The organism is Flavobacterium flavipallidum (assembly GCF_038289905.1).
GTDB classification, from domain to species: Bacteria; Bacteroidota; Bacteroidia; order Flavobacteriales; family Flavobacteriaceae; genus Flavobacterium; species Flavobacterium flavipallidum.
The window spans coordinates 1-57671 of record NZ_JBBYHU010000001.1 but is presented as its reverse complement, the minus strand read 5'-3'; the positions used below and the strand labels follow the sequence as shown (position 1 = coordinate 57671).

The following is a 57671-nucleotide window of genomic DNA, read 5'->3' as shown; positions in this document are numbered from 1 at the left end:
CGACTAGGAACAATCAAAGAATGTATTCGATTAATACATCAGGAAATAGGAACAGTGATAAACGTTTCTCGGGTTTATGAAACTGCTGCCTGGGGTTTTGATAGTGATGCTTTTTATAACTGTGCATTACTTTTACACAGCCATTTTTCGGCTACTGAAGTGTTGTCAAAAGCCTTAACAATCGAACAGCAATTAGGACGAATAAGAAATAATCAAAACGGTTATCAATCCAGAATAATTGATATTGATATGGTCGCTTTTGATGAAGTTATCATTGATACCGAATCACTAACAATTCCACATCCTTTAATGCAAAATAGAAAGTTTGTATTGCTTCCTTTTCAGGATTTAAATATGAATTGGATACATCCTGTTTTAGGAAAGAGTGTTTTAGAATTAGTTGCTCTTTGTGAGGACGAAGGGAAGTGCATTGCTGTGGCTTCAATCGAAAATCCATTGCAAAAATTTGACTTTAGCCATTTACATTACATCGCTTTTGAAGGGAATATTGGTGCCGGAAAAACAACTTTGGCTACTAAAATTGCGCAAGATTTTAAGGCTAAAACCCTTTTTGAACGCTTTAGTGATAATTCCTTTTTGGCAAAATTTTATAAAAATCCGGAGCGATATGCCTTTCCGTTGGAATTGTCTTTTTTAGTAGATCGTTATGAGCAATTGTCAAAGGATTTGGCTTCATCAGACTTGGCAAAAGAGTTTCTGGTTGCCGATTATCATGTTTTTAAATCTTTGATTTTTGCAAAAGTTACTTTGGAAGATGAAGAATATCAATTGTATAAAAATCTTTTTGATATTGTTTATAAAGAAATTCCCAAGCCGGATTTATATGTTTATTTATTACAGCATCCGGATAGATTATTGGAAAATATTAAAAAAAGAGGCCGAGATTATGAACAGGAAATTTCAGCTGAGTATCTTGAGAATATTAATCAGGCCTATTTGGATTATTTGAATGAACAAAAAGACTTAAATTTATTAGTACTTGATATGACTAATAGGGATTTTGTAAATAATCAATCGGATTATCTTTTTGTTTTAGAAGAAATACAGAAGAAAATTAATAGTTAAGTTATCTTTTTAGGGAAAAATGCCCTCTTTTTTCAGTACTCGAATCGTCAATTTTAAAAATATACCAATAGTCTGAAGCAGGTAGTAATTCTTTGTGATAAGTTCCGTCCCAACTTGGGTTGTTGGGATTTAAAATGCTGATTAATTTTCCATAACGGTCAAAAATATGTACTGTAGCTTTTGGGTAGTAGATTAATCCTTTAATTTCCCAATTGTCATTGAAGGTGTCATTGTTAGGAGTGAAAAATTTAGGAGCAATCAATACGATGAAATTTTTGTTATCCGTTCCGCAATTGGTTCCTCTCACATATGCCGTTTGGAGTCCACCTGGGGCATCATAAAAAACGTTTGATGATTGATAGTTTATTCCGTCAATGGAATATTCAAAATAAGCTTCTTCTTTTTTTAAATGAATTGTAACGGTAGTTTCATTAACGTCGATATGGTCAATTTCAGGGAGTAAATGTTCTGTTACAATAATACTTTTGGTGTTGCTACAATCGTTTTCATTTGTAATTTTAACAGTGTAGGTTCCCGGAGTAGTAACAACTATTGTCTGTGTGTTTTCTCCTGTTGACCATAAATAACTCATGCCTGAAAGTCGTGCATCTAATTGGGTGTTGCTTCCCTGACAAAGTATGATTTCTTCGTCAGTAACTTCTGGAAGAGGGTTAACTATAATAGTAATTTGTTCTCTTGTGGTTGAGAGACAGTCATTATTATTAGCTTCTACATAATAGCTTGTGTTTTCTGTAAGGATAGGAGTGGTGAATTGATTTCCAGTTGCTAAAATGGTTCCGCCGGTGGCTTGGCTAAACCAGTTAACTACTCCAAAATCAGTAGATACTGATAAAGTTGTGCTTTCATTACTACAGATATAAACGGTTCTTTTCGTTATGGTTACGGTAGGGATGTTGTTGATAGTTGCTGTAACTTTAACTCTTGAGGATTCACAACCACCGGCCTCCGCATAATAATCTGTTGTTGTGTTTAAGTTGGGGGTGGTAAAGTCATTTGAAGTTGCGAGTAACGTTCCTCCAGAAGGAGCGTCATACCAACTTACCGAGCCTTTAAGTGTTGTAGCCTTTAAGTTTACAGAGCCATTGCCGCATCTTGAAGCCGCTGTAGTATTAGTTATTTTTGCTACAGTCAAAGTTGTACTTGCTGAGAGTTGCAGAATCGGATCACCTGGCATTCCGCCATATTCTACAATATAGCCTCTTGGGTAGTAATTGCCATTTGCTGTAGTTAGAGGGTTACCTGCTAATGGTAAATCATTCCATGTTCCTGGGTTTCCTATTGCAGGAGCGGTTATGTGTGCATAATCTTCGTTGTTTCCAGAATTATTAGGTTCGTTTGGTGCACGCCAATTGGCGAAATTAAAAGGAGCTGTGGTTGTTCCATTGCCTTCGCCTCTCCAAAATATTGTTCCTGCTTCTGGTCCTGTAACCCATTTCCATACTCCTTCAGTTTCGACATCGCTAGCTCCTATCCATCCGGTTCCGGGTGCTTGTGCACCGGCTAACTGTGCTTCGTCAGCGGCAGTTAATGTAGCTAGGTATCCTTGTAGGCTGTAATAGCTTCTTGAAGCTGCAGCATCTCTGGCAGTAGTCCAATTTATTCCGTCAAAAGGAACGTATTCGTAATAATGACCATTTCGAGGTAGGTAACTTAGATTTCCAATCCCTATACTGATTGAAAAATTTCTCGTTCCTGATGGTGATGGAGATGAATTATAAAATTCTACTGCCTCAATAGCTTCTTTAAAATCTTCATATGGTAATAAAGCGCCTGTTGGACTAAATAATTTTAATTTTCCTTCAGAAGGTGAAAAAGAGCTTGTTATTAATGGATGAGAACTCGCAAATGTGTTATTCAGTTGTAATAAATCCTGACCGTTAACATAGCCGGAAGATATTTGGATATAGACGGCATCTGTACTTGTTTCGGAAGGGTCATGAGTGATGATTACGTTTTTTGCAATCTTTACATAAGATTGTGGGCAATAAGTTGCATCTCCTTCTGCTTTTATTGTCGGAGGATCAATATAAGCTGAAAGTTTGTTTGGATAACTATAATTTAAGAAAAATAATAGTAATATTACAATATGTAAAGTTCTCTTTATCATATTGTAAATGTATTGTTTTTTTGCAAATAGCCTTATTAAGGCCAATTTATTTTCTGAAACAAATCCCAAACTACAATCCCGGCACTAACCGAAATATTCAAAGAATGTTTAGTTCCTAATTGCGGAATTTCGATACAGCCATCACATAGGGCTACAGCTTCCTGAGCTACGCCGTGAACTTCGTTGCCAAAAATCAAAGCATATTTTTGTCCTTTTTCAATTTCAAAATTTTGAAGAAAAATTGCGCTTTCCACCTGTTCGATGGCAAGTGTTATAACTCCATTCTCTTTTAAAGCAGTGATAGTATCGAGTACATTTTCGTTATGTTCCCAAGCTACCGTTTCTGTTGCGCCAAGGGCGGTTTTGTGGATTTCTTTATTAGGAGGAGTTGCTGTAATACCACACAAATATATTTTTTCAATCAAAAAAGCATCTGCAGTTCTAAAAACCGAACCGATATTGTGTAAACTTCTAACATCGTCAAGAACAAGAATTAGAGGTGTTTTTTCGGATTTTTTGAAATCCTCAATTGTTTTTCGTTCCAGTTCGCTGTTTTCTAGTTTTCTCATCTTAGATTATAGTGGTGTTTTGTGATAATAAAAAAGCTTCCAATTTTAGGAAAGGAAGCTCTTTTGAGTGTTATTTTTTTTAAGATTAGCTCTTTTTGTTATCGTCAAGAACAGTCCCTTTGATAGTTAAAACTTTTGTAGCTTGTCCTTCAGCATTAGAAGTTACAGTAACTGTTTTAGTAAAAGCACCTACTCTGTCAGTTGCATATTTTACGTTGATTACTGCTTTTGCACCTGGAGCAATTGGCTCTTTTGGAAAAGTTGGAACAGTACATCCGCATGAACCTACTGCATTAGTAATGATTAAAGGTTTGTTTCCGTTGTTTCTGAAAACAAATTCACGTTTTCCATCTGCGTTGTGAGCAATAGTTCCGTAATCGATAGTTTCGTTTTCAAAAACCATTCCTGCTCCGTTTACCTTAGCTACTTTAGTAGCTGTTGCTTTAATTTTTTTAGTTGTTTCTTGCGCTTTAGTGCTAGTAACTCCAAATACAATAAGTGCAGCAAGTAAAAGTATTTTTTTCATTTTTTTTATTTTTAGGTTTTGTACAACAAATCTAAAGAAAAAATCATGCCAATGGCTTAAAATTTACTTAAAAATGCTTTTAATTTTTTGATGGATAATTATTCGATTTAAAATTTTTAAATTCGCTTTCTAATTTTTCTAATAAATTAAAAAACGAAATAAATTGGCATCAAAAGAAAAAGCGGTTAAGGAAACCCCATTAATGAAGCAGTATAATGAGATTAAGAGAAAATATCCGGATGCTTGTTTGTTATTTAGGGTTGGTGATTTTTATGAAACATTCGGTGAAGATGCCATTAGATCGGCAAAAATATTAGGAATAACATTGACTAAACGCGGTGCTGGTTCTGAAAATGAGACTGCCTTAGCTGGATTTCCACATCACTCCATAAATACTTATTTGCCAAAATTAGTTAAAGCCGGACTTCGTGTGGCTATTTGTGATCAATTAGAAGATCCTAAAATGACTAAAACCATTGTTAAACGAGGCGTGACCGAATTAGTAACTCCGGGAGTTTCGATGAATGATGAGGTTTTGCATTCTAAAACAAACAATTTCCTTGCTTCGGTTTATTTTGCTAGTAAATCAATTGGGATTTCATTTTTAGATGTTTCTACAGGGGAGTTTTTAACAGCTCAGGGAAATGCTGAGTATATCGATAAATTATTGCAAAACTTCAGTCCAAGTGAGGTTTTGATTCAAAAGAATAATAAGAATGATTTTAAGGTCAATTTTGGAGAGGATTACCATTGTTTTTTTCTGGAAGATTGGGTTTATAAAGAAGATTATGCTTTTGAATCCTTGACAAAACATTTTCAGACCATATCGCTAAAAGGTTTTGGTGTTGAGGATTTAAAAGAAGGAATTATTGCTTCGGGTGCTATATTGTATTATTTATCCGAAACACAACATAATAAAGTCCAGCATATTACTTCTATCCAGCGTATTGCTGAAGATGCTTATGTGTGGATGGATCGATTTACAATTCGAAATCTGGAATTGTATCATAGTTATAATCCTAATGCGGTAACGCTTTTGGATGTGATTGATAAAACGCTTTCGCCAATGGGAGGGCGTTTGTTAAAGCGTTGGTTGGCTTTACCTTTAAAAGATATCAATAAAGTAAGAAGTCGTCATGATGTTGTTTCTTATTTGAAAGACAATCAGGAGGTGTTGCAAAAAATACAATATCAAATCAAGCAAATTTCTGATTTAGAACGTTTGATTTCTAAAATAGCTGCAGGAAAAGTTTCTCCTCGAGAAGTAGTGTATTTAAAAGAATCATTAGATGCTATTATTCCAATAAAAAGTCTGGCTTTAGAGAGTTTGCAGGAAGCAGTAAAGATTATAGGTGATAATTTACACAGCTGTGATTTGTTGCGTGAAAAGATAAAAACAACTTTAAATCAGGATGCTCCGGTGGCTATTGCGAAAGGAAATGCAATTGCTAAAGGTGTTAATGAGGAATTGGATGAATTGCGTGCTATATCAAATTCAGGTAAAGAATTTTTAGAAGGAATCGAGACAAGAGAGTCGGAACGTACCGGAATCAGTTCGTTGAAGATTTCGTTTAATAATGTTTTTGGATATTATATCGAAGTTAGAAATACGCATAAAGACAAAGTGCCTGCGGAATGGATTAGAAAACAAACACTGGTAAATGCTGAGCGTTATATTACTGAAGAGTTAAAAGAATACGAATCTAAAATTCTTGGTGCTGAGGAAAAGATTCATAAAATAGAAACTGAGTTGTTTGAACAATTGGTAGCTTGGATTGCTACTTATATTAAGCCGGTTCAGTTGAATGCTAATTTGGTTGCACAGTTGGATTGTTTGTGTTCTTTTACCCAATTGGCTATTGAAAATAAATATGTGTGTCCGGAACTGGACGAAACATTTGAACTGGATATTAAAAATGGTAGGCATCCGGTTATTGAAAAACAATTACCTGTAGGTGTGCCTTATATTGCTAATGATGTTTTCTTGGATAGAGAATCACAGCAAATTATTATGATTACCGGTCCTAATATGTCGGGTAAGTCGGCAATATTGCGTCAAACAGCCTTAATTGTGTTATTGGCTCAAATGGGTAGTTTTGTACCTGCTGATAGTGTGAGAATGGGTGTTGTGGATAAAATATTTACCAGAGTAGGCGCGAGTGACAATATTTCGATGGGCGAATCTACTTTTATGGTAGAAATGAATGAGACGGCTTCGATTTTGAATAATATCTCCGATAGAAGTTTGGTTTTGTTAGATGAAATTGGAAGAGGAACCAGTACTTATGACGGAATTTCCATTGCCTGGGCTATTGCTGAATTTTTACACGAACATCCTTCAAAACCCAAAACTTTATTTGCTACACATTATCATGAGTTAAATGAAATGAGTGAATTGTTAACTCGTATTCAGAATTATAATGTTTCTGTGAAGGAGTTAAAAGACAACGTGCTTTTTATTCGGAAATTAGTAAAAGGAGGAAGTGCACATAGTTTTGGTATTCATGTGGCTAAAATGGCCGGGATGCCTCAAATTGTGATTTTGAAAGCACAGAAGATTTTAAAGAAATTAGAAAAAGATCATTCCGGAGCGGCATTAAATGGTATAAAGCCTGAGAAAGAAGAAATTCAAATGAGTTTCTTTAATTTAGATGATCCATTATTGGAAGAAATAAAAGAAGAAATTTTAAATATTGATATTAATTCGGTTACGCCGGTAGAGGCTTTGATGAAATTGAATGAAATTAAAAGGATGTTGACCAGAAAATAATTTTTATTTAAAGTTAAGTAAATCAAAAGCTTAATAAAATCAGTTAATTTTTTTTCTGAAAAGACTTGTATAATAGAAAAAAGCTCTTAAATTTGCATCCGCAATACAGCACAAGTGTTGCGGTTCTTTTAAGAAATTGAAAAATGCGAAAATAGCTCAGTTGGTAGAGCGCGACCTTGCCAAGGTCGAGGTCGCGGGTTCGAGCCCCGTTTTTCGCTCCATTAAGATCATGCTCGGATGGTGAAATTGGTAGACACGCTGGACTTAAAATCCAGTGAACAGCAATGTTCGTGCGGGTTCAAGTCCCGCTCTGAGTACAAAGAAAGCTTCAAACTAATGTTTGGAGCTTTTTTGTTTTATAGGTGAATTTTTTTGTAAGTATATTTTGAATTTAATATTTTTAGTGTATTTTCGTATTTATTATAACCTATTAAAAAATACAAAAAATGAAAAAAATGTTTACTCGTTTAGTTGTGGCTTGTGGAGCTGCTATTATGTTGACTTCTTGTTATTCTTATACTAGTGTAGTGGGAAATGGTGGTACGGGGAATCAAAAAGTTACAAAATGGAATCACTATGTGATTGGTGGTTTGGCTCCTGTTGGTGTTTCTGATTCTAAGGCTATGGCTGGGGATGCTAAAGATTATACCGTGCATACAAGGCATTCGTTTGTGAATATGTTGGTTGGGAGTTTGACATTTGGGATTTATTCTCCAACAACTACAACGGTTACTAAATAATTTTTTTTTAAAGTAGTTTGGAAAGGTTGTTCGTTTGAGCAACCTTTTTTGTTTTATTGGTCACAGTTCAGGGTCAAAAACCCTGCAATTTATTGCAGTACTTTAGTAATGCGAAAAAATCTATATCTTTAGGTTATGAGTACAGATTTAAGAAAATGTTTGCACACAGTAAGCAGATTAACATGTCATGTTGTTTGGGTTACAAAATATAGGTTTAAAGTTTTAAAAGGAGATGTTCAAAAACGTTGTCGTGAACTTTTGATACAAATATGTGAAGCAGAAGGAATAGAAATTTTAAAAGGAGTTGTTAGTTCAGATCATGTTCACATGCATATAGAGTATGCGCCAAAGCATAATATTAGTACAATCTTAAAGAATTTTAAAGGAAGAACTTCAAGAAAATTGCAAATGGAATTTCCAGAATTGAAGGAGCGTTATTGGGGGCAACATTTTTGGGCAAGTGGTTACGGAGTTTGGAGTACGGGTAATATTACAGATAAAATGGTGAATGAATATTTAGAGCATCATCGGAAAAAAGATGATAATGAGAATTCAAATTTCATTCTCGAATGAAAGAAAAAGAGGGACTTTCAGTCCCTCGTAAAAACCAACCTCTGCACTTTCAGTGCAGAGTGGTTTAGTTTTGTTTTAGGTTGTTGAATTGTAAAGATAAAGTGAATGGGGACTTTTGTGATTAGTAAAAGATTTAGTGGAGATTATAAGTTTGAGTTTACTTCTAGAAAGGGGAAGACTATTTTTACTAGTAATGCTTATGAGTTAAGGATGGATTGCGAGGCAGATGCGGAGTATTTGCGTTCAGTTTTTGATAGTTGTTCTTTTGTGAAGTTTAAGACTTCTAAGGGAAAGTTTTTCTTTCGAGTGGTTGTTGATGGTAAGGTGGTTGCTGTAAGCCGAAAATATAGTACTGAATTAATGGTGCAAAAGGGGATTGATGAGATTGTAAAGTATGGATCAAAAGCAGAAATATTGGATTTTGCTAATAATGATTTTGTTTTTATAGATTGATTGGTTCTTGTTTTTTATGATTAGTAGGTATAAAAAAAGCCGTCACATGGACGGCTTATTTTTTACGGTAATTTAAAATTACTCAGCAGCAGGAGCTTCAGCAGCTGGAGCAGCAGCAGAATCAACAGCAACAGCAGCAGTATCAGCAGTAACAGCAGCAGAATCAACAGCTACAGCTGTAGTGTCAGCAGCTTCAGCAGGAGCAGCCTCTTCAGCTTTTTTACAAGATACAACAGATAATACAGCAACTACAGCTAAACTTAAAAATACTTTTTTCATCTTACTTTATTATAAAAGGTTAATTATTAATTCGAGGCAAAGATATAAAATTTTTAATATGTAAAATATTTTTTCACTTTTTTTTTGAAAAAATAATGCGGCGTATTTATCTAAATAATCTAGTGCTTTGGTTTGATTTTGGTTGTTTGTGTTTTTGCTTGATTATCCATTGGTTAGTGAGGAAAACATCTATTAAGAATTCTATTTTTTCTTTTTGTTTTTAGATGATTTATCTTTTTTCGGATGAACTATTTTTAATTCCTCAATCAAATTTTTGGCACCTGCATATTTATCTATTACAAATAAGATATATCTAGCGTCAACCATAATGTTTCTACAGATGTTTGGAGAGTAGTAAATGTCACTCATGGTCCCTTCCCAAGCACGGTCAAAATTCAGTCCGATAAGGTTTCCGTTAGCGTCAATTGCCGGACTTCCTGAATTACCACCAGTTGTGTGATTTGTCCCAATGAAATTCACGGGCATTTTGCCGTTTTCGCCATATATCCCATAATCCTTTTTGTTGAATAAATCGATTAGTTTTGGTGAAACATCAAATTCATAATCTCCCGGAATGTATTTTTCCATAACACCTTCTAAATAGGTAATTGGAGTGTAAATTGTTGCGTCTTTTGGTTCGTATCCTTTTACTTTTCCGTAAGTAACTCTTAAAGTACTGTTTGCGTTAGGGAAGATGCGTTTGTCTTTGTTTAGCTCTAATTGAGCTTTCATATAATCGCGTTGCAGTGCAGTAATTTTTAAGTTAATTTCTTCGTACTTTGGTGCAATTTGAGTGTTGTAAATATCAGTCAATTCTTTAACGAGGAGGAATGCCTTATCATTATTAATATTTTTTAAAACAGTTCTTGCGTCCCCTTCAAGTATTTCTTTGAATCCTTCATAACTGGTAAATTTACTATTGGTGTAAATTTCATCGGCCAGTTTTTTTACCTCTACATTATTCAAACTTTTTGGTAAAAATTGTCTAGGTGATTTAGTTATATAGAGAGTGATTAATTGTTCGAAAACGTCACGATCAACGTTGTTGTTGTAGTTTTTGTACAAAGAAGAAAGTCCGCTAATTAAGTTGTTTTTACGATCATTGAATGATTGTTCACCTCGAAATTTATATATTTGATCTAATTGGTACACATTATAGACAACTTTTAGTAATTCGGTGTTTCTTAGTACTATTTCTTGGAAATAATCTCTGGCTAAAGCATAAGGAGCGATCTCAATATAGTTTTTCTCAAAGTCATTTAGCAGACTGCCATATTCTTTTTCTTTACCAGCTTTAGTAACTTTTTCAATAAATTGTTTTTCTTCGGATTTTTTTATCGCAACAGCATTGGATTTTTTAAGTCCCTGACTCTCTCCAATCCATTTTTTCCAATAATTTGCAATGCTGGCGTATTTAGAGGCATATTGTATTTTGATGGCGTTGTCTTGTCTCATGTAAGCGTCGGCAACTTTTAAAGCTTTGTCTCTTATTTCGATTTTTGCAGGGTTTAATTCATTTACAATTTGCTCCACTGCAACAGCTGGAAGATATTCATTTGTGCTACCTGGATATCCAAAAACCAGCGTGAAATCATCTTCAGCCACACCATCCAGAGAAACAGGCAAAAAGTGTTTAGGTGTATAGGGTACGTTGTCTTTAGAATACGGTGCCGGTTTGTTGTTTTTGTCGGCATAAATTCTGAAAATAGAAAAATCTCCTGTGTGACGTGGCCAAACCCAGTTGTCAGTATCCGAACCAAATTTTCCAATAGATGAAGGCGGAGCCCCCACTAAACGAACATCTGTATAGGTTTCTGTTACAAAAAGCATGTATTGATTGCCTTCGTAAAAAGTACGGATTTTATTTTCTTGCCAGTTTTCTTTTGGTAAACTATTGCTGAGGCTGGTGATGTTTTTCTGAATTTTTTGCTGTTTTTCAGCTTCGCTACTAAGTGTTTCGGTTCCTTGCAAAACTAATTGGGTAACATCTTCAATTTTTACAATAAAAGTAACCGATAAGTCTTTGTTAGGTAATTCATCCTCCATTTTAAATGCCCAAAAACCATCAGTAAGGTAATCGTGATCAACGGTTGAATGAGATTGTATTTGCGCGTATCCACAATGGTGATTAGTAAGTAGTAGGCCCTTTGGTGAAATAACTTCTGAAGTGCATCCTCCGTTAAATTGAGGGACTGCATCTTTTAATGAGGAATTGTTAACGTCATAAATGTCTTTTACAGACATTTTCATTCCCAGATTTTTCATTTCCGATTCGTTTATACCGTCTAAAAGTGAAGGTATCCACATGCCACCTTGTTGGGCTTGCACTTGAATGATAAAAAATAGCAATAGTACTTTGAGAAATTTCATAATGATAATTTAGATTTTCTTGTATTGAGTTTTACAATTTGTTAGAAATAGTTTTTAAAATTGTATTAGTAGCACCTTTGTGGGTGTTTACAAAATTTTTACAAATATTGCCTTTTTTTAAGCAATAATCTTTGTCTGTAACTAGATTGTCTGTGTTTTTTGTGAATTCGGCATAATTGGTTATGCTGATGCATCCTTCAAGTTTTACTAAATCGGTAGCTTCGGCGAAATGTGAGAAATTAGGTCCGATGATAATTGGAACACCAAAAGTAGCTGGTTCCAGAATGTTGTGTACGCCAGGATTTCCAAATCCGCCGCCTACATAAGCAATGTCAGCATAGCTGTATATTTTTGTTAATATACCAATGGTGTTAATGATAAAAACATCAAAATCGGCAAGATTTTTATTTTCTTTTTCACTAAAAAGTACTGTTTTTTTTGTGATGCTGTTTTTTAAATGTTGAATCTGATCGTTCTTAATATTATGTGGAGCGATGATGAATTTTACATTTTGAGTCGTAGAATTAATATATTCAATAAGTAATTCTTCATCTTTAGGCCAGGAACTTCCTATGACAATAGTCGTTGTCTCATTTTTAAACTGAGCTATAAAATCCAGCGTATTGTCCTTTTCTAGAATTGTGGCAACTCTGTCAAAACGGGTGTCACCTGAAACCGTAATGTTAGTTTTTCCTAATTGTTCCAGAAGCTGTTTTGAGTTGTCATTTTGAACAAAAAAATGAGAAAAAGTATTCAGTGCTTTGCGATAAAATCCGCCATACCATTTAAAGAACATTTGGTTTTCTCTGAAAATTCCTGAAATTAAATAGGTAGGTGTGTTTGTTTTTTTTAATTCGTTCAAATAGTTAGGCCAATATTCGTATTTGATAAAAAAAGCCATTTCGGGATGAATCAGTTTGATAAATTTTTGCGCATTTCTTTTGGTGTCCATTGGTAAATACACAGTAACATCGGCGATAGTGTTGTTCTTTCGAACTTCATATCCCGAAGGAGAAAAGAATGTCAATACAATTTTATGATCAGGATATTTTTCTTTTATTTTTTCAATGACCGGTAAGCCTTGTTCGTATTCGCCAAGTGAGGCAGCGTGAAACCAAATGGTTTTGTCGTAGCTGTTTATCTTTTGCGATAGCGTATCAAAAACTATTTTTCTTCCGCTAACAAATAGCTTCATTTTAGGATTAAACAAGGCTATCATTTTTAATAATAAATCGGCAATTGTGATAATGATATTGTATAGAAAAAGCATTGGGAATTTTTTTGGGCTAAAATACATTTTCTTTGGCTTAAAATCATTGGTTTGAAATCAATAATAGCTATTTTTGTTTCCCTTTTGCGAAAGTTTAGTTGAAATTTATAAATGTAAAAACAACAGCTTTCTAACTATATAATAAAGTTGAAATGAAGAAAATTCAAATGGTTGACTTGAAAAGTCAATACGATAAAATTGCTGCTACGGTAAATGCCGGTATTCAGGAAGTTCTAGATAATACGGCTTATATTAATGGACCACAGGTACATCAGTTTCAAAAAGCTTTAGAGGATTATTTAGGTGTTAAACATGTAATTCCTTGTGCCAATGGAACCGATGCTTTGCAAATTGCTATGATGGGATTAGGTTTGCAACCAGGTGATGAGGTTATTACTGCCGATTTTACTTTTGCTGCAACTGTTGAAGTGATTGCTTTGTTGCAACTGACTCCGGTATTAGTTGATGTTGATATAGACAATATGAATATTTCATTGGAAAAAATCAAAGCAGCTATTACTCCAAAAACCAAGGCGATTGTTCCGGTTCATTTGTTTGGTCGTGCGGCTAATATGGATGCTATTATGGAACTGGCTACAGCGCATAATTTATTTGTTATTGAAGATAATGCACAGGCCATAGGTGCCGATTTTGTTTCTACAAATGGAACAAAAGCTAAGGTAGGAACTATTGGTCATGTAGCAGCAACTTCGTTCTTCCCGTCCAAAAACTTAGGATGTTACGGAGATGGTGGAGCCATTTTTACCAATGATGATACTTTGGCGCACACCATTCGCGGAATTGTAAATCACGGAATGTACGAGCGTTATCATCATGATGTGGTAGGAGTTAATTCTCGTTTAGACAGCGTTCAGGCTGCGGTTTTGAATGCGAAATTGCCATTTTTGAATGATTATAACAGTGCGCGTAGATTGGCTGCAACCAAGTATAACGCGGCTTTAGGTTCACATCCAAATATCATTACTCCGTCATTTGATGCAAATGAAAATGATCATGTTTTTCATCAATATACCTTGAGAATTGTTGATAAAGACAGAAACGGATTGATGCAGCATTTATTAAATAAAGGAATTCCTTGTGCTATTTATTATCCAATTCCTTTGCATTCGCAAAAGGCTTATGTAGATGTGCGTTACAAAGAAGAAGATTTTCCGGTAACGAATCAATTGGTTCAGGAAGTAATTTCGTTACCAATGCATACCGAATTAGACGATGAACAAATCCAATTTATCACTGATTCTGTTTTGGAATTTTTAAATCAATAAGTATGAAAAAAATTGTAATTACAGTTGTGTTAGTTTTGATTTCGATTTCAAATTGGGCACAAACAAAACCAATTTCTAAAGAAGAAACAGCAGTCGCTGATCGTGTTGAAGCTTTTCGTAAAGCGTTGATTGATCCAACAGAAAGCAATTTAAAAGCGTTGACTTCATCGGGTTTAAGTTACGGACATTCTAGTGGTGTGCTTCAGGATCAAAAAGTTTTTATAGAAAAATTACTCAATGGTGAATCAGATTTTGTGACGATAGAATTTCAAAATCAAAGTATTCAAATAAGCGGTGATGTTGCTATTGTAAGGCATAATTTGGCTGCACATACTAAAGACAGTGGAGTAGAAAAGGATATCAAAATTGGCAACGTATTAGTTTGGCAAAAGCAAAAAAACAAGTGGTTGCTAATAGCGAGACAAGCTTTTAAATTGCCTCAATAAGAAAACTTATAAAATGCAAAAATCCCAAATTATCAAAATTGATAGTTTGGGATTTTTTTTTGACTATTTTTTAGAAGCTTCTTTTAGTTTATCTGCGGCTTCATTAAGTTTTTCAGCGCCTTTTTCAAGGATTTTTCCTGTCTTTGATTGAGTTGAATCTATGGCTTTTTCTACTTTTTCACTTACAGTATCCATTTTTTGTTCAACTTCGGTTCCAACAGCTTCTTTAGCATCTTCGATTTTGTCTTTTGTTTTGTCCTGGCAGGATGCCATTGCAACTAGCATAAAAGCTGCCGCTAAAATTGTTTTTTTCATTTGTAGGATATTTGAGGTTTATATTTAAAATGATGTCTTTCAAATATAAAAAAATCCCCGTAAACTTCCGCTTACGAGGATGTGTTTATCAAAGCAATTCTTTTACAAAACTAATTCAGAATATAGTTTTTCAAAAGTTTGGTCTAAATTGTTGCTAAATCCCGAATGAGGTCTGGAGGTTTGTATGCTAGAACTTTTAACCGCTGTAAGCCATCTAAAACGTTCGTCTTTTTCAAATTGTGCTATCGGGCCTGCTTCTTTTTTGCCTTCGCAAATGGCTACAAATGAGTCCAAATTGATTTTGAGTTGGTCCAAATCAAATTCTTTGCAAAAAGCACTGATTTTAGCTGCAGGAATTCGATACTGAATACGTAAATATTTTTGACGCTTGCAATACAGCATTAATCCTACATTGATAAATTCTTCGCGTTCTACTTTGGGTACCACACGAATGACCGCATAATCATATAAGTGTTTTTCGTGCATCTTGAGCTTGTTTTAGAAATATTTCGGCGTTTTTTAAACGCATGCTTAAAAATCGAAAATAAACGGATTTGATTTCTTCGGCTGTTATCGTTTGATCATCCCATTGTAACCAGTCTTCCGGAATTTGATTTACAATTTCCTTGAGAAAAGTGTCGTTTAAGACAGCGGTAAATTCCTGATGTGCTTCATCCAGTCTTGAAGCCTTTGGTAATAGAACATGGTCTTTAATTAAAGCAAACGGAGTTACAGCTGTTTTCTCCCAATTAGTCCACCAATGATGGAAATAAAAAGAAGCGCCATGATCAATTAACCAAAGTTCTTTTTTCCAAATTAAGAGATTAGTGTTTTTAAAAGTTCGGTCAACATTGGTAATAAAAGCATCTAGCCAAACAATTTTTGATGCTAATAATGCCTCACAATCATTGGCAGCTGCATCATAGGTAATTGCTCCTGATAAATAATGCAATCCTAAATTTAATCCCTGACTGAATTTCAATAAATCCTGAATTTCTTCATCAGCTTCTGTTCTTCCAAAAGCTTCATCCAATTCAGCAAAAACTAATTCAGGAACCGGAAGCCCAAGGAATTTAGCGATTTGACCACCTAAGAATTCAGCAATTAAAGCTTTTACACCGTGACCAGCACCTCTGAATTTTAATACATATTTAAAATCGTCATCTGCTTCTGCCAGAGCAGGTAAGGAGCCCCCTTCCCGAAGTGGTGTGATGTAACGGATAACGTTTACAGTTCGTAAATTTGAAATCATAAAAAGAAAATCTTAAAAACAAAGATAGCTAAAATTCCAAAAGTTAATTTTGATAGGACAATTGTGTTGAAATAAAAAATCCCCACAAACATAAGTTCATGAGGATTCTTTATATATTACTGAAATCTAATCCCGATAACTATCGGGGCTGATGACTGTGTACTATTTAAGCATTTGCCGTAGCCGCTTCTTTATTGATTTTCCCAATTAATCCTGTTAATACTTTTCCAGGACCAACTTCTGTAAACAATGTAGCTCCGTCAGCAATCATTTGTTGTACTGATTGTGTCCATTTTACAGGAGCAGTCAATTGGATGATTAAGTTTTTCTTGATTTCTGCTGCATCCGAAACGGCATTTGCAGTTACATTTTGATAAACAGGGCAGATAGGAGTAGAGAAAGTAGTTGCTTCGATAGCAGCTGCTAATTCTTCTCTTGCCGGCTCCATCATTGGTGAATGGAAAGCACCACCAACAGGTAATAATAAAGCACGTTTAGCACCAGCTTCTTTCATTTTTTCGCAAGCTAATTCTACTGCTTTGAATTCTCCTGAAATTACTAATTGTCCAGGGCAGTTATAGTTAGCTGCGACTACAACTCCGTCGATAGCAGCACAAACTTCTTCTACTACATTGTCAGCTAATCCTAAAACAGCAGCCATTGTTGAAGGTGTTATTTCGCAAGCTTTTTGCATCGCTAAAGCTCTTTGAGAAACTAATTTTAATCCGTCTTCGAATGATAAAGCACCATTAGCCACTAAAGCTGAAAATTCACCTAAAGAGTGTCCGGCAACCATTTCAGGATTGAAATCTTCTAAAGTTTTAGCTAAAATTACCGAGTGTAAAAATACAGCCGGTTGTGTTACTTTAGTTTCTTTTAATTCTTCTGCAGTACCTTCAAACATGATGTCTGTAATGCGGAAACCTAATATTTCGTTAGCTTTTTCAAACAATTCTTTTGCTAGTGGTGAGTTCTCATATAAGTCTTTACCCATTCCTGTAAATTGAGCTCCCTGTCCTGGAAATACGTATGCTTTCATGTTTTTAATTTAAAGATTTGCCCCTCGACTGTGCTCAGGGTGACATTATTTAAAGATTGAAAAATAGTCAATCGGGATGCAAAAGTACTACTTTTTTAGAATTTATATTCAAAGTTGTTTTTCGAGCAAAAAGAAAACCACTTAACCTAATAAAAAGTCAAGTGGTTTTCTGGTAAATAATAGGGTTTGAAATTTAATTTATAGTTTAACCAATTGTAATTCAATATTTAATTTTACTTCTTCGCCCACTAAAACACCTCCTGCTTCTAAGGCAGAGTTCCAGTTTAATCCCCAGTCTTTACGATTGATTTTACCTGAAATATTTAATCCGGCTTTAGTGTTTCCCCAAGGATCTTTCATTAATCCACTGAATTCTGCAGGAAGTGTAACTGATTTTGTTACACCTCTTAAACTTAGATCACCAGCAATTTCATAATCTTCACCCTTTTTGGTTAAAGAGGTTGCTTTGAAAGTTAGCTTAGGGAAATTATCAGCGTCAAAAAAATCAGCACTTTTTAAATGATTGTCTCTGTCCGTATTATTAGTACTTATGGAATCAATGTTGGCTGAAAATTCGATGTTAGCGTTTTCGAAGTTGTCATCTTCAGTAGCGATAGTAGCTTCATATTCGTTGAATTTTCCGGAAACATTAGTAAACATCATGTGTTTTACTTTAAAACCGATTTCTGAGTGAGTTGGGTCAATTGTCCAATTTGTAGTTGCCATAATTATATGTTTTTATTATTAATTTTAATTTGATATGACAAATTTACAGCGACTATAGGGATGGAGCACTTAACCTAGATTAAGAAATAAAAAACCGTCCTAAAAGCTTCAGGACGGTTGTATTGAGTTTGTTTTACAGTAAGTTATCGACTAAAAACTTTTTGAGTTATTTTTTTTCGAAAGTAATGTTTACAACGGTTCCTTTTCCTGTTTCGGATTGAATTTGAAGTTCTCCATTGTGCATTCGTATAATTTTCATTGCTAATGGTAATCCAAGTCCGTAACCATTGTATTTAGAAGCGATTTTGCCTCTAAAGAAAGGTTCATATAGGTAAGGAATGTCTTCAGGTGGAATTCCAATACCAATATCAGTGATGGCAATTTTAATTTTAGAATTGTCAACCGAAAGATTTACAAATACTTCATTGTTATCGGAATATTTTACGGCATTAGAAATAATATTATTCAAAGCCAATTCTAACAAAGGGATGTTACATGGAATATTTAATAAGGATTCATCTTCCGGAATGGTATTTAATTTAATGTTTACTCGGTTGTCAGGGAATAAGGTATCAATAAAGGCTTTTACCTCCAGTAGAATTTCGTCAATTCTAGCTACATCCAAGACCTGTTTCGTGCCATCGTAACCTGTTTGTGTTAATTTTAAAAGACTTTCCGTAAGATTTCCTAATTTCGAAGCTTGTCTGTTAATGTTTTCAAGTGAATGAATATATTCTTCAGTTTCTCTTTCTTTTAAGAGCATGATTTCAGTCTCGGCAATAATGGTGGTTATTGGCGTTTTTAGTTCATGCGAAGCATTATTGATAAAATTTGCTTGGATTTCAAATGAGGTTTCCAAGCGGTCCAACATATCGTTGAAGGTTTTGGTCAAATCTGAAATTTCATCTTTTCCGTCTGTATCAGCCAATCGATTGTGAAGATTGGAGGCACTAATCCTATGCACTTCATTCGTGATTCGGGCAATAGGGTTAATAATTGTTCGAGCTAAGAATTTTCCAAAAAAGTAAGCCAGAAATATAAATCCAATTCCGCCAATAATTAAAATTTGCAAAAAGTAAATCGTGCTAGTATCACCTCTGCGATCAATAGCGGTAACAATCACAATATGTTTTTGATTTTCCTCATTGAATATTTGTCCATAATAATAGCGATGATTCTCTTCAATCCAACTCGAACCTTGTTTCATTATGTTTTTGTAAAACTCTGGCGGCAGGTGTAAATCGGTATTGTATTCAAAAGTGTTTTTGCTACTAACTTTTAAAATAAAATCTTTTTCCTCAACAAGTTCTTCAAGCCCTTTTTTTCTAAAATCTTTGAAGTAATCTTTATGTTCAGGATTTTTTTGGTAATAAGCCGAGGAAGCAATTTTAGCTCTGTCTTGGAGTCTTTTGATGAAATAATATTGGTTGTTTTGCTTTAAAAGAGAAAAAATAACGATGCACAAAAGCAAAGTACTAAAGCCCGAAAGAGCGATATAAGTAATGGTTATTTTTTTTCTAATTTGCATGTATTATGATTTAATAAGATAGCCTAAACCTTTAATAGTTTGAATTAATTTGATAGGGTAGGGTTTGTCAATTTTATTTCTTAAGTAATTGATATAGACATCAACTACATTGGTATTCATGTCAAAATTTATGTCCCAAACATTTTCTAAAATGTCTTCTCGGGATAGAATTGTACCTGAATTACTGGCTAAATAGTTTAATAATTTAAATTCTTTAGCGGTTAGTTGGATGATTTCGCCATTTCTTTTTACTGATTTGGCTCGGTTATCAATTTCTAAATCCTCTATTTGAATCAATGTATTAGGACGGTGTTCCTGAACTGATCTTCGGGCTAGAGCAGCAATTCGAGCTTCTAATTCAGAAAATTTAAAAGGTTTTACCAGATAATCATCGGCACCAGAGTTGAGTCCTGTGACAATGTTTTCGGTTGTTCCTAGAGCAGTTAAGAGTAATATTGGGACAAAGTTTTTAGAAGCTCTCAGTCTTCTGCAAATTTCGATTCCGTTAATATCCGGAAGCATAATGTCCAGAATAACGACATCAAAATTATGATTCATAATCATATCTAAAGCGGTTGTGCCGTCAAGAGCTACGCTTACCTCATTGTTTTTTTCCGAAAGTCCTTTTCGTAAAATGGATAAAAGATTAGGTTCGTCTTCAACAATGAGTAATTTCATAAATGATTTTTTTCTTTTTCAAAAATAAATATTGTGGTCTTAAAAATAGACAAAATCAGCAGTTAATATTTTCTGACCTACAAAAATAAAAAAAGCGCTGCTTGAAGCAACGCTTTGAAAACTTAATTCTGTTTCGTTAAAGTTCGATTGATTGAATAATTTCAAACAATTCGCTTTTTAATTTTTCATTAGTAATTCCTTTTTCTTTATCGAAATTTTCTCCAAAACTTGGTAAAGAAAAACTACCTTTAATTTCTGCACCTTGAAATGGAAAGCGGTTTTTTGCAATTTCTAAAACCGAAGCACCTCCTCTTGGCCCCGGAGATGTAGCCATGATTAAAGTTTGTTTTTGCTGAAAGTTTTTCGAATTGATTCGGGAAGTCCAGTCAAAAATGTTTTTGAAGGAAGTGGTATAAGCGCCGTTGTGTTCTGCAAATGAGATGATAATTAAATCAGCGGTTCCCAGTTTATTGTAAAAATCTTTAGCCAGTTCCGGAATACCATTTTCAGATTCCCTGTCCAAAGAGAAAATAGGCATTTCGTAATCGTTTAAATCCAGTACTTCCACCTCAGTATTTTCAAATTGGGAGGCAGCATAAGTAGCTAATTGTTTATTGATGGAATTTTTGCTTGAAGAAGCTCCAAAAGCGATAATTTTTTTAGTCATTTTGTTTGTTTAAAAAGTAGGTTAGAGCTCCCGAAGGACATTTATTTACAGTTTCGATAATTTTTTCGGTTGTTGAAGTCTCGGGATGAATCCAAGGTTGTTCTTTTGGACGAAAAACATCAGGATTATTTCGGACGCAATTTGCAGAATGAATACATTTAGCCGATTGCCACACAATGGTCACTTCGCCATTAGAATATTCTTTGGTAATGTCTTTCGGATTCATAATTACAATGTGGTGTTAATGCTTATTTTTCCTTTGAGTAATTTAGAAACGGGACATTTCTCAGTAATTAACAATAATCGGTCTTTTTGTTCCTGTGAAATTGTTGTTGGAAATGAAATTTCTCTTGAAAAAATGGTTTCTAATTCGCCTTCTGTTTGCTGTTGTGCATTTACTGTGATGTTGATTTCAGGAATATCCCAACCTTTTCGATCGATGTACATTCTCAAAGTTGCCAATGTACAACCAGCTAATGAAGCTAAAAGTGCCGAAAAAGGATCAGGTCCTAAGTCTTTTCCGCCATTGCTCTCTGGTTCATCCATAATCAACTGGCCGTTTCTCCAGTTGATTGTGCATAGATATTTTTGCGTACCAATGTGTCCTGTAAGGTCTTTTTCTAATAATTTTCCCATGATAATTTCAAAATCTTTTTATTGGATTACAAAACATCTCCATATTCAGGAGTTTTGTCAAAAACACTTTTGGCAAAAGGACAAAGTGGAAGAATTTTAAGGTTCATTTCCCGTGCAAATTCTACGGCTTTTTTTAGCATTTTTTTACCAAAGTTTTTACCGTTGTTGCCGGGATTTACTTCGGTGTGATCTATGATTATTTTTTGCGGCCCGGCGAAAACAAAGGTCATTTTAGCTTCTGTTTTATCATTCACTTTCACATAAAAATAACCTTTTTTTTCATTGTATTCTAAACCTATAATTTCTTCCATTGCTTCTTTGTTTAGTAATTCATTGGAACTTCCATGATTAGAAATTTAGCGGTTGAAGTTGCTTTTACTTCAATTTCTGCAATATTTGAAATTCCTAATCCGTCTCTGGTTTCTAATTTTTGACCATTAACTTCAATTTCTCCTTCAATGTTTAAGATGTAAAAACCATTTCCTTCTTTTTTTAGAGCTAATTTTTTAGAGAAATCTTTGTCGAAATCGCTTAAATAAAACCAAGCATCTTGATGAATCCAAACTCCGGCATCGTCAGGATTTGGGGATAATATTTGAGCAAAATCATTTTTTTCTAATGATTTGTCCAACGTAATTTGTTGGTAACGAGGAACTACATCACGTTTTTTAGGGAATAACCATATTTGGAAAAGTTTAGTTCTTTGATCAGCATTTGGGTTAAATTCACTATGTCTGATTCCTGTTCCGGCACTCATTACCTGAACATCTCCATTTTTTATTGTAGATTCATTTCCCATGCTGTCTTTGTGCGCTAAATCGCCTTCCAATGGAATGGTAATGATTTCCATATTATCGTGAGGATGTGTTCCAAAGCCCATTCCGGCTGCAATAGTATCATCATTTAATACTCTTAATGCTCCAAAATTTACTCTATCAGGATTGTACCAGCTTGCAAAGCTGAAGCTGTGGTAAGCGTTTAGCCATCCGTGATCTGCGTGTCCTCTTGTATCTGCTTTATGAAAAACTGTAGTTGCCATGATTTTTTTGTTTATTGATTATTACATTACAAATGTACATTCGTTGTAAGCGTTTTGCACTTAACCTAGATTAAGAAAGTATTCAATGTTCAGTATTCAGTGTTCAGTATTTAGTGTTCAGTCTTCTTCTCAGAATGTTTACAATACTGTCTGATCACTTAAAACTGACCACTGATCACTATTTTCTCAATAATTTCGCTTTCATTTTACTAAAAAACTCTGGTGTAACTCCTATATATGAGGCAATTTGTTTTTGAGGAATTCTTTGAATGAGATTAGGATAACGCTTGCAGAATTTTTCAAAACGGTCTTCGGCCGATAAACTTAAATTATCCATTAGTCGTTCCTGATGTGCAACCAGCGAATTTTCGATGAGGATTCTAAAAAAACGTTCCAGCTTAGGGATTTCAGTGTATAATAAATCCTGATTTTCTTTGGAAAGTAAAACGAGTTCGGCATCTTCTATAACTTCTATGAAAAGATTTCCCGGTTTTTTAGATATTAAACTGTACATATCGGCCATCCACCAACCTTCGCTGGCAAAGTTGAGAACTTGTTCGACAATATTGTCGTTGATATTAAAGCTTCTTAATACCCCGGAGTTTACAAAATAAGAGTGTTCACAAATATCTCCTGAGTTTAATAAAATACTTTTGGTTTTGTACTTTTTGATTTCGGTTTTACTTAAAAATAATTCTTTTTCCTCAGGAGTAAGACTTACGTGTTTTTCTATGTTCTCAATAATTAGGGGCATGATACAATTTTTTTGTTTTCATGCAAGATAGTTATTTTACTCCTGCGTTATGGGTGTTTTTTATACATTTGTTTTCATTACATTGTGATATAATTTGTTATTTTAGCATTGGTAAGAACTCCAGAAGAGCATTTTTTGTGAGATAAATTTATTTGTAATTGATTGATAATTAAACAGTATTAGAGTGTTATAAAATGGCTGAAACAAAAGCAATAAATAGTAAATTATTAGTAACAGAACTTATGCGGGGTAATGAGAAAGCCTTCAATGAGCTGTTTAATATATTTTGCAATGATGTTTATGCTTACAGTTTGAGGATGCTTAAAAATGATGCTTTTGCTGAGGAAATTGTTCAGGATGTTTTTTTGAATATTTGGTTGCACAGAGAAAAACTCAATCCTGATTTGTCATTCAAATCGTATGTTTTTACAATTACCAGAAACTTGACTTTTAATCTTATAAGTAAAGTGGCTAATAGTCATAAATTAAAAGAAGAAGTTTTCTATAAAAGTCAAAAATCGTATAGCCCTATCGAAGATATTATTGCTGAAGCTGATTATGATGTTATCAAGAATAAAGCAATAGAACAACTTCCGCCTAAACGCAGAATTATTTTTGAAATGTCCCGTAATAATGAAATGAGTTACGAGGAAATTAGTAAAGAATTAAATATTTCTGTGAGTACTGTCAAAGGTCAAATAAGTAAAGCTCTGGCTGAAATTCGCACTTATCTGGAAACACATGGAGATGTAACGCTACTTATTACACTTATTTCTTCACATTGGTTGGAATAATTTTCTAATTATTTTTCTTTTTCTTTTGGCGTAATAAACTTGCGTTTGTTTTTTATTTTTTTCTATTTGTTTTTAATTATTGTTATTTTTCAAAAAAAATAATAACACTGAGTAGTACTTTTTGTTTTCTCAGCTGTATTATATATAACAACAATTATTATGGAGCAAAATAGATACACACAAAACCTATTAAAGAAGTTTATTCTTAATCAATGTTCTAAAGAGGAAGTTGATGAAGTTGTACATTACTTTAAAAGTTTGACAGATTCTAATCAATTACCAACCGTTGAAGAAGTTTTGGAAATTTTAGAGGATAAGCCACTTATGAGGGAGAGTGATATTGTGCGCATTAAGAATAAAATATTAGCGATGTCACAAGAAGATTCTAAGTTGAAACTTAATAAGAAGTTCTATTTTGTAAAATATGCAGCTGCTGCGGCAATTTTTATAGGAGTTTTAACTTCTGTTTATTTCTTTAAAGATATTGTTTTTCAAAAGCAGATTGTATCAACTCCGGTAATTGTGCAAAAAAACACTTTCCCCGAGCCAGGAACAGATAAAGCGACACTTACTTTAAGTAATGGTAAGCAAATTGTTTTGACTAATGGTGCCTCTTTACAAACGCAAAATGCAAAAAGTAATGGCGAAGCTATAATTTATCAATCAGAGAAAAACAATACTGCTAAGTTGGTTTATAATTATTTGACAATTCCCCGAGGTGGAAAATTCATGATTAAATTATCGGATGGTACTCAGGTGTGGTTGAATTCGGAAACCCAATTAAAATTTCCTGTCGCCTTCATTGAAGGTAAAACCAGAGAAGTGGAATTGGTTTACGGAGAAGCTTATTTTGATGTTTCGCCAAGTACGATGCATAAAGGAGCCCATTTTAAAGTGTTAAACAAAAAGCAGGAAATTGAAGTTATAGGTACCGAATTCAATATCAAAGCATACAAAGACGAAACGAATAGTTACACCACTTTAGTTGAGGGTAAAGTCGATGTTAAAATGGAAAACGGAAAGCAACGATTAAAGCCTAATCAACAATTGAAACTCAATTTAAAAACTAATAATGTATCGGTACAAAACATAGATGTCTATAATGCAATATCATGGAAACAAGGTGTTTTTAGTTTTGAAAATATTACCCTGAAAGAAATGATGAAAGTATTATCTCGTTGGTATGATTTTGATTGTATTTTCAAAAATAAAGCAATCGAAAATGAAATTTTTGACGGAGTTCTAAGAAAAAACCAATCACTGGATGAAATATTAAAGAGTATTAAAAATTTTAAAATAATTAAAAACTATGAAATAAAAGACAAACAAGTAATTCTAGAGTAAAAAAGCAGAACGAAGTGTAAGAGTGCCCCCGGTATGAATACTTCAATATGTTTTTATTGACCAATTGTAAAACCAACCAAACCAAAAAATTATGAAAATTAAAGTACGTAAGGGCTTTACTCTTTATGGAGAAAAGCTTAAAGGAACTGTTTTGAGAGCATTTATCTTTTTGTGGTGTACCAATGTTTTTTGCCTTACTATGGATAAGACATTTGCACAGTCAAATGTTATAATAGAAAAAGATCAGTCAGTCACTATTTATGAGGTTTTTAAGATTATAAAGCAACAGACTGATTTAAACTTTGTTTATCCCAGAAAATTTTTCAAAGACAGTCCGGATGTTCAATTAAAAAAAGGAACAATTCCTGTTTCTAAGTTATTGCAACAGTGCCTTTCGAATTATAATCTTGACTTTGAATTAACAAATGACAATACCATCTTTATTAAAGAGAAAACAGTTGTTGAAGTCAAAGCCGTTCAGCAAAAAACGATAAGTGGAAAAATCACGGATGCTTCTGGTCAACCAATACCAGGTGTGAATGTGGTTGAAAAAGGAACTACAAACGGTGTTCAAACTGATTTTGATGGTAATTTTTCATTAAAGGTAAAAAGTGATAAAGCCATTTTAGTGGTTTCATATATTGGATTTAAATCCAAAGAAGTTGTATTAAACGGTCAAAACAAACTATCAATTAAATTAGATGAAGATTCTGCTAAACTCGAAGAAGTAGTTGTGGTAGGATATGGATCGGTGAAGAAAAAAGATTTGACAGGTTCTATAGTTTCTATTGGTTCTGAAAAACTAGAAGGCAGATCTAATGGAAATGTTCTTCAATCTCTTGCCGGACAGGCAACCGGAGTTCAAATTACGCAATCGCAGGGAGCACCTGGAATGGCGCCTACAATCAAAGTTCGTGGAGCTTCTTCTATTAATGCAGGAACTACTCCACTTTACGTTATCGATGGAATTCCATTAGAAGATAATACAACTAATTCAACCGATACCGGTATTAGTGCAGGAAGTAATTTGAGTTACAATAGAAATCCGTTGAATTCCATTAATCCAAATGACATAGAATCTATTGATATTTTAAAAGATGCTTCATCGGCAGCAATTTACGGTTCCCGTGGGGCTAATGGAGTTGTTATTATTACAACGAAACAAGGAAAAGCTGGCAAAACAAAAATTAATGCGACTCTTGAAACTGGGTTTTCACATGTAAATCGTAAAACAGATATGATGAATGCTTCTGAGTTTATTGCATTCAATACAGCTGCAAGAAATAATTCATGGGCTACTATTGTAGCAGCTAATCCATCGGCTACTAGAGGAAATAATGTAACTGTTCCTGTAGAGTTTTCTGACCCTATTTGGTTAGCCCGTATTGGGAATGGAACTGACTGGCAGGATGTGGTATTTAGAACCGCGCATAATAAAAATATTCAATTATCGGCTTCTGGAGGGAATGAAAAGACGCAATTTATGACTTCATTGGGTTATATGGACTCTGAAGGTGTTGTTGATAGGAATACTTACGATCGTATTAACCTAAGATCAAATCTAAAACATAAGTTTAATGATAATATTCGTATGGGATTAAACATAGGTCTTAGTCGAGTAAAAGAAGCGCCTTATGGGACAGGAGGGAAAAGTGATGTGGTAAGTTTGGCATTGCAAAGTGATCCTTTTTTTCCATTATATGTTGAAACAGGTAGTCTTGGTTTTAAAGATCCTACATCAATATGGAATACGTTTTCTAAATATGGTTTTCAACTTTGGCATCCTTATTCTTTAACAAGAGAGGCTACTGCAAAAAAAACAACTAATATTTCAACAGTTGCCTCTTTTATAGAATGGGATATTATAAAAGATTTAACTTTAAAAACTTCGGCAAGTTCTAATATTGAAAATACTGTTCATAATTTTTATTGGAACGCAGGTCAAAACTGGGGATATTCCGGATGGGTTCCGGCACAGGCTGATTTTAAAACGTTGCAATCTAATAACTGGATTTCTGAAACGACTTTGACATACAATAAAACATTTAATCAAAATCATAATTTAAATGTTTTAGCAGGATATTCAGCTCAGGAACAAACTTTAGATACAAGTACAATGACAGCGGGTAGTTTTCCAAATGATTTGGTACATACTTTGAATGCAGGTGTAGTTAATGCAGGGAACACTTTCTCGGAAGACTGGTCATTGGTTTCTTATTTGGCTCGTGCTAATTATTCGTATAAAGGTAAATATTTAGCTTCGGCAGCGATCAGAGCGGATGGTTCTTCTCGTTTTGGTGCTAACAATAGATGGGGTTATTTTCCTTCAGGATCTTTAGCATGGCGTATTTCAGAAGAAGATTTCTTGAAAGAGGTAGCCTGGATAAATAATCTTAAAGTAAGATTGAGTTATGGGGCAACCGGTAATAATCAAATCCCAAATTACGGTTCCATCGGAGTTTTAGGTTATAATTCATATGTGAGTTCAGGTACAGTAAATCAGGGAATATATACGTCTAATTTTGCGGATAAAAATTTGAAATGGGAAAAAACCGGTCAAACCAACTTTGGGGTAGATTTTAGTGCTTTAAACGGACGTATAAAGTTTTCAGGAGATATATATTATTCAAAAACAAAAGATTTATTGCTTAATGTACCAATCCCAATTCTTTCCGGTTTCTCTTCCACTTTGACCAATATTGGAGAATTAGAAAACAGAGGATATGAAGTAAATCTTACTACTCAAAATATCGATAACAAATTCAAATGGAGTACCGACTTTAATATTTTTGCTAACCGCAATAAAGTGTTGAAATTAGGTGTAAATGATGCTCCAATTGATATAAATGTGAGTAGTATGACATCGCGCACAGCTGTAGGAAAACCAATAGGGATGTATTATGGTTATGTTGTTGATGGAGTTATTATGTCAAAGGCTGAGTTAGACAGTAATGCATATCCAGTTTGGCCAGGCAGTGAAGCAGGAGATCCAAGAGTAAGAGATGTTAACGAAGATGGGAAAATTGATTCTAATGACCGTACTTATTTAGGAAATTATCAGCCTGATTTTCAATGGGGACTTACCAATAATTTCTCTTTTGCAGGTTTTGAATTATCCGTTTTATTGCGTGGTTCTCAAGGTGGAGAAATTTTGAATCATAATGCTCGCTATTTAAAATCAGGCGTTGGTGGTGGAAACCGTAATATGTATTCAGTGGTAAATAACTATTGGAAGTCAGATGCAGATCCTGGAGACGGAAAAACCCCTAAACCACGTATGTTACCTACAACAGTTCGTGATTTTGGTTCTAGTTATTGGGTTGAAGATGGTTCTTTTGTTCGAATTCAAAATATTCGAATGGGGTATAATTTACCGAAAAGCTTAGTTGAAAAATGGAAATTAAGCAATGTGAAATTTTACATAAATATGGAAAATGTACATGTGTTTTCTGATTATTTAGGATATGATCCGGAAGGTAGTACATATCAGTCTGGCGTAATGGTTGGTTTTGATTATGGAGCTTATCCAAATCCCTTTACAGCTACAGCCGGTGTAAATATCAGTTTCTAAAAATTTGATGAACATTTAAAACTTAAGAACATGAAAAAAATACTATATACCCTGCTATTCTGTAATTTATTCCTAATTGGATGTAGTTCGGATTTTTTAGATAGAGCACCTATTTCTAATGCTAATGAAGAGAATTTTTATAAATCTAAGGAAGACATTGAAACAGGATTATGGTCGGCTTATAATTCACTTTATACCTTATATGGACCTGAAAGCTTGCCTTCATTTTATGGCGAATTGATGTCTGATAATGCTTATAGTGATAATGCTGCCGGAAGAATTCAGGATTATGAAGGATTCGAATCGCACACAATGACGATTGATAATGAGTTGGTTTACAATTTTTGGAATAATTATTACAAAGCTATTTATGTTGTTAATAACATCATTGTCAATGCTGAGAAATTAGATTTTGCTTCCAGAGATGCTCTAATAGGTGAGGCAAAGTTTTTACGTGCTTTGTATTATTTTGATATGGTTCGTGCCTGGGGTGATGTTCCACTAGTGACTTCTCCTTTAAGTGTTGCCGATGCTTATGCACAAGGACGTACTCCAAAAGATCAGGTTTATACTCAAATTATTTCGGATCTTGAATTTGCTGCAGCTAAATTGCCGGTAAAAACAAGTCAGCGATTTGTAGGCGCTGCCAGTCAGGAAGCAGCGAATACTTTATTAGGGAAAGTGTATTTAACTATTGGGAATAAACCAAAAGCCGAAGAAACTTTGTTGAAAGTGTACGGTAAATTTAGTTTGGTTCCTTATGCTGATTTATGGAATAAAACAAAGAAGAACGGTGCATCGTCAATTTTCGAAATTCAGTATAAAGGTGGTGTTTCTAATCCTTATAGTTTGTATTGGGCAATGTTTACACCAGTTGATAACCGTGTGGTTACCGCATGGGGAGGAGGATTTAATCAAATAAGCAGTGATTTGTGGAATGCTTATGAAAGCGGTGATCCAAGACGTGATATTTCTATTCAAAACGGATATACGACTCCTAATAATTCATTTGTAAATGTGAAATTCACTATAAAATGGAAGGATGCCACTGCTCCTGTTGCGGGTTTAAGAGAAGCTTCGGATAATAATTTTATGATATTGCGATATGCGGATGTACTTTTAATGTTAACCGAAGCAACTTCAGATCCAAAATACCTAAACGAAGTTCGTGCCCGTGTCGGTTTGCCGGCTTATGGAGCTGTTGGTTATCCATCTCAGTACAATACAGTAGCACTTGCATTAGAACATGAAAGTCAAGTAGAATTTGCAAGTGAATTTCACCGCTGGTTTGATTTAGTAAGAACCGGAAGAGCCATTCAGGTAATTAAAAATAGTAGCAAAAACATCACGATTACTGAAGACGATTTATTACTACCAATTCCATTTTTGGTAATCAATCAAAATCCAAATGTGATTACTCAAAATGAAGCTTATAAATAAGATAGAAAATTAAATTAGTGGTTAGTTAGTTTGGACCGCTTATTTGTCGTATTGGCATTTAAGCGGTCTTTTTTTGGTCTATTTCAATTATTTTTTACTAAAAAATGAACGAACTCTGGATAGTTTGTTGTTTTCTCAACTAGAATAATTCTTAAACATATAAATCCATATTAATCGGGATAATCGGATGTTGAAGGTAGCCATAAGAATAATTACGGTCATAATAATTGGGATAATCCTCAGGTCGAAGGTTTCTTTGAAGAAAAAATTGGCAATACAATAAGTGGTGATGCCCTCTGCTACCGTTAGTCCGTAATTAACATACATGGCACCAAAAAAATAGCCCGGTTCTTTTTTGAATTTATAATGACAATGCGGACAATATTCGTTCATTTTAGGAAAACTGAATTTGAAAAAAATAGATTTTTCTTTAAAAACTTTTCCTTGATGACAATGTGGGCAATCGTTGTTTAGGATATGAAGGAGTGTTTTTGACATGATTCTTGTTTTTTATTCAAAGGTATTTATTAATCAACTGTTAGCTATTTTGTATATTCGCTTATTATAGGACAAAAAGGACATTGTTGCGATGAAAAAATATCCAATATATAGTATCGAACAATTCAATTGTAATTCGGTCAATAGTGATTTGTATGTCAATACTTTTAAGAATCATTTAATTAACCATAGTTTTGTGGAAAAACCGCATCGTCATAATTTTTATTTATTGGTGTTGTTTACCAATGGGTCAGGAATTCATGAGGTCGATTTTGATCGTTTTGAAATTGGACCCGGAAGTGCTTTTGTACTGCAACCTGGACAAATACATCATTGGATTTTATCAGAAGATATTGAGGGGTTTATTGTTTTTTATTCTGCTGAAATGTACAATTTGTATTTTGGAAATAAGACTATAGAAGAGTATCCCTTTTATTTTTCGATTCAAAATAGTCCCGAAATTGTATTGGATAATCAGGAAATAAAATCGGTTTTGCCTTATTTTGAAAGTTTGATGGCAGAAACGCAAACACTTAAAATTTTTCAACGGGATAAAATAATGAACCTGTTGGACATAATTCACATCGAATTAGCTCGTAAATACAATGAAATTCACGTTCACGAAACCCATACGTATAATGTGAAGATTAAAAATCTGGAACAGCTTTTGGAACAAAAATACAAAGAAGAAAAATCCGCGGCTTTTTATGCTTCAGAATTGAATATTACTTTGAAACACTTAAACCGAATTTGCAAGGATATCCTAAAAAAAACAACCACCGAAGTGATTGTCAATAGGGTTATTCTCGAAGCCAAACGCATGTTACTGGATAAAAACTGGACCGTTAATGAAATCGCTTTTGTCTTAGGCTATGACGATTATTCATATTTCAGTCGTTTGTTTAAAAAACACAGCGGGATGACTCCTACTGAGTTTCGATTTTTTAAGAATTGATTTTTTTGAGTTATTATTTTGCTTTATAAAATCTTAATTTATAGTTTGTTGAATAAGTTTAAAAATCTCATACGGTTTCTGAATTCCTATCAATTTTCCTTTTTCAGCTTTGCCATTACTATCAAAATGACCAGTACAAAAACTAATTGTTCCTGTATTATTAGCATTGTCTAATATACCAACATTTACGTTTAAATCAGAAATACTTTTCAATGAGTATGACTTATAATCTGTTCCAATTACCCCACTTCTAATCAATATTCGTTTATCCGTAAGTGCATAAAATGTTTTTTTATGATTCAATGGTTGGTAAAACAATGAAATTAGTGCTATCCAAACTGGTATGAGGTGAAAACCAAAAAAAGCAATTGTAAAAGTATCAACACTCGAAGAATGCTCTTTGTCTAAAAGCATTGGTTTTATAAAAAAAAAGAAATCAAAACTTCCCCATATTATTGCGAATATAAAAATTGGAATTAAGCTTGCCATAAATGGCAAAAAGTTTGGTTTGTCAGTCCATACAAATTTTTCATTTTCTGTTTTAATTTGTTCAAAATTTTCTGCTCTCATATCATTTGTTAATTTATAATGTGCTTTTGTGGTTACCACCAACGTTTTAGGGCTATGCGTTCGAGTTGCTCAACTTTGTTGGCACGGATTGCAAATCTGCTCTATCGGGTTTTTTGGCTCATATTAGGTGTTTTTAGTTTTGTAGCAATTCTATGTGCCTACAACTCAATAACATTAATATATCTCTTTTTTTGGTAAAAAGGCTATCATTTAGTATTGTATTTATTTTTCAAATATATAAAAATATCCTACAAAATAGCTAAAAGCTTTTTTGTTTTAGGGTTATTATTTTTATTAATTATTGAGGAAGTTTACCTGTTTTTGATTTGTCTGTGTTTCGGGTTAGGGATAGAAATGAAAATCCTTTTATTTTTTTCTTTAAAAATAAAAGATTGAAATGGATAGCCCGCCCGTAGGGAACCCTCATAAATAAAAAATAGTTTAAAATTTGAAGTAGCAATACTTCAAATTTTAAACTATTTATACGGAAAAGAATTATTTTATAATTTAATTTCAGTCATTCTGTCATCGATAAAACTAAATCCCCAACCTGGTAAATCATGTGGTTTGGCATAACCATTCTGAACGACCATTGGATTGTCAATCAATGGATCGACCCAGTCAAAAGATTCTACACCCACACCATTGGAAATGGTACAAACCAAAGGAACATCGTAGTCTTTATAATAATGGGGTAATACCGGCAGATGGAAACTCTTAGCCAACGCAGCACTTTCTCTCCAGGCTTCAACTCCTCCAATTCTCAAAATATCCGGTTGCCAGATATCCAAAGCATTTCGAGTAGCCAATTCTCGAAGCGGAAGACTGTCAAATTCTCTTTCGCCCATAGCCAGCGAAATTCCGGTTTGGTTTTTTAGTATTTCATAGCCCTGAAAATTTTGATGATGAATTGGTTCTTCAAACCAGTTAATGTTTAAATCACGGGCTTCACGAGCGAGTTTCATCGCTGATGGTAAATCCATTCCTTGATTAGCATCCATCATAATATCTACTTTGTCGCCCACAGCTTCACGTACCAAGCGCAAACGCTCTACATCGGTGCTGACTTTTGGCGAACCAACTTTAATTTTTACGGCTTTAAAACCACGGTCGGCATAATTGCTTACTTCTTCAATCAATTCGTCAATGGAATAAGAAATCCAGCCACCACTTCCGTAAATAGAGACTTTTTCTTTGTGTGTTCCCAAAATTTTATGAATAGGTTGTCCCAGGAATTTCCCCCAGGCATCCCACATCGCAATATTAATCGCTGCTTGTGCCCAACGTAATATTCCCTGATTACCAAAATATTCGGCTAAGTCGTCCAGTTTTTGGTAAACAGCTTGTGTCTCATTGGCTTTATATCCTTTTATAATTGGAATAATATCTTTCAAAGCTCCTACAATAGCATTTGGCGAATATTGAAAAGACAACAAATAAGATTCTCCTATGATGCCGTTTTCTAACTGAATACGCATCACAATAAATGAGATTTCGGTTAGGGTATGGGTAGCGTCTGAAATGGGTTTTTTTAGCGTGCTTGAGGCTTTGTATAATTTTACGTCTCTAATGGAAAGCGATGATGTCATTGAATTGTTGTTTAAGTATTACAATATTACAAATCTAAAGCTAGCAGTATTTACACCATAAAAGCAAAAACTAACACGATATTGGTTTTTTATCGTGTATATTTCTATTAATTTTGATGTTTTAATGTAAGATTAGTGTCTATGAAGGCAGAGTATAGAAGTATTAGTCCGTCGCCGGGGAGTTCGTTTAGAACCAGTATTTTTGAAGGAAAAGAATTTATTGCTTCCTGGCATTTTCATCCGCAATATGAACTGACTTATATTTTGGGCAGTAGTGGTATCAGGTATGTGGGCGACAATATGGCTAATTTTGAATATGGTGATTTGGTTTTGGTTGGTTCCAATTTACCGCATTGTTGGAAAACTGTTGGAGAACAAAAAGAAGATGTTCGTTGTATTATCATTCAATGGGATGAAGATTTGCTTAGCGATTGGTTAGAAAAAGAAGAATTTCAACATATTAAGCAGCTGATACAACAAGCTTCAAGAGGAATCCATTTTGAGAAAGAAAAAGCAAAGGAAGTAGAGTCAAAAATGCTGGAATTGATAGAGTTGCCTCCCTTTGAAAGGTTATTGTCTTTTTTGCAGATATTACAGCAATTGGCAATTCATACAAATTATAAATTTCTGGCAGGGCAGGGTTTTACTTCAAATTTGACCATCAAAGAAAGCGAGCGTGTCAATTTAATTTATAATTATGTAAAAGAGCATCATCATCAACAAATTAGTTTGGATGCGGTTGCAGAAAAAGTAGCAATGAATAAAGATTCTTTTTGTCGTTTTTTTAAAAAGACCTTTCGGAAATCTTTTTTTGAATTCATCAACGAATACAAAATTAGTATGGCAAGTAAAATGCTTATTAATACTGATTTGTCGACTTCTGAAATAGGCTATAAAGTAGGCTACAATAACCTGAGTTTTTTCAATAGACAGTTTCAGAAATTTGTAAAAATGTCGCCTTCTAAGTATAGGAAGATGTATCGGGATATATAAAAAAATGCCCCAAGTTTCCTTGAGGCTGATTCTATAAATTAAGATTTTTTCCTTTGAATCTATTTTGTGATTTTATTTGTTAGTTTGTTTTGAGATATATTTTCCGCATAGAATGACATATAAAATTAAAGCAAATATTGTGTATGAAAATTTTAGTATATCAAAAATGTATAAATATGGTATTGAAAACATTAATAAAATAATAAGAGAGTCCTTAATTTGGTTTAAGTAGGTTTTTCTGTTGTTTTTTAAAAGTTTATTATTAAAAATAGAAATCAATGTTAATAATAAAAAAATAAAAATTAGTGGTGTGAAAATGCAGAACGCTAATCTTTTATAATAATTTGAAAAACGAAATATATGGAAATCCCATATAGAATATGCTATTGAAAAAACAGTAAGTAGAAGAATTGTAATTGACAGCCCAATTCTAAGACCCTTTTGAAATTTTTGATAGAAATTTGAAATTTTAATATATGTAATGGATATATTTTCTAAATCATTGTTGAAAATAGTAAAAAGATCTCCTTTTATTCTTTTTCGGAAGATAAAATTATTTGCAGTTTCAGAATGTAATATTAGATGAGGGTCAATATCATTTATTGCTGCTTTTATCTCGTTTATTTTTTCAAGATCTTTATCGAATGTTAATTTGTAAAATTTATAAGCGTCTTGAAGGGTTATAGCTTCAATTTTACTTTCTTTATCATATGAAATTAAATGTAGTTTTCCTGTAAATAGTTCATTTGATGAAGTTTTTATGTCAACTTTAGTGTAATAAATATCTTTTATCGAATGATGAATATTATTTTGTTTATTTGAATTTGTTAAATATTGCCAGCTATTTTGAAATTGGAAAACAGAAAAACGTTTCTCTAATCCTAAATAAAAAATAATTCGGTTTAAAAAATAACCCAATAAAACGGAAAATGTGTAAATTGAAAATAAAAGTTCAATTGTTTGAATTATACGCGTTTCAGAAATAAAAATTGTAGGTAACTTATTTTCATAAATACAAACAAATGTATCCGTGATGTCTGTAACTTGTATGTCAAATTTAATTTTATAAGGAGAAATAATATTAAAGAAGTAAATCGAGAGACAAAAAGAAACAAGCATTAGTATACTGCTCAACATATTCCACAATAGTCTTTCAAATGTATTTCCAGATTCAAAGGAACTTTTAAAATCTCCAGAAAAAAAAGCTCTTCGGAATAAAATACCCGGAAATAAAAATACCATTATATAAATAATGGTATTGAAGGCGATATTAATATTCATTTTTAATTTAAATTGAAATTGTTATATTTTTTCCATTTAAAATTATTTCTTTAGAAGTGGAATCTTTCATAACTTCATCAATTGCATTTTGAAACTTAGCTTTGTCTTCTGGTTTTTCAAGTAGTTTTTCTAAATTCTCGTCATCACTTTTCATCATTAAATCACTAATTGATTCAACTTGATTGTAAATCAATTTAAAAATGAAAAATACTCGATTAGGTATTTCAAGAAAATAATTCATAACTCTCTAGATTTATATGTCAAATATATAATATCTATTTATAATAGATAAATATTTTAAGTTAAAATTATTATTCATTAAATAAGTTAACATTTATTTCTTTTTGTAAATAATAATGAAATAAACATACTTTTTGTTTTCTTTTAAAAGAAATAAAGATATCAGTAGTATATAATGACAAATGATAATTCTATAAAAAAAAGCCCCAAGTTTCCTTGAGGCATTTTATAATCTGAATTATTTTTAAGTTAGTTTTCTAACTTCTAATATCTAATTTCTAACTTTGAACTATCCAGCCAAAGCGTCTTTGATTCTTTTTAAAGCTTCCACTAATAATTCGTCGCTAGTAGCATAAGAGAAACGGATACAGTTAGGGTTACCAAAAGCATCTCCTGTTACTGTAGCTACGTTTGCCTCAGCTAAAAGGTACATCGAAACATCGTTTGCATCTTTAATTTCTTTTCCTCTTAATGTTTTTCCAAAGAAAGAAGAAACGTCTGGAAATACGTAGAAAGCTCCTTCCGGAACGTTGATTTTGATTCCTGGGATTTCTTTCAATAAACCAACAACTAAATCTCTACGAGAGTGGAATGCCTGAACCATGTGGTTTAATACCGATGGATCAGCATCAACAGCAGTAATCGTAGCACGTTGTGCAATAGAGTTAGCTCCTGAAGTTACCTGCCCTTGAATTTTAGTACAAGCTTTAGCGATAAATTCTGGTGCTCCAATGTATCCAATTCTGTAACCTGTCATTGCAAAAGCTTTAGCTACTCCGTTAACCGTGATTGTTTTTTCAAACATTCCTGGGATAGAAGCAATACTACAGAAAGTTCCAGAGAAATTAATGTGCTCATAAATTTCGTCAGCAACTACATAGATATTTGGATATTTTTCTAAAACTTTAGCTAAAGCTGTTAATTCTTCTCTGTTGTAAACTGATCCTGAAGGGTTACATGGAGAAGAAAACCACATCATTTTAGTTTTTGGTGTGATAGCAGCTTCTAATTGTTCTGGTGTGATTTTGAAATCTGTCTCTACAGAAGTTGGTACTTCTACAGGAACTCCACCTGATAATTTTACGATCTCAAAGTAAGAAACCCAGTAAGGAGCTGGTAAGATTACTTCGTCTCCGTCGTTTAACATTACCTGTGCAATGTTGTATAAAGATTGTTTAGCTCCTGTTGAAACTACAATGTTAGCAGGTTTGTAGTCTAAGTCGTTATCTCTTTTGAATTTTCTGCAGATAGCTTCTTTCAAATCAGCATATCCGTCAACTGGTGAGTAGGTGCTGAAGTTGTCATCAATAGCTTTTTTAGCAGCTTCTTTGATGAAGTCTGGCGTGTTAAAGTCAGGTTCTCCTAAACTTAAACTGATGATGTCTTTTCCTTGTGCTTTTAACTCTCTGGCTAAAGCTGCCATTGCTAATGTTTGTGAAGTAGCAAGATTGTTAATTCTGTCTGAAAGTGGATTACTCATTAATAAAATGTATAGCCCCGATAAGGGAGATTAATTATTTGTTTTTATTTATAAATTTGAAATGAAGCTAAAGTTTTTTGAAGCACTTTTACGCCATTTCTGGGTTTGTTCCTAATTTTTTTAAATATTTAAAATGTGCAATAATAGCACTTCTAGTTGTTTTGTATTCGTAATAAGGTAGGTTGCATTCCTGTGCGGTTTCGCGAACAATTTTTGCAATTTTACCATAATGAATGTGGCTGATATTTGGAAAAATATGATGTTCTATCTGATGATTTAAGCCGCCGGTGTACCAGTTTACTAACCAGTTTTTAGGAGCAAAATTGGTTGTGGTAAACAATTGGTGGATTGCCCAAGTGTTTTCCATTTCGCCAAGTTCATTCGGGGAAGGATTTTCTGCTTCCTCAACTACGTGAGCCAATTGGAAAACAATACTTAATATTAATCCTGCTGTATAGTGCATCACGAAAAAGCCAAGGAGTACTTTCCACCAAACGATTCCGATGATTATTGGTAAAACTATCCAAATCATTGCGTAAATGATTTTAGTGATAATCAAAGTAGTCCAAAGGATTTTAGGGCTTTTAGGTTCACCATAAGATAATTTTCTTTTGATGTAATTTCTCATTTGTCTAAAATCGGTAGTAAGAGCCCAATTGAAGGTCAATAAACCGTATAGAAAAACAGAGTAATAATGTTGAAAACGATGGAATTTATACCATTTGGCATTTTTAGTAAAACGAATAATTCTTCCGGCCTCTAAATCTTCGTCATGTCCCGGAATATTCGTGTAAGTGTGGTGTAGAACATTGTGTTGCACCTGCCAGTTATAGACATTTCCGGCTAAAACATAAATGGTTCCACCCATGATTTTGTTAACCCAATTTTTATTGGAATAAGAACCATGATTACCATCATGCATGACATTCATTCCTAGTCCTGCCATCCCAATCCCCATAACGATGGTTAAAAGCAAATGCGCCCAAAAAGGCATGTCAAGAGTTAGAATTAAAAAATAAGGAACTAAAAAGACTGTAAAAAGAATTACAGCTTTTAGATGAAGTTTCCAATTACCCGCTTTTGAAATATTATTCTCTTTGAAGTAATTGTTTACCCGCGTGTTAAGCGTTCTAAAGAACTTAAGACTGTCCTGCCTAGCAAATGTTGGAGCGGTGTTATTCATATCATTCAAAAAAATAGCGTTCAAAGATAATTATTTATAATTTTTAACTAGGCATAATTGAGTTAAATATTTCAAACTTAAAAATAGTACTTTTGTTAAAAATTTATAACGATGGACGAGATTCTGAAGTATTTTCCAGATTTAACCGATATTCAAAAAGAACAATTCCAAAAACTGGATTTTTTATACCACGATTGGAACGAAAAAATTAATGTCATTTCCCGAAAAGATATTGATTCTTTGTATACTAAACACGTTTTGCATTCTTTAGGAATTGCTAAAATTATGAAATTCGAACCGGGTTCTTATGTGCTTGATGTGGGAACAGGTGGTGGTTTTCCGGGAATTCCATTGGCGATTTTGTTTCCTGAAACGCGTTTTTATTTGATTGATGTTATTGCTAAAAAAATAAGAGTAGTTCAGGGTGTTGCTGATGCTTTGGGGTTGAAAAATGTAAAAGCAGAACAAATTCGTGCCGAAAATGTAAAAGGAGATTTCGATTTTATCGTGAGTCGAGCAGTTACGAATATGCCTGATTTTGTTTCATGGATAAAAACCAAAATCAAAAAACAACAAAAACACGAATTGAAAAACGGTATTCTCTATCTAAAAGGTGGTGATTTGACCGAAGAATTAAAAGATTTCCCAAAAGCTACCCAATATGATTTAGCTAATTTCTTTGAAGATGAATTCTTTGAAACAAAGAAAGTAGTGCATTTGCCGTTGAAGTTTGTGGTATAATTGAAATAAAATAAAAACGCCGAATCTTTAATCTAAATATTCGGCGTTTTTTAATCTGTAATCTGACTTCTAAATTCTAAATTCTGAAATCTAATTTACTATTCTCCTAAAAACGGATATCTGTAATCTTCAGGAGAAACAAAAATTTCTTTAATTGTTCTTGGAGAAACCCAACGCAATAAGTTTTGCATAGAGCCCGCTTTGTCGTTTGTTCCCGAAGCTCTTGCACCGCCAAAAGGCTGTTGTCCTACTACGGCTCCGGTGCATTTATCATTGATGTAAAAGTTTCCTGCTGCATTTTGTAATTTCACAGTAGCTTCTTCAATGGCATAACGATCCTGACTGAAAATCGCTCCAGTTAATGCGTACTCAGAAGTTTGGTCAATTAATTCTAATGTTTCTGACCATTTAGCATCTTCATAAACATAAATAGTTAAAACAGGCCCGAATAATTCGGTTTCCATCGTAGTGTATTTAGGATTTGTTGTCAAAATAACGGTTGGTTCAACAAAATATCCTACTGATTTATCATAGTTTCCGCCAATGATAATTTCGGCGTCTGCATCTTTCTTCGCTTGGTCGATATAGCTTGCTAATTTATCAAAAGAACCTTCGTGAATAACAGCGGTAATGAAATTGTTGAAATCTTCTGGAGTGCCCATTTTCATTGATTTCACGTCTGTTGTTAATTGTTCTTTTACTGCAGGCCATAAACTTTGCGGGATATAAACTCTGGATGCTGCTGAACATTTTTGTCCTTGAAATTCAAAAGCACCACGAACAATTCCTGTTACAGCTTGTTTTACATTGGCACTAGGGTGAGCCAGAATAAAATCTTTTCCACCAGTTTCGCCTACAATTCTTGGGTAGGTTTTGTAATTATGAATATTTGCGCCAATTTTAGCCCAAAGTTCTTTAAATACAAAAGTAGAACCTGTATAATGCAATCCGGCAAAATCAGGACTGGCTAATACCGTATCTGTTACCATAATTGCATCTCCAAACACCACATTGATAACTCCGTCTGGAAGTCCAGCTTCTTTGAAAATATCGATAATAATTTTTGCAGAGAAAACCTGACTGTCGCTTGGTTTCCATACCACTACATTACCCATCATTGCTGCACTTGCAGGAAGATTTGCGGCAATTGCTGTAAAGTTAAAAGGTGTAATGGCGTAAACAAAACCTTCTAGCGGACGGTATTCTAAACGATTCCAAACACTTGAATCTGAATAAGGTTGATCAGCATAAATTTGAGTCATAAACTCTACATTGAAGCGCAAAAAGTCAATTAATTCGCAAGAAGCATCAATTTCTGCCTGATGGATATTTTTAGATTGACCTATCATAGTTGCTGCATTGATTCTAGTGCGGTATGGTCCGGCAATTAATTCAGCAGCTTTTAAGAAAATAGCAGCACGTTGTTCCCAAGCCATATTGGCCCAAGCTGTTCTTGATTCTAAAGCGTTGGAAATAGCCTTTTCAACATGTGTCTTTTCAGCTAAGTGATATGTTCCTACAACATGTTTATGATCGTGTGGAGGAGTGATGTTTCGGGTGTTTCCTGTTCTTATTTCTTCTTTCCCGATGTATAGTGGAACATCAATTTTTTCATTCCACATTTTTTTATAGGCGACAAGAACTGCTTCTTTTTCAGGTGAATTTGGAGCGTAAGCTTTTACAGGTTCGTTTATTGCTTTTGGTATTTTGAAAAATCCTTTTAACATAATGTAATTTTAGTTTTTAAAAATGTTTAAAAAACGAGCGAAAACAGCAAACTGTTTTGCGAAAAATTTAAGTGAAAGCAAAAATACAAAGTAAAATGTTAATTTTTTTGTAAAAGCAAATTAACTTTTTAAATAAAAGAAATTAATTTAGTGCAAAAGGAGCACATAATCTGAAAGTAGGGATGATTACTTTGAAGTTTTTGGTATTCGTAAAGTTAATCATATTGAAATGTCCTTTCATAGCTCCATAAGGAGAAGAAAGTAAACATCCTGAGCTGTAAGTGTGGTTTTCACCAGGTTTTAAAACCGGTTTTTTACCAATAATTCCTTCGCCATCAACAATTTCAATGTTGTTAAGCGAATCGAAAATTTCCCAGTGACGTGAAGTAAGTTGAACAGAATCTTTACTGTGATTTTCGATGGTAATATGGTAACTGAAGGCAAAGTGAATCTTGTAGTTCTTGAAGTAGGTACCTTCAAAACTAGTCAAAACGGTTATTTTTATGCCTCTTGTTATCTGAGAAACCATATTATTTGAATAAATTGGTATTAGATTGGGTCAAAATTACAAAAATTTCAATTCGTTTCGTTTATTTTTAAATGTTTTTTTAATTTATGATGTTCAAGGAGTTAGCATTTCCTTTTCCTATGATTCGGTCATAGCGTCCAGTGTTTTCTTTGTAGTAAACTAAAATGGTGTAATCGTTTTCTGTTTGATAGAAATTTCCGTCAATAGCATTCTCGTTGTCAATGTTTCCTTTGTTGTCAGCTATAACATATTTGAAGTTGGTAAAACCTTGTTTGATTAAAACGGCTTTTTCGTAAATCCCTTTTTTCTCGTTATAGTCCATTTTGTATTCCGGTGATAAATTGTTGTTGTTAAACATTCCACAGATATAAATGTCTTTGTTGAGTCTGAAAGTAGGAGCAGAGAGACTGAAATACACCCAGGCATAATCAGCTTCTGTTTCATTATTAGTTGCATTAGAATTATTGACAACAAAATTACCATTGACATCCTGATATAAGGTATAGGGGAAATTAGCTCTGGCATTGTTGGTGTATAATAAGCAGTTATATATGTCAGTACTGCTGTCTATTCGGGCAATATTGTTAGCAGCAACCCGAATGTTTTTGTTTTCAAAATATAGAAATTCATTTCCTGCCCAAAATTGGGTTTCTGTGTCATATTTGTAAATTAAATCATTACCGATAGTATATTGTGGTTTGATATTTTTTATTTCGGTATTGAAATTGCCATTTTGAATAAGTCTAACATTGATGTTTTTTAATGGATTTTGGAATGTAATCGTACTGGATTTTATGGAAAAATCTAAGTTTTGCATTTGTTCAATCTTACTAACGTTGCGGGCTCTTTTAATTTGTAATGGAACAGTAGTAATATCTTCGTAAAGCATAAATTTCCTTGAAAACACAGTTTCTCTGTCTTCATTTAAAATTTTAAGGATATAATTTCCACTTATACGCAATTGTTGGGTAAATTGGTTGGGAATACTCAAATTGTAATGTGAGTAGATTTGTAAACAATTGATTGAATTGCTGTAGTTTTGAATTCGTTGATTATCAAATCCCTGTAAGTATTCGTTCTTAGGGATATTAGTAGGATTCCAATTGTAATCACAATGAACAATTTCATAATAGTAATTGGCTTCATTTCCAAAAAGGTCATCAAACTGAAACTGAAAACCACTACCTAATTCAAAAATTGGAATTACATTTTGATTGTTTTGAACAAAAGTAACAGTTTTAATATTGTATGGAGGCGCTATTTCATTTTGCACTTGGGCAATAGCCGAAGTGAAAATAAAAAGAAAAAAGAATCTAAGAAAATGAATTTTGTGCATAACGATTTACTAATCTATTGTGTAAATATAACAAATTACCCAATAGATTAGTATGTTGATCTAATGCTCTTTTGGTGTTATTTAAAGCAAACTGGAATTATTTCTCCCTTAGCCAAACAGTATTTTTCTACTAATTCAGGACTGATTTTGTTAGTGTAATCTTCTTCGATAACAGTAAAACCAATACTTCTTAATTTGTCAAAATAATCACGACCGTAAATACGCACGTGATCATATTGACCAAAGATTTTGGCGCGTTCTTTTTGATCGGTGATGGAATCGTCAGCAAAAGTAATGTCTCTATTTAAGTCTTGCGGAATTTGTAAAATAGCCATTCCGCCCGGTTTTAATACACGGTACAATTCCTGCATGGCTTTAGTATCATCAGGAATGTGTTCCAGAACGTGATTACATAGGATAACATCGTATTGATTGTCTTCAAATGGTAAATTACAGATATCGGCTTTTACATCTGCCAAAGGCGAAAACAAATCGGTTGTGGTGTAATCCAGGTTTTTTTGCTTGCGGAACAATTTATAAAAAGCCTGTTCAGGAGCAAAGTGTAACACTTTCTTTGGTGCAGTGAAAAAATCGGTTTTTTCATTGAGATACAACCAAAGTAAACGATGTCTTTCCAATGAAAGTGTACTTGGCGAAAGTACATTGTTTCTTTGGTTTTCATAGCCGTAAGGCAGCATCGATTTGAAACTTTTCCCGTCGATAGGATCGGTAAAGTTGTTTCCTTTTAAAGAAAAAGCAATAATAGGACGTGCCACATAACTCAAACGGATAAGTAATGGGCGAGGAATTGTATTAAGGACTAGTTTGAAAAGTTTTTTCATTTGTTTAGATAACTAAAGGCACTTTTCTGAATTCATCTTCTTCATTGCTTTCTATTCCAAGCGCTTTATAGATGTAAGCAAATGTGGAAAGCAATTCCGGTTTACCATCGATTATGGCTACGTCATGTTCAAAATGAGCAGAAGGTTTACCGTCGGCAGTAAGGATAGTCCAACCGTCTTTTAATTGTTTGATGTTTTTTGTACCTTGATTAATCATAGGTTCTAATGCTACCACCATACCTTCAATCAAAAGTTTTCCGCGACCTTTTTTACCATAGTTTGGCATTTCCGGGTCTTCGTGCATTTTTTGACCCAATCCGTGTCCAACTAATTCACGAACCACTCCATAACCATGCGCTTCGGTATATTTTTGAATAGCATTACCCACATCTTCAACACGGTTTCCGGCTTTGAATTCGCGGATTCCAACGTATAAAGATTCTTTAGTAACCTGTAGTAATTTTTTAGTTTCAGGGGCTACTTCGCCTACTTCAAAAGTATAGGCGTGATCACCGTGAAAGCCATTTTTGTAAGCACCACAATCGATAGAAATAATATCACCGCTTACAAGAGGAGTGTTGTTAGGAATTCCGTGTACAACCTGAGCATTCGGACTCATACAAAGTGAGTTAGGGAAACCATATAATCCAAGGAAACTTGGCTCTGCTCCGTGGTCACGAATAAATTCTTCGGCCAGCTTGTCAAGGTGTAAGGTTGTTACTCCTTCTTTTACTTCAGCAGCCAGCATTCCTAATGTTTTTGATACGATTAAGGCACTTTCGCGCATTAATTCTATTTCTTCACGTGATTTTACTATAATCATAATTTCGGATTTTCAGTCGGCAAAAGTACGATTTTTAAATTATTTAATCCGGATTCGCCATAATTTTAAATAGTTCCGAGTTTGAAACATAAAATCTATTGGCTAAACTTATTTCAGCCAGTTTTGCACTCACCAGATTATTTTCGCGTGTATTGATTAAAAACAAAGAACTTTCTCCAAAAGAAAATAAGCGTTCTTCAGAATCTAACATGGTTTTGTTGTCCTGAGCCAGTTTTTTTATTAAATCCAATTGTTTGTTTAGTGATTGAATTTCAGTTTTTTGCGCTTTAATTTTGTTAGAAAGCTGTATTTTTTCAACACTCATAATGTATTCCGCTTCCTGAATTTTGTATTTGGTCAGTTTTAATTTTCCTCTTTCTTTTCTTAAAAATAATGGAAATGAAAAATCCAGACCCACTTTGTAATTTTCGCGATTAAAATCGTTCAGATAGTTTGTATCGGATAAATAAGAGTATCCTAAATTGATTTTTGGAAGTAATTCATTAGCGCTTAATTTTCGGTCTACGTTTAGAATGTCAATTTTGCTTTGCAGCGCATTAATTTTTGGATGGTTTTCTAATGTTTGTACTTCGCTAAGCAATTGATTGGTTTTCAATGTTTCCTGAATGCTACTTTCTAATTTTGCTTCAGGGATTATTTCGTTAGCAATTTCCATCGGAATGGCATTGTCCAGCCATAAAAAGTTAGATAATTCTAATTTGGCTTTCGCCAATTTTAAATTAGAATCCTCCAAACTTAAAAGTCGGTTTTTAACATTGATTCCAGCTTCAACACTGTCAATGGCTGGTTTGTCACCCTGCACAATCAAAGATTGAATTCCTTTGTATCTGGACTTAGCATTGTTGCTGTAGTTTTGATACAATTGTACTTCGTCGTAGTTTTTTTTCCAATTAAAATAAGCTAGTGATGCATCATATAAAACAGCTATAGCCTGCAGTTTTACCTCTGCCTGACTCAGTTTAATTTGCATTTTTGCTTTGCTCAAATCGGCCATTCGTTTGTTAATCCACAAACCTTGTCCTACGGGAATAGAAATCCCAAGAGAGGCCAATCCATCGGTAGGAGTATTGTGTTCGGGATTTAAATAATAACCTTCGTTGTTTTCAAAACCGGCTTTGATATCGATTCCGTACCAGGTTGGGATTTTGAAACTACTGTTTAATAGCGAATAATATTCTTTGTCTTTGAATTGTTTTTTAGCATAATCCACTTCAATTTTAGGGTCAAAAGCACCGCGGGCCATCATCAAATCGGCCTGAGCTTTGTTGAGGGTCAATTGCGCATTTTTTACCAGCGGATGGAATTTTTTTACATAGCCTAAAAATTCGTTATAGCTCAGTTCTTTGGAAACAGCTTCCTGCGCTATAATGCTTAGCGGAAAAAATAATAATATGTAGAAAAGCTTTTTCATTATTTCTTTTCTTTGGTTGTTGTAGGTGTTGCCTGTTTGTAATAATTAGGAGGGAATCCATTTAGAACTCGCCAGATTTCAAACCAAATAGGTACAGTGTCAAGTAAAGCTAAGGTTTGTGCTCCGGAACCTATGCTTAATTCTTTAGGCCATTTATGTTCGTTTTTGTCAGGAGCAATTAAAACTCTGTATTTTCCGTTTGGACTGATGAAATTTTCAATGGCAACGATAGTTCCTCCAAAAGTTCCATAAGAGATATCAGGCCAGCCTGAAAAAACAATTGTAGGCCATCCATCAAACCAAACACGAACTTTCTCACCTTTGTGGATTAACGGTAAGTCGATAGGTGCTACATAAGTTTCTACAGCAATTTCATAAGCTGCAGGCATAATTGTAGCAATAGCAGTCCCTTCTTTTACAGTTTCACCAATACCAGATTGTAACGCTCTGTTGATGTATCCACTTTGTGCAGCGGTAATATAATACATCTTGTTGCGAATGCTGTAATTTGCATGTTGATTTTCAAGTTTGTTAACCTGCGCTTTTGCGTCATATTGACTACTTAAGGCTGTAAATTTATCACTTTGTGATTTAGCTACTTTTTCGGCATATTCAGCAATAATTCGGTTTACTTCCACTTTAGCGTTAATAAAATCATTTTTACTGGTCAGTAATTTATTTTCCTGATTGATGATTTTAGCTTCCACTTCCTGAAGTTTAAGTTTTTTTTCCTCAACATCAGTCAAAGGTTTTAATCCTTCGTTGTTCAATTTAGTAGAACGATTGAATTGGGTAGTGGCAATCTTAAGTTGAGTGTTTGCAGCAACAAGGTCAATACTATCACTTTTTATTTTCAACCGAGCCTGTTTAATTTTATTGTAGGCTTGTTCCAATTTTAATTTTTTTTCGGAATCGATAGCTTTCAACTGACTTTCTAAGCTTACCACTTTTGCCTCGTATGATTCCACGGCATTTCTTTTGGCATCAACCTGATTTTTGGTGTTTTGAACTAGGTTAGGATCCATGTAATCTTCTTTGATTTCCGAGATGTACAAGATGGTGTCACCTTTTTGAACAAAATCACCTTCCTGAACATACCATTTTTCTATTCGACCTGAAATAACACTTTGAATAGATTGCGGACGTTGATTAGGTTTTAAGGTTGTTACGGCTCCTGAACCGGAAATGTTTTGTGTCCAGGGTAAAAACAACATTGCAATTCCTAATATGGAAATACCAATTATAATTTTGTTTAAAATTTTATAATGGGTTTTATTGTCAAGCATCTGAACCGTTTTGAATTGTTCAAAAGCTGGTTTAGGGTTATTGTTATCTGATATATTTAGCATTTTTTTATTTTTTTAAGTCCGAAACTATTTTACCATCTTCCATTGTGATTATTCGGTCACTTTTAGTTTTCCAATATGGATTTTTAGATGAAACGATTATGGTCCAATTGTGTTCTTTGGCAGTTAAGAAATCAATAATTTCTTTGGCTACGTTTTCATCCATCATATCAGTTGGATCTTCATAAAAAAGGATTTTCGGTTTGTGTATAATACTTCGTGCTAATAATATTTTCTTCACATTTGAAGAGCTTAGCTGCTTGGCTTCAGGGAAAATAGCAGTGTTAAGTCCTTCGGGTAATGATTTTATAAGATCATTGAGTTGTAATCCTTTGATTGCCCATTTTAAATCTTCGGTACTTATTGATTTGTCATTAAATATGATATTGTTTAAAATAGTTCCTTCAAACGGAGTTTCACCATAAATAATGCTTCCTATTTGTGAACGATACTGTTTTAAATTAATCTTTTTGAAAGTATCATCGTTGATGTAGAAAGAACCAGATGTAGGTTGCAATAAACCTGAAAGGATTCGGATTAAGGTTGTTTTACCAGAACCATTTTTTCCTTCCAAAAAGATATGTTCACCCTGATCAATTTTTAAATCAATTTCATTTAAAGATTTTTGTTTCGAATCAGGGAATCTAAAAGTTAGTTTTTCTGTTTCTAAGCTAATATTAGTATAACAGTTGTCGTATGGTTCGGTAGTTTCTTCTTCAATTTCTAAATCAGTAACCTGACCAATTTTTTCAGTTGCGGTTAATACATCATAGAAGGTTTCTAATCCCAGAATAATTTTTTCGACAGAATTGATTACCAATAAAATAATAATTTCAGCAGCTACGAACTGACCTATGTTCATTTCTTGAGAAAGAACTAAATAGCCTCCAATTAATAATAAACTGGCAGTAATTAAAATTTTGAAACCAATTAACTGTATAAATTGTTTTTTAATTACATTAAAGTGTTTTTCTCTATAATCAAGATAACCTGAAACAATGGCGTCATTTTTTTGTAAGGCATAATTATAGTTTAGCTCATTTCTGAAACTAGAATTGTTTCTGGCAATTTCCTGTAGCCAGCTTGCTACTTTGTATTTGAATTTAGATTCTTTTAAACTGGTTTCAAGTCCAGTTTTATAAGAGAATTTAAAAATGAAATAAAGTAAAAAGAATAGGAAAATCCCAAAAACGATAAAGAAAGAATGGTATAAGGATAATAAAGTAATACCAAATGCAATTTGTAATATAGCTGCCGAAAAATCAATTAATAGTTTTGAAGTTCCTTTTTGGATGGTTAAAGTATCAAAAAAACGATTGGCAATTTCCGGAGGATAGGAATTATAAAGTGCTTCGAATTTTATTTTCGGTAATCGGGTAGCAAATTCAAATGAAGATCTAACAAAGATTTTTTGTTGTAAATTTTCAGTAATTCTTAATTGCATCAATGATAGTATTCCCACAAGTGCGACACCTATGATTACAATAAAAATCAAAACAATCCAAGATACACTTGCGTGTCCTGATTGAATAAAATTAATGATAGCTTGAATTCCCAAAGGCAATGACAAGCTGATTAACCCTGCAAAAATGGCATAGAAAAAAATTTGAACAACATCTTTTTTATCCAATTGGAGTAAGTTGTAAAATCGGTTTAATGGTGTCATATTGCTAGTTTTATTTTCGTTTTATTTATTTTTATTTCAGCAAAATTAATAGCAATACTATTGCTTTTAATGTTTTAACAATAAATTATGTGAAAAGAAGAGTAATTCTAATGTTATTTTAATCTTGCTCTAATTTTAGGTTTTTTAAAAAAGAAAGTGAATCAGATTTCTCAAAGGTAAGTTGATAGATGGAAGTTTATAAACTATTTTAGAAAAAATAATCTTCGGTTTTAATATTTATTTGTTAGAAAGCATTTATAATTAAGAAATATAAAGGCATGCCTATTGTTATGTTTATAGGAAAAGTGACCGCAAGAGCCATAGGTAAAAAAAGTCCTGGATTTGCTTTCGGAACAGTGATTTTCATTGCAGCAGGTACGGCAATATATGAAGCACTGGCTGCTAATATCGCAAACATAAAGCGATTACTGATATCTTCAGTAACTAAAGTGCTTAGTATAGCAAAAAGCAAACCGTTAAATAAGGGGATTATAATAGCAAATAGTGTAGGGAATAATCCAAATGAGAAGAATGATTTTAATTTTCTGCCGCTGGTAATCCCCATTTCTAAGAGGAAAATGGCAAGAAATCCTTTGAAAAGATCATTGGTAAATGGAGCAATTCCTTCAGCTTGTTTGTCGCTCGCAATGAAACCTATCGCTAGGCTTCCAAGAATTAATAAGACACTTCCGTTAGTCAATGAATGTTTGAGTATGGAAGTTGTTTTAATGTTTTTAGATTCTTTTTTATTAAAGACAGATATTAAAACCAGTCCAATGATTATGGCTGGTGATTCCATCAGTGCCATTATTGCTACCATATGTCCGTGTAAATTTAATTGTTGTGCTTCTAGAAATGAAACAGCAGTTACAAAGGTTACCGCGCTAACCGAACCATAAGCTGCTGCTATGGCCCCAGAATCATATAAGTTGAGTTTTTTCTTTAGAATGAAAAAGGTATATAGTGGGATGAATAGAGAAATGAAGATGCCAAAGACCATTGACCATGCTATTTCAGTAGTAAATGCTTCGTGTGACAGTTCTTGTCCTCCTTTGAATCCAATTGCAAATAATAAATAAATTGAAATAAATTTGGATGAGTTTTGAGGGATTTCTAAATCACTCTTTAAATAAACTGCAATTATGCCCAATACAAAAAAAAGCAAGGCAGGGTTGGTAAGGTTTTCAATTAGTAAATTAAAATTCATTTCTGTTTTTGATTTATGTTTATATTATATTTTTTTATTGCTTAAGCTTTCGGGATTTTTTAAACTAATTTGTATTTCTGACCGAACAATTAATTCTTTTTGTTGCTTTTCTGCTTTAAAAGATATTTCTAAAAACGATTTCAAAACTAATTTCAATTCTTCGATTTTTTGGATTGCTAGTGGGTCATGTTTACCGTATCTAATTAAGGAACTAAAATCCTTTTTCTCATAAAAGTTAATTTTGCTCAAAAGGAGATTGCTCAAAACTTCTCTAAATTCCAAAGGAGCAAATTCTTCATCGATTAATTTTAATTTTTGCATATGGTTTGTTTTAAATATGATGCAAAATTGAATATTAAATTGCATATATTTTTATTTATATTTGTAATGAATTGTATAAAAATGTTTTATGAATTATACTTTAAATCAACTTAAAATATTTCTTAAAATTGTTGAAACTAGGAGTATTACTAAAGCTTCTGAAGATTTGAATTTAACTCAGCCAGCTGTTTCGATTCAGCTTAGGAATTTTCAAAATCAATTTGATATTCCATTGACGGAAGTCATTGGGAGAAAAATTTTTATTACTGATTTTGGATTGGAAATAGCCGAATCGGTCGAAAATATAATTAATCAGGTTTATGCTATTAATTATAAAAGTCTCTCTTATAAAGGGCTTTTGTCTGGTAGGTTGAAAATTTCTGTTGTGTCAACAGGTAAATATGTTATGCCTTTTTATCTTTCAGATTTTATAAAAATGAATCCAGAAATAGAATTGTTAATGGATGTGACTAATAAAAATAGAGTCATAAGAAGTTTGGAGAATAATGAAGTTGATTTTGCCTTAGTATCCATATTACCTGAGACCATTCAAGTTGAAAAATTGGATTTATTGCAAAATAAATTATTCCTTGTTGGAAATAAAAAAGAGCATGCAATAGCTTATACCAATAAAATTTTTGGTGAATTGCCTTTAATTTACCGAGAGAAAGGTTCCGGTACAAGACAAACAATGGAGGCGTTTATCAAACAAAATTCAGTTCCGGTATTGAAGAAATTGACACTTACTTCTAACTAGGCCGTTAAGCAAGCTTTATTGGCTGGTTTTGGGTATTCTATAATGCCATTAATTGGGATTAAAAATGAACTGCAAAATGATGAGTTGCAAATTATTCCAGTAAAAGGGCTGCCCATTAAAACAGTTTGGAGTTTAATTTGGTTAAAAGAGAAAAAACTTTCGCCGGTTGCAGCGGCCTATTTGAATTTTTTAAGACAGGAAAAAGATAAAATAATTCAGGAAAAATTTAGTTGGTACGAAGGGTACTAATTTTCGAATTTGTTGTAAAAAGATGCCCTGGATCTTTTTCAAGATATAGGGCATTTCTATGTATTCAAGACAAAAAATATTATTTCACCAATAACGAATGACTGGACATAGCAGCAGGTTGTGCTACTCCCATTAAGTCTAAGATAGTTGGCGCAACATCACCTAAAACACCGTCCTGTATAGCTATTTGATCATTATCAACAAGGATAAAAGGAACTGGGTTAGTAGTGTGTGCTGTATTTGGAGTTCCATCAGGATTAATCATTGTTTCGCAGTTACCGTGATCAGCAATTACAATTGTAGAATATCCGTTGGCTAATGCAGTTGTAATAACTTTTTCGGCACATTTATCTACCGCTTCACAAGCCTTGATGGCGGCTTCCATAATTCCTGTGTGTCCTACCATGTCACCGTTTGCAAAATTTAAACAAACAAAATCAACTTCTCCTTTTTCAAGCTCAGGACAAAGTGCATCGGCTAATTCGTAAGCACTCATTTCTGGTTGTAAATCGTAAGTAGCTACTTTTGGAGAGTTTCTCAAGATACGGGATTCTCCTTCAAATGGTACTTCTCTACCTCCTGAAAAGAAGAAAGTCACGTGTGGGTATTTCTCAGTTTCGGCAATACGAATTTGTTTTTTACCTGCTTTTTCTAAAACTTCACCTAGTGTTTCTGTAATGTTGTCTTTGTTGTAAACTACTTTTACATTTTGGTAAGTCTCGTCATAATTAGTCAATGTAACATAGTACAAGTCTAATTTATGCATGTTTTGTTCGTGGAAATCTTGTTGAGAAAGCGCTTCAGTTAATTCTCTACCACGGTCAGTTCTAAAGTTGAAGAAAATAACAACGTCGTCATCTTGAATAGTTGCTAATGGTTTTTCATCAGCATCTACAGCAACAAGTGGTTCGATAAATTCGTCGGTAATATCATTTCCATAGCTCGTAGCAATTGAAGTTACGATATTGTGGGTTGGAGTTCCTTTTCCATGAACTACTAAGTCATAAGCCAGTTTTACTCTCTCCCAACGTTTGTCACGATCCATTGCATAGTAACGACCAATTACAGAAGCGATTTTTACCGGAGTAGTAGCAATATAATCTGTCAAATCCTGAATGTATTTTTTTCCTGATTTAGGGTCAACATCTCTACCGTCTGTGAATGCGTGAATGAAAACCTGATCTAAACCATAATCCTGAGTAGCATCAATTAAACCACGTAAGTGAGAAGTATGAGAGTGAACACCTCCGTCAGAAACTAATCCAAGGAAATGTACTTTTTTGTTGTTTTCTTTAGCATATTGAAAGGCATCTTTCAATACTTGTTCCTGTGCCAAAGTCTTATTGGCTACAGCCAAATTAATTTTAGCTAAATCTTGGTAAACAATTCTTCCGGCACCAAGGTTCATGTGTCCTACTTCGCTGTTTCCCATTTGACCTTCAGGTAAACCTACATGTAAACCATCTGTTCTAAGTTGTGCACTAGGGTATTTTTTATAAAGACTGTCTATAAATGGAACATTTGCATTGTCAATTGCAGATACTTTCGGGTCAGGTGATTTTCCCCAACCATCCAAAATCATTAGGATTACTTTTTTGTTCATTAGTGTTAATTTTTTAGCAAAGATAATTTTTTTCTAAAATTTTCTTTAAGCTTAAAATAAGTATTATGTATTCAGAAATTTAGGGGTATTAAAAATAATAATTCTGCTGTAGAAGTGCTGTTTTATTAAAATATATTCACTTTATAATTTGTGTTTTACATTGTTATAATCAATGAAATAGCGCAAACTAATTGATAATATATTTGTCATGTTAGAATTGAATATATTATTGATGTTTTTGCCTAGTTTTTTTTCTACCATGTTAGTATCCTCCAGCGCATAGTTTCTATATAATAAGGAAAGTTGGCTTCCTGGTGCAAACCACCATGAATAGGAGAAATCCATATTCCAGGAATTTAAATTTCTGTTTTTGTTAAGATTATAGGAATCGTTGTGTGTTATGTCACCATTGTCTTCAAGTTTGTAAAAGTGATGGTTGTCTGAATAAGACCAATAATAACGCGCTTTAAGATTAAATGTCATTTTGTTGTTGATGGCGTATTTGCCGGTTAATTCTGATTGAATAATTTCTCTATTACGTCTCGCAAAAATAATATCAGAATTACTGGTTCCTACCCAACCAATAGTATTTGCTTCGTTAGTATAATCAGTAGAGAACGCAAGTGAGAATTTGTCGTTAAAACGGTATTTTGTACCTGCATACATCTTGTAAGTAAACCTGTCGGCCTCATCGTATTTGATAAATGAAGGTGTAATGTCAAAGGTTAAATTTTTATTTTTATTAGATTCCATTTCAAGATAACCACTTATTTTACGAGGTATGCGTAGGTATCTGCCTTCCTGTAGAGGCATGTAGAAATCATAGGTTTCAAATGGGAGTAAATTGATTCCTAGTTGAAAATAAAATAAGTTCAAAGTGGTAGCGGTAACAATTGTTTGGAACCAACTAGTGTTTTGAATTTTATTTGTGGTGTTGTCTACATCTATATTTACTTCTTGTTCAAAGAGAAAGCTATTGAAGAATTTATTTGGATTTAGAATTCTGTAACTTCCGTTTACAAATCCGCTATAATAGTTGTAATAATACAATATTCCCAAATCATTTGTATCGTATTTTTTGGATGTATATTTACCTGTAATTAAATAGCGGTATTTTCCGCTTGTTTTTGCAAAATTCAAAGCGGTTTTAAATCCGTTGGTATTTTCGATGTCGTTAATGGTGCTGTATTTAAAATCACCAGAAAGGTTGTAAGTATTGGCTTTAGTGTTTAAATCGAAAACTAAGCCGGAAACATTGGCGTCTCTGAAACTACCGTCTCGACTAGTGTTAGAGTTGATAAATGATATCGAGGAGTTTTGTCTAAAACGTTGGTCAAATACTAAAATATTATAGTTTGTCAACGGATTAATTACCTCATTTTTGATGTTTTCGGTATCTGAGTCTGTTATTTTGGCAAAAGTTTTTTCGGTTACAGCATTAAGAAATCCTATTCCTAATCCGTTTTTTGTTCTTCCGGATACTTTTACAGCATTGATTAGTTTTACAGTGCTTGGGTATTCTGATATACTTTCAGTACTTTCTAAGTTACTTTCAACTTCTTCTTTACTAACAATAGGATTGCCACCAATTCTTCTGGAATAGAATAATCCACCAATGTTAAAAAGGTTTGTTCCTTCTGTAAAAAAAGGTCTGTTTTCGTTTAGTTTTTGTTCGAAAGGTTCAAGGTTAAGAATCGCATTGTCAAATTTTGTTTGCCCAAAATCAGGAACTAAAATTGCATCAACTGTAAAAGCATCATTAATCCCGTATTTGATATCTAAACCAGCTTTAAAAGTTTTGTCAGAAGTGAATTTGTCTGTTTGGTAATAAGCTGAAGTATAAGGGATAAAGAAAAGACGTGTTGATGGGCTAATATTTTCTATACCGTTTAATTGTCCTGTTTGGGTTACTGCTGCGCCTATTTTAGCGTTTACATGATTCCAGGTGTATTTTTGTGTAGTTCTTTTTATTTCTCTTAAAAAATTAATACCCCAAGTTTGTTTTTTGTTTCTCGGAAAACGAATTGCAGCATAAGGAATTTTCATTTCAACAGTCCAGCCTGAATCTGTTATTTTTACACTGCTTTGCCAAATAGCATCCCAAGTAAAGTCTTCGTTACCTTCTGTAGCGATACAGTCCATTTGTGTACCGGCTGCACTCACGTAAAAACGATAATCCTGTTGTCCGTCATTAAAGCCATTAATAAAAACAGCAAAATTATCGGCAACTCCAAAAACATCTCTTTCAGTTAATTCTCTTTGTATTTTTTGGGGTTCATTATCATTTAAAACAGCCGATATATAGATTGCATCATTGTCATAAAGTATTTTGACATCTGTTTTCTGATTTATGTTAATGGCTTTTCCGTTATCAGGTGTAGTCATTATAAAATCAGTAGCTATGTTGTTATTGCTAGTCCAATCTTCTTCATTTATTTTTCCATCAATAGCTATATCTCCATTTTTTGCTTTTGCCAAAACAGTTTTCTTTTGAGCAAAAACACTGAGATTTAGTAGAGTGAAAAATAAATATATTGAAATTCGACTTAAAGGCATAGAATCTATTATCTGTAGCAAAAATAATAAAATTGATATCATTAACAACAATTTAACAGTCAAAGCTGTAATAAAATAACTATTAATAGGTTAAAATTGGCTTATCATGAAATTAATCTTTTTTTTCAAGTGGCTTTTTTTATATTTTTGGCTGCGTAATAATGAATTTAAGTTAATAGTAATCAATGGTTTATAAGAAGTATGTGTTCTTTTTGATTCTTGCTCTTTTGCTGGTTTCAACTAATGTGTTTTTTTCAAAAAATAATACAAAAGAGGTGATTTTAAAAAAGAATGTTGGGAGTGTAGATGTTGATCCAAGTGTTGAAGCAGTTTATAATAGACTGCAATCATCAAATTTTAATTTGCCAAAATTAGAGAGTTTTAAAAGAGCGTTGGAAGGATTTTATAAATTAAAGATGCAAGGAGTTGTGTCTAAAAATATAATTACACTTATTGATTTTAGTTTGTCTGCAAATACTAAGAGGCTTTGGGTGATTGATTTAGATACTGATAGTGTATTGATGAATTCGCTAGTAGCCCATGGCAGAAATACAGGTGAAGAATATGCAAGTAGTTTTTCTAATGCTGCTGAATCCTATAAAAGTAGTTTAGGTTTTTATGTAACTGGCGAGGTTTACAATGGAAAGCACGGTAAATCTTTAAGATTAGATGGTTTGGAAAAAGGAATCAACGATAATGCGCGTAATAGGGCTGTGGTAGTTCATGGTGCAGATTATGTTTCAGATTCGTTTATTCAAAATAATAAACGATTAGGTAGGAGTTTAGGGTGTCCTGCGGTTCCGGTTGAAATTACCGATGAGTTAATCCGTATGATAAAAGATAAATCCTGTCTTTTTATTTACTATCCTTCGGAATCATATATGAATACCTCCAAGTTGATTTAGTTTTTTCTTTTTTTTTTAGAAAAAAAATAACCTATAATGGTTTAGTTTTAAAAAAGTTAGGTTTTGTTTTGTGTTTTTCATGAAAAAATGTGTCTAAAAAATTTGTTTTAAACTTAACTTATTCTTTATATTTGCACCCGCAATGCGGAAGTAGCTCAGTTGGTAGAGCTCCAGCCTTCCAAGCTGGTTGTCGCGAGTTCGAGCCTCGTCTTCCGCTCTAGTAGAGCTAAGCTTGAATACTTAGTTTTTTGAAATAAAATTTTGTGGTGATTAAATAAGATGTATATTTGCACCCGTTATGCGGAAGTAGCTCAGTTGGTAGAGCTCCAGCCTTCCAAGCTGGTTGTCGCGAGTTCGAGCCTCGTCTTCCGCTCAAAAGCCCAAACTTAAGTTTGGGCTTTTTTGTTTGCTGTATTATTCATAAATATGTTGATTTTTTTAGGATCAAGTTCAAAAGTTGGGGACTAAGCAAAAAGATTGGATAATCTGAATAGAAAAAAATCAATTTTTCTGACTCCTCTAAATTGACTTCTGAAAGCTTTTATTTTCGCATTAAAAGATTC

General features: G+C 33.4%; 53 protein-coding genes, 4 tRNA genes and 1 pseudogene (1 of these 58 running past the window's edge). 20 read left to right on the top strand and 38 right to left on the bottom strand.

What is annotated here, in order from left to right; all coding sequences use genetic code 11:
- Positions 1–1086, top strand: the 3' portion of a protein-coding gene (folK, locus tag AAEO59_RS00290; RefSeq protein WP_341698762.1) for a 2-amino-4-hydroxy-6-hydroxymethyldihydropteridine diphosphokinase. Its footprint begins 51 nt before the window's first position; only the last 1086 of its 1137 coding nucleotides appear in the window; the start codon falls outside the window, past its left edge; its stop codon occupies positions 1084–1086.
- 1 nt (position 1087) lies between these two features.
- Here folK and AAEO59_RS00285 read toward each other — a convergent pair whose 3' ends face one another.
- From AAEO59_RS00285 to AAEO59_RS00275, 3 genes are all read right to left on the bottom strand, one after another.
- Complete coding sequence (locus tag AAEO59_RS00285) at positions 1088–3214, bottom strand: Ig-like domain-containing protein (protein ID WP_341698761.1); 2127 nt, start codon at positions 3212–3214, stop codon at positions 1088–1090.
- A 35-nt stretch (positions 3215–3249) separates the two neighbouring features.
- Positions 3250–3783 carry an RNA methyltransferase gene (locus AAEO59_RS00280; RefSeq protein ID WP_341698760.1) on the bottom strand — a complete coding sequence of 178 codons (534 nt, stop codon included), beginning with the start codon at positions 3781–3783 and terminating at the stop codon, positions 3250–3252.
- Between the two features lie 85 nt (positions 3784–3868).
- The gene (locus AAEO59_RS00275; protein WP_341698759.1) at positions 3869–4309 is read right to left on the bottom strand and encodes a DUF1573 domain-containing protein; all 441 of its coding nucleotides are present in this window, start codon (positions 4307–4309) and stop codon (positions 3869–3871) included.
- Positions 4310–4472: 163 nt separating this feature from the next.
- On the opposite strand from AAEO59_RS00275, the gene mutS reads away from it, so the two are divergent.
- The 6 genes from mutS to AAEO59_RS00245 all read left to right on the top strand — a co-directional run bounded on the left by mutS (position 4473) and on the right by AAEO59_RS00245 (position 8845).
- Positions 4473–7079 (top strand): DNA mismatch repair protein MutS, encoded by a 2607-nt coding sequence (gene mutS, locus AAEO59_RS00270; RefSeq protein WP_341698758.1) that lies wholly within the window; start codon positions 4473–4475, stop codon positions 7077–7079.
- A 145-nt stretch (positions 7080–7224) separates the two neighbouring features.
- Positions 7225–7300: transfer RNA gene (locus AAEO59_RS00265), tRNA-Gly, on the top strand.
- A 10-nt stretch (positions 7301–7310) separates the two neighbouring features.
- Positions 7311–7396 (top strand) — tRNA-Leu (locus tag AAEO59_RS00260).
- 129 nt (positions 7397–7525) lie between these two features.
- Positions 7526–7819 (top strand): Bor family protein, encoded by a 294-nt coding sequence (locus tag AAEO59_RS00255; RefSeq protein ID WP_341698757.1) that lies wholly within the window; start codon positions 7526–7528, stop codon positions 7817–7819.
- Positions 7820–7954: 135 nt separating this feature from the next.
- The gene (gene tnpA / locus AAEO59_RS00250; protein WP_341698756.1) at positions 7955–8392 is read left to right on the top strand and encodes an IS200/IS605 family transposase; all 438 of its coding nucleotides are present in this window, start codon (positions 7955–7957) and stop codon (positions 8390–8392) included.
- A gap of 105 nt (positions 8393–8497) precedes the next feature.
- Positions 8498–8845, top strand: coding sequence for a DUF1508 domain-containing protein (locus AAEO59_RS00245; protein ID WP_341698755.1), 348 nt, complete (start codon positions 8498–8500; stop codon positions 8843–8845).
- Positions 8846–8923: 78 nt separating this feature from the next.
- Here AAEO59_RS00245 and AAEO59_RS00240 read toward each other — a convergent pair whose 3' ends face one another.
- The 3 genes from AAEO59_RS00240 to AAEO59_RS00230 all read right to left on the bottom strand — a co-directional run bounded on the left by AAEO59_RS00240 (position 8924) and on the right by AAEO59_RS00230 (position 12764).
- A complete protein-coding gene (locus AAEO59_RS00240; protein WP_341698754.1) occupies positions 8924–9124 on the bottom strand; it encodes a PG1828 family lipoprotein in 201 nt (66 codons plus the stop codon).
- 201 nt (positions 9125–9325) lie between these two features.
- Complete coding sequence (locus AAEO59_RS00235) at positions 9326–11494, bottom strand: S46 family peptidase (protein WP_341698753.1); 2169 nt, start codon at positions 11492–11494, stop codon at positions 9326–9328.
- A gap of 31 nt (positions 11495–11525) precedes the next feature.
- Positions 11526–12764, bottom strand: a complete 1239-nt coding sequence (locus AAEO59_RS00230; RefSeq protein ID WP_341698752.1) for a 3-deoxy-D-manno-octulosonic acid transferase — start codon at positions 12762–12764, stop codon at positions 11526–11528.
- A 152-nt stretch (positions 12765–12916) separates the two neighbouring features.
- On the opposite strand from AAEO59_RS00230, the gene AAEO59_RS00225 reads away from it, so the two are divergent.
- Both AAEO59_RS00225 and AAEO59_RS00220 read left to right on the top strand, forming a co-directional pair.
- On the top strand, positions 12917–14050 hold the full coding sequence (locus tag AAEO59_RS00225; protein ID WP_341698751.1) for a DegT/DnrJ/EryC1/StrS family aminotransferase: 1134 nt from the start codon (positions 12917–12919) through the stop codon (positions 14048–14050).
- Between the two features lie 2 nt (positions 14051–14052).
- Positions 14053–14496 (top strand): nuclear transport factor 2 family protein, encoded by a 444-nt coding sequence (locus AAEO59_RS00220; RefSeq protein WP_341698750.1) that lies wholly within the window; start codon positions 14053–14055, stop codon positions 14494–14496.
- Between the two features lie 63 nt (positions 14497–14559).
- Here AAEO59_RS00220 and AAEO59_RS00215 read toward each other — a convergent pair whose 3' ends face one another.
- The 13 genes from AAEO59_RS00215 to AAEO59_RS00155 form a co-directional block, all read right to left on the bottom strand.
- The gene (locus AAEO59_RS00215; RefSeq protein ID WP_341698749.1) at positions 14560–14811 is read right to left on the bottom strand and encodes a hypothetical protein; all 252 of its coding nucleotides are present in this window, start codon (positions 14809–14811) and stop codon (positions 14560–14562) included.
- A gap of 102 nt (positions 14812–14913) precedes the next feature.
- Positions 14914–15297 carry a DUF3037 domain-containing protein gene (locus AAEO59_RS00210; RefSeq protein WP_341698748.1) on the bottom strand — a complete coding sequence of 128 codons (384 nt, stop codon included), beginning with the start codon at positions 15295–15297 and terminating at the stop codon, positions 14914–14916.
- Positions 15275–16063 carry a HipA family kinase gene (locus tag AAEO59_RS00205; protein WP_341698747.1) on the bottom strand — a complete coding sequence of 263 codons (789 nt, stop codon included), beginning with the start codon at positions 16061–16063 and terminating at the stop codon, positions 15275–15277. Before AAEO59_RS00205 ends, AAEO59_RS00210 begins: the two co-directional genes overlap by 23 nt.
- Positions 16064–16229: 166 nt before the next feature.
- Positions 16230–17102 carry an ACP S-malonyltransferase gene (gene fabD, locus AAEO59_RS00200; protein WP_055093653.1) on the bottom strand — a complete coding sequence of 291 codons (873 nt, stop codon included), beginning with the start codon at positions 17100–17102 and terminating at the stop codon, positions 16230–16232.
- A gap of 198 nt (positions 17103–17300) precedes the next feature.
- Positions 17301–17828, bottom strand: coding sequence for a YceI family protein (locus tag AAEO59_RS00195; protein ID WP_341698746.1), 528 nt, complete (start codon positions 17826–17828; stop codon positions 17301–17303).
- A gap of 166 nt (positions 17829–17994) precedes the next feature.
- Complete coding sequence (locus AAEO59_RS00190) at positions 17995–19356, bottom strand: HAMP domain-containing sensor histidine kinase (protein WP_341698745.1); 1362 nt, start codon at positions 19354–19356, stop codon at positions 17995–17997.
- 3 nt (positions 19357–19359) lie between these two features.
- Complete coding sequence (locus AAEO59_RS00185) at positions 19360–20034, bottom strand: response regulator transcription factor (protein ID WP_341698744.1); 675 nt, start codon at positions 20032–20034, stop codon at positions 19360–19362.
- A gap of 136 nt (positions 20035–20170) precedes the next feature.
- Entirely contained in the window at positions 20171–20701 is a 531-nt protein-coding gene (locus tag AAEO59_RS00180; RefSeq protein ID WP_341698743.1) for an NADPH-dependent FMN reductase, read from the bottom strand.
- Positions 20694–20927 (bottom strand): (4Fe-4S)-binding protein, encoded by a 234-nt coding sequence (locus AAEO59_RS00175; RefSeq protein ID WP_341698742.1) that lies wholly within the window; start codon positions 20925–20927, stop codon positions 20694–20696. The genes AAEO59_RS00180 and AAEO59_RS00175 overlap by 8 nt, the downstream gene beginning before the upstream one ends.
- A 2-nt stretch (positions 20928–20929) precedes the next feature.
- A complete protein-coding gene (locus AAEO59_RS00170; RefSeq protein WP_341698741.1) occupies positions 20930–21337 on the bottom strand; it encodes an OsmC family protein in 408 nt (135 codons plus the stop codon).
- Between the two features lie 26 nt (positions 21338–21363).
- Positions 21364–21648, bottom strand: coding sequence for a GNAT family N-acetyltransferase (locus AAEO59_RS00165; RefSeq protein ID WP_341698740.1), 285 nt, complete (start codon positions 21646–21648; stop codon positions 21364–21366).
- A gap of 11 nt (positions 21649–21659) precedes the next feature.
- Positions 21660–22376: a pirin family protein gene (locus AAEO59_RS00160; protein WP_341698739.1), complete on the bottom strand. Its 717-nt coding sequence runs from the start codon at positions 22374–22376 to the stop codon at positions 21660–21662.
- Between the two features lie 178 nt (positions 22377–22554).
- Positions 22555–23130, bottom strand: coding sequence for a Crp/Fnr family transcriptional regulator (locus AAEO59_RS00155; protein ID WP_341698738.1), 576 nt, complete (start codon positions 23128–23130; stop codon positions 22555–22557).
- Between the two features lie 194 nt (positions 23131–23324).
- On the opposite strand from AAEO59_RS00155, the gene AAEO59_RS00150 reads away from it, so the two are divergent.
- From AAEO59_RS00150 to AAEO59_RS00135, 4 genes are all read left to right on the top strand, one after another.
- Positions 23325–23924, top strand: a complete 600-nt coding sequence (locus AAEO59_RS00150; RefSeq protein ID WP_341698737.1) for an RNA polymerase sigma factor — start codon at positions 23325–23327, stop codon at positions 23922–23924.
- A 159-nt stretch (positions 23925–24083) separates the two neighbouring features.
- Positions 24084–25268, top strand: a complete 1185-nt coding sequence (locus tag AAEO59_RS00145; RefSeq protein ID WP_341698736.1) for a FecR family protein — start codon at positions 24084–24086, stop codon at positions 25266–25268.
- Between the two features lie 91 nt (positions 25269–25359).
- Complete coding sequence (locus AAEO59_RS00140) at positions 25360–28839, top strand: SusC/RagA family TonB-linked outer membrane protein (protein ID WP_341698735.1); 3480 nt, start codon at positions 25360–25362, stop codon at positions 28837–28839.
- A gap of 30 nt (positions 28840–28869) precedes the next feature.
- Positions 28870–30279 (top strand): RagB/SusD family nutrient uptake outer membrane protein, encoded by a 1410-nt coding sequence (locus AAEO59_RS00135; RefSeq protein WP_341698734.1) that lies wholly within the window; start codon positions 28870–28872, stop codon positions 30277–30279.
- A 135-nt stretch (positions 30280–30414) separates the two neighbouring features.
- Here AAEO59_RS00135 and AAEO59_RS00130 read toward each other — a convergent pair whose 3' ends face one another.
- Entirely contained in the window at positions 30415–30777 is a 363-nt protein-coding gene (locus AAEO59_RS00130; RefSeq protein ID WP_341698733.1) for a DUF983 domain-containing protein, read from the bottom strand.
- A gap of 91 nt (positions 30778–30868) precedes the next feature.
- Here AAEO59_RS00130 and AAEO59_RS00125 point away from each other — a divergent pair, with 91 nt between their 5' ends.
- Positions 30869–31732: a helix-turn-helix domain-containing protein gene (locus AAEO59_RS00125; protein ID WP_341698732.1), complete on the top strand. Its 864-nt coding sequence runs from the start codon at positions 30869–30871 to the stop codon at positions 31730–31732.
- A gap of 33 nt (positions 31733–31765) precedes the next feature.
- On the opposite strand, the gene AAEO59_RS00120 is transcribed toward AAEO59_RS00125, so the two are convergent.
- Positions 31766–32302, bottom strand: coding sequence for a PH domain-containing protein (locus AAEO59_RS00120; RefSeq protein WP_341698731.1), 537 nt, complete (start codon positions 32300–32302; stop codon positions 31766–31768).
- Between the two features lie 500 nt (positions 32303–32802).
- A complete protein-coding gene (locus AAEO59_RS00115; RefSeq protein WP_341698730.1) occupies positions 32803–33891 on the bottom strand; it encodes a mandelate racemase/muconate lactonizing enzyme family protein in 1089 nt (362 codons plus the stop codon).
- Positions 33892–34032: 141 nt separating this feature from the next.
- Here AAEO59_RS00115 and AAEO59_RS00110 point away from each other — a divergent pair, with 141 nt between their 5' ends.
- A complete protein-coding gene (locus tag AAEO59_RS00110; RefSeq protein WP_341698729.1) occupies positions 34033–34884 on the top strand; it encodes an AraC family transcriptional regulator in 852 nt (283 codons plus the stop codon).
- A gap of 72 nt (positions 34885–34956) precedes the next feature.
- Here AAEO59_RS00110 and AAEO59_RS00105 read toward each other — a convergent pair whose 3' ends face one another.
- The 4 genes from AAEO59_RS00105 to AAEO59_RS00090 all read right to left on the bottom strand — a co-directional run bounded on the left by AAEO59_RS00105 (position 34957) and on the right by AAEO59_RS00090 (position 39068).
- Entirely contained in the window at positions 34957–36165 is a 1209-nt protein-coding gene (locus tag AAEO59_RS00105) for a hypothetical protein (protein WP_341698728.1), read from the bottom strand.
- Between the two features lie 7 nt (positions 36166–36172).
- Positions 36173–36406, bottom strand: coding sequence for a hypothetical protein (locus AAEO59_RS00100; protein WP_341698727.1), 234 nt, complete (start codon positions 36404–36406; stop codon positions 36173–36175).
- Positions 36407–36694: 288 nt separating this feature from the next.
- Positions 36695–37885 carry a pyridoxal phosphate-dependent aminotransferase gene (locus tag AAEO59_RS00095; RefSeq protein ID WP_341698726.1) on the bottom strand — a complete coding sequence of 397 codons (1191 nt, stop codon included), beginning with the start codon at positions 37883–37885 and terminating at the stop codon, positions 36695–36697.
- A gap of 88 nt (positions 37886–37973) precedes the next feature.
- Positions 37974–39068: a fatty acid desaturase family protein gene (locus tag AAEO59_RS00090; protein WP_341698953.1), complete on the bottom strand. Its 1095-nt coding sequence runs from the start codon at positions 39066–39068 to the stop codon at positions 37974–37976.
- A gap of 111 nt (positions 39069–39179) precedes the next feature.
- On the opposite strand from AAEO59_RS00090, the gene rsmG reads away from it, so the two are divergent.
- On the top strand, positions 39180–39809 hold the full coding sequence (gene rsmG / locus AAEO59_RS00085; RefSeq protein WP_341698725.1) for a 16S rRNA (guanine(527)-N(7))-methyltransferase RsmG: 630 nt from the start codon (positions 39180–39182) through the stop codon (positions 39807–39809).
- A 98-nt stretch (positions 39810–39907) separates the two neighbouring features.
- Here the strand turns inward: rsmG and pruA are convergent, their stop codons facing one another.
- The 10 genes from pruA to AAEO59_RS00035 form a co-directional block, all read right to left on the bottom strand.
- Positions 39908–41536 carry an L-glutamate gamma-semialdehyde dehydrogenase gene (pruA, locus tag AAEO59_RS00080; RefSeq protein WP_341698724.1) on the bottom strand — a complete coding sequence of 543 codons (1629 nt, stop codon included), beginning with the start codon at positions 41534–41536 and terminating at the stop codon, positions 39908–39910.
- A 142-nt stretch (positions 41537–41678) separates the two neighbouring features.
- Positions 41679–42065 carry a Co2+/Mg2+ efflux protein ApaG gene (gene apaG, locus AAEO59_RS00075; RefSeq protein WP_066326834.1) on the bottom strand — a complete coding sequence of 129 codons (387 nt, stop codon included), beginning with the start codon at positions 42063–42065 and terminating at the stop codon, positions 41679–41681.
- Positions 42066–42144: 79 nt separating this feature from the next.
- Positions 42145–43401 (bottom strand): type IX secretion system plug protein, encoded by a 1257-nt coding sequence (locus tag AAEO59_RS00070; protein ID WP_341698723.1) that lies wholly within the window; start codon positions 43399–43401, stop codon positions 42145–42147.
- A gap of 77 nt (positions 43402–43478) precedes the next feature.
- On the bottom strand, positions 43479–44243 hold the full coding sequence (locus AAEO59_RS00065; protein ID WP_341698722.1) for a methyltransferase domain-containing protein: 765 nt from the start codon (positions 44241–44243) through the stop codon (positions 43479–43481).
- Positions 44244–44247: 4 nt separating this feature from the next.
- A complete protein-coding gene (gene map, locus AAEO59_RS00060; RefSeq protein WP_341698721.1) occupies positions 44248–45066 on the bottom strand; it encodes a type I methionyl aminopeptidase in 819 nt (272 codons plus the stop codon).
- 43 nt (positions 45067–45109) lie between these two features.
- The gene (locus tag AAEO59_RS00055) at positions 45110–46498 is read right to left on the bottom strand and encodes a TolC family protein (protein ID WP_341698720.1); all 1389 of its coding nucleotides are present in this window, start codon (positions 46496–46498) and stop codon (positions 45110–45112) included.
- Entirely contained in the window at positions 46498–47847 is a 1350-nt protein-coding gene (locus AAEO59_RS00050) for an HlyD family secretion protein (RefSeq protein WP_341698719.1), read from the bottom strand. The genes AAEO59_RS00055 and AAEO59_RS00050 overlap by 1 nt, the downstream gene beginning before the upstream one ends.
- A gap of 4 nt (positions 47848–47851) precedes the next feature.
- Entirely contained in the window at positions 47852–49510 is a 1659-nt protein-coding gene (locus tag AAEO59_RS00045; protein WP_341698718.1) for a peptidase domain-containing ABC transporter, read from the bottom strand.
- Positions 49511–49754: 244 nt separating this feature from the next.
- On the bottom strand, positions 49755–50717 hold the full coding sequence (locus tag AAEO59_RS00040) for a sodium-dependent bicarbonate transport family permease (RefSeq protein ID WP_341698717.1): 963 nt from the start codon (positions 50715–50717) through the stop codon (positions 49755–49757).
- 24 nt (positions 50718–50741) lie between these two features.
- Positions 50742–51038, bottom strand: a complete 297-nt coding sequence (locus AAEO59_RS00035; protein ID WP_341698716.1) for a hypothetical protein — start codon at positions 51036–51038, stop codon at positions 50742–50744.
- A gap of 88 nt (positions 51039–51126) precedes the next feature.
- Here AAEO59_RS00035 and AAEO59_RS00030 point away from each other — a divergent pair.
- Positions 51127–52044: pseudogene (locus AAEO59_RS00030) on the top strand (LysR family transcriptional regulator).
- Positions 52045–52123: 79 nt separating this feature from the next.
- Here AAEO59_RS00030 and gpmI read toward each other — a convergent pair.
- Together gpmI and AAEO59_RS00020 are read right to left on the bottom strand one after the other, a co-directional pair.
- Complete coding sequence (gpmI, locus tag AAEO59_RS00025) at positions 52124–53647, bottom strand: 2,3-bisphosphoglycerate-independent phosphoglycerate mutase (protein WP_341698715.1); 1524 nt, start codon at positions 53645–53647, stop codon at positions 52124–52126.
- A gap of 141 nt (positions 53648–53788) precedes the next feature.
- Positions 53789–56125: a DUF5916 domain-containing protein gene (locus AAEO59_RS00020; RefSeq protein WP_341698714.1), complete on the bottom strand. Its 2337-nt coding sequence runs from the start codon at positions 56123–56125 to the stop codon at positions 53789–53791.
- A gap of 263 nt (positions 56126–56388) precedes the next feature.
- Here AAEO59_RS00020 and AAEO59_RS00015 point away from each other — a divergent pair, with 263 nt between their 5' ends.
- The 3 genes from AAEO59_RS00015 to AAEO59_RS00005 all read left to right on the top strand — a co-directional run bounded on the left by AAEO59_RS00015 (position 56389) and on the right by AAEO59_RS00005 (position 57481).
- Positions 56389–57108, top strand: coding sequence for a murein L,D-transpeptidase catalytic domain family protein (locus AAEO59_RS00015; RefSeq protein WP_341698713.1), 720 nt, complete (start codon positions 56389–56391; stop codon positions 57106–57108).
- A gap of 144 nt (positions 57109–57252) precedes the next feature.
- Positions 57253–57325, top strand: a tRNA-Gly gene (locus AAEO59_RS00010).
- 83 nt (positions 57326–57408) lie between these two features.
- Positions 57409–57481: transfer RNA gene (locus tag AAEO59_RS00005), tRNA-Gly, on the top strand.
- Positions 57482–57671: the final 190 nt, after the last annotated feature.

Coding starts and splice junctions, on each gene's coding strand:
- AAEO59_RS00285 (WP_341698761.1), bottom strand. CDS start 3,214: ATGATAAAGAGAACTTTACATATTGTAATATTACTATTATTTTTCTTA.
- AAEO59_RS00280 (WP_341698760.1), bottom strand. CDS start 3,783: ATGAGAAAACTAGAAAACAGCGAACTGGAACGAAAAACAATTGAGGAT.
- AAEO59_RS00275 (WP_341698759.1), bottom strand. CDS start 4,309: ATGAAAAAAATACTTTTACTTGCTGCACTTATTGTATTTGGAGTTACT.
- AAEO59_RS00255 (WP_341698757.1), top strand. CDS start 7,526: ATGAAAAAAATGTTTACTCGTTTAGTTGTGGCTTGTGGAGCTGCTATT.
- tnpA (WP_341698756.1), top strand. CDS start 7,955: ATGAGTACAGATTTAAGAAAATGTTTGCACACAGTAAGCAGATTAACA.
- AAEO59_RS00245 (WP_341698755.1), top strand. CDS start 8,498: ATGGGGACTTTTGTGATTAGTAAAAGATTTAGTGGAGATTATAAGTTT.
- AAEO59_RS00240 (WP_341698754.1), bottom strand. CDS start 9,124: ATGAAAAAAGTATTTTTAAGTTTAGCTGTAGTTGCTGTATTATCTGTT.
- AAEO59_RS00235 (WP_341698753.1), bottom strand. CDS start 11,494: ATGAAATTTCTCAAAGTACTATTGCTATTTTTTATCATTCAAGTGCAA.
- AAEO59_RS00230 (WP_341698752.1), bottom strand. CDS start 12,764: ATGCTTTTTCTATACAATATCATTATCACAATTGCCGATTTATTATTA.
- AAEO59_RS00225 (WP_341698751.1), top strand. CDS start 12,917: ATGAAGAAAATTCAAATGGTTGACTTGAAAAGTCAATACGATAAAATT.
- AAEO59_RS00220 (WP_341698750.1), top strand. CDS start 14,053: ATGAAAAAAATTGTAATTACAGTTGTGTTAGTTTTGATTTCGATTTCA.
- AAEO59_RS00215 (WP_341698749.1), bottom strand. CDS start 14,811: ATGAAAAAAACAATTTTAGCGGCAGCTTTTATGCTAGTTGCAATGGCA.
- AAEO59_RS00210 (WP_341698748.1), bottom strand. CDS start 15,297: ATGCACGAAAAACACTTATATGATTATGCGGTCATTCGTGTGGTACCC.
- AAEO59_RS00205 (WP_341698747.1), bottom strand. CDS start 16,063: ATGATTTCAAATTTACGAACTGTAAACGTTATCCGTTACATCACACCA.
- fabD (WP_055093653.1), bottom strand. CDS start 17,102: ATGAAAGCATACGTATTTCCAGGACAGGGAGCTCAATTTACAGGAATG.
- AAEO59_RS00195 (WP_341698746.1), bottom strand. CDS start 17,828: ATGGCAACTACAAATTGGACAATTGACCCAACTCACTCAGAAATCGGT.
- AAEO59_RS00190 (WP_341698745.1), bottom strand. CDS start 19,356: ATGCAAATTAGAAAAAAAATAACCATTACTTATATCGCTCTTTCGGGC.
- AAEO59_RS00185 (WP_341698744.1), bottom strand. CDS start 20,034: ATGAAATTACTCATTGTTGAAGACGAACCTAATCTTTTATCCATTTTA.
- AAEO59_RS00180 (WP_341698743.1), bottom strand. CDS start 20,701: ATGACTAAAAAAATTATCGCTTTTGGAGCTTCTTCAAGCAAAAATTCC.
- AAEO59_RS00175 (WP_341698742.1), bottom strand. CDS start 20,927: ATGAATCCGAAAGACATTACCAAAGAATATTCTAATGGCGAAGTGACC.
- AAEO59_RS00170 (WP_341698741.1), bottom strand. CDS start 21,337: ATGGGAAAATTATTAGAAAAAGACCTTACAGGACACATTGGTACGCAA.
- AAEO59_RS00165 (WP_341698740.1), bottom strand. CDS start 21,648: ATGGAAGAAATTATAGGTTTAGAATACAATGAAAAAAAAGGTTATTTT.
- AAEO59_RS00160 (WP_341698739.1), bottom strand. CDS start 22,376: ATGGCAACTACAGTTTTTCATAAAGCAGATACAAGAGGACACGCAGAT.
- AAEO59_RS00155 (WP_341698738.1), bottom strand. CDS start 23,130: ATGCCCCTAATTATTGAGAACATAGAAAAACACGTAAGTCTTACTCCT.
- AAEO59_RS00150 (WP_341698737.1), top strand. CDS start 23,325: ATGGCTGAAACAAAAGCAATAAATAGTAAATTATTAGTAACAGAACTT.
- AAEO59_RS00145 (WP_341698736.1), top strand. CDS start 24,084: ATGGAGCAAAATAGATACACACAAAACCTATTAAAGAAGTTTATTCTT.
- AAEO59_RS00140 (WP_341698735.1), top strand. CDS start 25,360: ATGAAAATTAAAGTACGTAAGGGCTTTACTCTTTATGGAGAAAAGCTT.
- AAEO59_RS00135 (WP_341698734.1), top strand. CDS start 28,870: ATGAAAAAAATACTATATACCCTGCTATTCTGTAATTTATTCCTAATT.
- AAEO59_RS00130 (WP_341698733.1), bottom strand. CDS start 30,777: ATGTCAAAAACACTCCTTCATATCCTAAACAACGATTGCCCACATTGT.
- AAEO59_RS00125 (WP_341698732.1), top strand. CDS start 30,869: ATGAAAAAATATCCAATATATAGTATCGAACAATTCAATTGTAATTCG.
- AAEO59_RS00120 (WP_341698731.1), bottom strand. CDS start 32,302: ATGAGAGCAGAAAATTTTGAACAAATTAAAACAGAAAATGAAAAATTT.
- AAEO59_RS00115 (WP_341698730.1), bottom strand. CDS start 33,891: ATGACATCATCGCTTTCCATTAGAGACGTAAAATTATACAAAGCCTCA.
- AAEO59_RS00110 (WP_341698729.1), top strand. CDS start 34,033: ATGAAGGCAGAGTATAGAAGTATTAGTCCGTCGCCGGGGAGTTCGTTT.
- AAEO59_RS00105 (WP_341698728.1), bottom strand. CDS start 36,165: ATGAATATTAATATCGCCTTCAATACCATTATTTATATAATGGTATTT.
- AAEO59_RS00100 (WP_341698727.1), bottom strand. CDS start 36,406: ATGAATTATTTTCTTGAAATACCTAATCGAGTATTTTTCATTTTTAAA.
- AAEO59_RS00095 (WP_341698726.1), bottom strand. CDS start 37,885: ATGAGTAATCCACTTTCAGACAGAATTAACAATCTTGCTACTTCACAA.
- AAEO59_RS00090 (WP_341698953.1), bottom strand. CDS start 39,068: ATGAATAACACCGCTCCAACATTTGCTAGGCAGGACAGTCTTAAGTTC.
- rsmG (WP_341698725.1), top strand. CDS start 39,180: ATGGACGAGATTCTGAAGTATTTTCCAGATTTAACCGATATTCAAAAA.
- pruA (WP_341698724.1), bottom strand. CDS start 41,536: ATGTTAAAAGGATTTTTCAAAATACCAAAAGCAATAAACGAACCTGTA.
- apaG (WP_066326834.1), bottom strand. CDS start 42,065: ATGGTTTCTCAGATAACAAGAGGCATAAAAATAACCGTTTTGACTAGT.
- AAEO59_RS00070 (WP_341698723.1), bottom strand. CDS start 43,401: ATGCACAAAATTCATTTTCTTAGATTCTTTTTTCTTTTTATTTTCACT.
- AAEO59_RS00065 (WP_341698722.1), bottom strand. CDS start 44,243: ATGAAAAAACTTTTCAAACTAGTCCTTAATACAATTCCTCGCCCATTA.
- map (WP_341698721.1), bottom strand. CDS start 45,066: ATGATTATAGTAAAATCACGTGAAGAAATAGAATTAATGCGCGAAAGT.
- AAEO59_RS00055 (WP_341698720.1), bottom strand. CDS start 46,498: ATGAAAAAGCTTTTCTACATATTATTATTTTTTCCGCTAAGCATTATA.
- AAEO59_RS00050 (WP_341698719.1), bottom strand. CDS start 47,847: ATGCTAAATATATCAGATAACAATAACCCTAAACCAGCTTTTGAACAA.
- AAEO59_RS00045 (WP_341698718.1), bottom strand. CDS start 49,510: ATGACACCATTAAACCGATTTTACAACTTACTCCAATTGGATAAAAAA.
- AAEO59_RS00040 (WP_341698717.1), bottom strand. CDS start 50,717: ATGAATTTTAATTTACTAATTGAAAACCTTACCAACCCTGCCTTGCTT.
- AAEO59_RS00035 (WP_341698716.1), bottom strand. CDS start 51,038: ATGCAAAAATTAAAATTAATCGATGAAGAATTTGCTCCTTTGGAATTT.
- gpmI (WP_341698715.1), bottom strand. CDS start 53,647: ATGAACAAAAAAGTAATCCTAATGATTTTGGATGGTTGGGGAAAATCA.
- AAEO59_RS00015 (WP_341698713.1), top strand. CDS start 56,389: ATGGTTTATAAGAAGTATGTGTTCTTTTTGATTCTTGCTCTTTTGCTG.